This window comes from Mesorhizobium sp. WSM4871 (assembly GCF_055811295.1).
Map to the genome: position 1 here is coordinate 118,692 of NZ_JBVVPU010000015.1, position 45,719 is coordinate 164,410.

At 63.4% G+C, this 45,719-nt stretch carries 43 protein-coding genes, 1 tRNA gene and 1 pseudogene (1 of these 45 only partly in view); 11 read left to right on the plus strand and 34 right to left on the minus strand.

The window, feature by feature from the left end:
* From AC0L2H_RS27280 to msrB, 3 genes are all read left to right on the plus strand, one after another.
* Positions 1–163: the 3' end of a vWA domain-containing protein gene (locus AC0L2H_RS27280; RefSeq protein WP_473593131.1), read on the plus strand. 1,028 nt of this gene lie to the left of the window's left edge; only the last 163 of its 1,191 coding nucleotides appear in the window; its start codon lies beyond the left edge, outside the window; its stop codon occupies positions 161–163.
* Between the two features lie 9 nt (positions 164–172).
* Positions 173–985, plus strand: coding sequence for an MBL fold metallo-hydrolase (locus tag AC0L2H_RS27285; RefSeq protein WP_473593132.1), 813 nt, complete (start codon positions 173–175; stop codon positions 983–985).
* Positions 986–1,097: 112 nt separating this feature from the next.
* Positions 1,098–1,502, plus strand: coding sequence for a peptide-methionine (R)-S-oxide reductase MsrB (msrB, locus tag AC0L2H_RS27290; RefSeq protein WP_473593133.1), 405 nt, complete (start codon positions 1,098–1,100; stop codon positions 1,500–1,502).
* A 50-nt stretch (positions 1,503–1,552) separates the two neighbouring features.
* On the opposite strand, the gene AC0L2H_RS27295 is transcribed toward msrB, so the two are convergent.
* From AC0L2H_RS27295 to AC0L2H_RS27360, 14 genes and pseudogenes are all read right to left on the minus strand, one after another.
* Positions 1,553–1,864, minus strand: a complete 312-nt coding sequence (locus tag AC0L2H_RS27295) for a hypothetical protein (protein WP_473593134.1) — start codon at positions 1,862–1,864, stop codon at positions 1,553–1,555.
* 7 nt (positions 1,865–1,871) lie between these two features.
* Positions 1,872–2,312, minus strand: coding sequence for a hypothetical protein (locus AC0L2H_RS27300; RefSeq protein ID WP_473593135.1), 441 nt, complete (start codon positions 2,310–2,312; stop codon positions 1,872–1,874).
* A 54-nt stretch (positions 2,313–2,366) separates the two neighbouring features.
* A complete protein-coding gene (locus AC0L2H_RS27305; protein ID WP_097573600.1) occupies positions 2,367–2,627 on the minus strand; it encodes a DUF2312 domain-containing protein in 261 nt (86 codons plus the stop codon).
* A gap of 183 nt (positions 2,628–2,810) precedes the next feature.
* Entirely contained in the window at positions 2,811–6,269 is a 3,459-nt protein-coding gene (gene pyc / locus AC0L2H_RS27310; RefSeq protein ID WP_473593136.1) for a pyruvate carboxylase, read from the minus strand.
* A 173-nt stretch (positions 6,270–6,442) separates the two neighbouring features.
* Positions 6,443–7,561 (minus strand): branched-chain amino acid ABC transporter substrate-binding protein, encoded by a 1,119-nt coding sequence (locus AC0L2H_RS27315; protein ID WP_473593137.1) that lies wholly within the window; start codon positions 7,559–7,561, stop codon positions 6,443–6,445.
* 139 nt (positions 7,562–7,700) lie between these two features.
* Complete coding sequence (locus AC0L2H_RS27320; RefSeq protein ID WP_107652659.1) at positions 7,701–8,048, minus strand: DUF6867 family protein; 348 nt, start codon at positions 8,046–8,048, stop codon at positions 7,701–7,703.
* A 17-nt stretch (positions 8,049–8,065) separates the two neighbouring features.
* Positions 8,066–8,797, minus strand: coding sequence for an ABC transporter ATP-binding protein (locus AC0L2H_RS27325; RefSeq protein WP_473593138.1), 732 nt, complete (start codon positions 8,795–8,797; stop codon positions 8,066–8,068).
* A complete protein-coding gene (locus AC0L2H_RS27330) occupies positions 8,794–10,296 on the minus strand; it encodes an ATP-binding cassette domain-containing protein (protein WP_473593139.1) in 1,503 nt (500 codons plus the stop codon). The genes AC0L2H_RS27325 and AC0L2H_RS27330 overlap by 4 nt, the downstream gene beginning before the upstream one ends.
* A pseudogene (livM, locus tag AC0L2H_RS27335) lies at positions 10,296–11,810 on the minus strand (high-affinity branched-chain amino acid ABC transporter permease LivM); the annotation flags it as partial. The pseudogene livM and the gene AC0L2H_RS27330, both read right to left, overlap by 1 nt.
* An 85-nt stretch (positions 11,811–11,895) precedes the next feature.
* A complete protein-coding gene (locus AC0L2H_RS27340) occupies positions 11,896–12,798 on the minus strand; it encodes a branched-chain amino acid ABC transporter permease (RefSeq protein ID WP_107652663.1) in 903 nt (300 codons plus the stop codon).
* A gap of 338 nt (positions 12,799–13,136) precedes the next feature.
* Positions 13,137–14,138, minus strand: coding sequence for a 4-hydroxyproline epimerase (locus AC0L2H_RS27345; protein ID WP_473593140.1), 1,002 nt, complete (start codon positions 14,136–14,138; stop codon positions 13,137–13,139).
* Between the two features lie 9 nt (positions 14,139–14,147).
* On the minus strand, positions 14,148–15,386 hold the full coding sequence (locus tag AC0L2H_RS27350) for an NAD(P)/FAD-dependent oxidoreductase (RefSeq protein WP_473593174.1): 1,239 nt from the start codon (positions 15,384–15,386) through the stop codon (positions 14,148–14,150).
* 14 nt (positions 15,387–15,400) lie between these two features.
* Positions 15,401–15,850, minus strand: a complete 450-nt coding sequence (locus AC0L2H_RS27355; RefSeq protein ID WP_473593141.1) for a GNAT family N-acetyltransferase — start codon at positions 15,848–15,850, stop codon at positions 15,401–15,403.
* A gap of 10 nt (positions 15,851–15,860) precedes the next feature.
* Positions 15,861–16,754, minus strand: coding sequence for a dihydrodipicolinate synthase family protein (locus AC0L2H_RS27360; RefSeq protein ID WP_473593142.1), 894 nt, complete (start codon positions 16,752–16,754; stop codon positions 15,861–15,863).
* A gap of 100 nt (positions 16,755–16,854) precedes the next feature.
* Between AC0L2H_RS27360 and AC0L2H_RS27365 the strand changes: the two genes are divergently transcribed.
* Positions 16,855–17,514: a GntR family transcriptional regulator gene (locus AC0L2H_RS27365; protein WP_473593143.1), complete on the plus strand. Its 660-nt coding sequence runs from the start codon at positions 16,855–16,857 to the stop codon at positions 17,512–17,514.
* 365 nt (positions 17,515–17,879) lie between these two features.
* On the opposite strand, the gene AC0L2H_RS27370 is transcribed toward AC0L2H_RS27365, so the two are convergent.
* On the minus strand, positions 17,880–19,376 hold the full coding sequence (locus AC0L2H_RS27370) for a CoA-acylating methylmalonate-semialdehyde dehydrogenase (RefSeq protein WP_473593144.1): 1,497 nt from the start codon (positions 19,374–19,376) through the stop codon (positions 17,880–17,882).
* Between the two features lie 374 nt (positions 19,377–19,750).
* On the opposite strand from AC0L2H_RS27370, the gene AC0L2H_RS27375 reads away from it, so the two are divergent.
* From AC0L2H_RS27375 to AC0L2H_RS27385, 3 genes are all read left to right on the plus strand, one after another.
* A complete protein-coding gene (locus AC0L2H_RS27375; RefSeq protein ID WP_473593145.1) occupies positions 19,751–20,632 on the plus strand; it encodes a LysR family transcriptional regulator in 882 nt (293 codons plus the stop codon).
* A 168-nt stretch (positions 20,633–20,800) separates the two neighbouring features.
* Positions 20,801–21,238 (plus strand): hypothetical protein, encoded by a 438-nt coding sequence (locus tag AC0L2H_RS27380; RefSeq protein ID WP_473593146.1) that lies wholly within the window; start codon positions 20,801–20,803, stop codon positions 21,236–21,238.
* Positions 21,235–23,388 (plus strand): phospholipase D-like domain-containing protein, encoded by a 2,154-nt coding sequence (locus AC0L2H_RS27385; protein WP_473593147.1) that lies wholly within the window; start codon positions 21,235–21,237, stop codon positions 23,386–23,388. The genes AC0L2H_RS27380 and AC0L2H_RS27385 overlap by 4 nt, the downstream gene beginning before the upstream one ends.
* A gap of 6 nt (positions 23,389–23,394) precedes the next feature.
* Here AC0L2H_RS27385 and AC0L2H_RS27390 read toward each other — a convergent pair whose 3' ends face one another.
* From AC0L2H_RS27390 to rsfS, 8 genes are all read right to left on the minus strand, one after another.
* The gene (locus AC0L2H_RS27390; protein ID WP_473593175.1) at positions 23,395–24,723 is read right to left on the minus strand and encodes a D-amino acid dehydrogenase; all 1,329 of its coding nucleotides are present in this window, start codon (positions 24,721–24,723) and stop codon (positions 23,395–23,397) included.
* Between the two features lie 30 nt (positions 24,724–24,753).
* The gene (gene alr, locus AC0L2H_RS27395) at positions 24,754–25,905 is read right to left on the minus strand and encodes an alanine racemase (protein WP_473593148.1); all 1,152 of its coding nucleotides are present in this window, start codon (positions 25,903–25,905) and stop codon (positions 24,754–24,756) included.
* An 85-nt stretch (positions 25,906–25,990) separates the two neighbouring features.
* On the minus strand, positions 25,991–26,512 hold the full coding sequence (locus AC0L2H_RS27400) for an RNA pyrophosphohydrolase (RefSeq protein ID WP_473593149.1): 522 nt from the start codon (positions 26,510–26,512) through the stop codon (positions 25,991–25,993).
* Between the two features lie 2 nt (positions 26,513–26,514).
* Complete coding sequence (locus tag AC0L2H_RS27405) at positions 26,515–27,684, minus strand: divergent polysaccharide deacetylase family protein (protein WP_473593150.1); 1,170 nt, start codon at positions 27,682–27,684, stop codon at positions 26,515–26,517.
* 228 nt (positions 27,685–27,912) lie between these two features.
* Positions 27,913–29,238: a S41 family peptidase gene (locus AC0L2H_RS27410; protein ID WP_473593151.1), complete on the minus strand. Its 1,326-nt coding sequence runs from the start codon at positions 29,236–29,238 to the stop codon at positions 27,913–27,915.
* 1 nt (position 29,239) lies between these two features.
* Positions 29,240–30,568, minus strand: a complete 1,329-nt coding sequence (locus tag AC0L2H_RS27415) for a murein hydrolase activator EnvC family protein (RefSeq protein ID WP_473593152.1) — start codon at positions 30,566–30,568, stop codon at positions 29,240–29,242.
* A gap of 171 nt (positions 30,569–30,739) precedes the next feature.
* Positions 30,740–31,222, minus strand: a complete 483-nt coding sequence (gene rlmH / locus AC0L2H_RS27420) for a 23S rRNA (pseudouridine(1915)-N(3))-methyltransferase RlmH (protein WP_473593153.1) — start codon at positions 31,220–31,222, stop codon at positions 30,740–30,742.
* A 105-nt stretch (positions 31,223–31,327) separates the two neighbouring features.
* A complete protein-coding gene (gene rsfS / locus AC0L2H_RS27425) occupies positions 31,328–31,705 on the minus strand; it encodes a ribosome silencing factor (RefSeq protein ID WP_023678068.1) in 378 nt (125 codons plus the stop codon).
* 244 nt (positions 31,706–31,949) lie between these two features.
* Here rsfS and AC0L2H_RS27430 point away from each other — a divergent pair, with 244 nt between their 5' ends.
* Positions 31,950–32,810 carry a mechanosensitive ion channel family protein gene (locus tag AC0L2H_RS27430; RefSeq protein WP_473593154.1) on the plus strand — a complete coding sequence of 287 codons (861 nt, stop codon included), beginning with the start codon at positions 31,950–31,952 and terminating at the stop codon, positions 32,808–32,810.
* Between the two features lie 9 nt (positions 32,811–32,819).
* Here the strand turns inward: AC0L2H_RS27430 and AC0L2H_RS27435 are convergent, their stop codons facing one another.
* The 5 genes from AC0L2H_RS27435 to obgE all read right to left on the minus strand — a co-directional run bounded on the left by AC0L2H_RS27435 (position 32,820) and on the right by obgE (position 38,560).
* Positions 32,820–34,118 carry an MFS transporter gene (locus AC0L2H_RS27435; protein WP_473593155.1) on the minus strand — a complete coding sequence of 433 codons (1,299 nt, stop codon included), beginning with the start codon at positions 34,116–34,118 and terminating at the stop codon, positions 32,820–32,822.
* A gap of 80 nt (positions 34,119–34,198) precedes the next feature.
* The gene (locus tag AC0L2H_RS27440) at positions 34,199–34,831 is read right to left on the minus strand and encodes a nicotinate-nucleotide adenylyltransferase (protein ID WP_473593156.1); all 633 of its coding nucleotides are present in this window, start codon (positions 34,829–34,831) and stop codon (positions 34,199–34,201) included.
* Between the two features lie 205 nt (positions 34,832–35,036).
* Positions 35,037–36,323, minus strand: a complete 1,287-nt coding sequence (locus tag AC0L2H_RS27445; protein ID WP_473593157.1) for a glutamate-5-semialdehyde dehydrogenase — start codon at positions 36,321–36,323, stop codon at positions 35,037–35,039.
* A 3-nt stretch (positions 36,324–36,326) separates the two neighbouring features.
* Positions 36,327–37,526, minus strand: coding sequence for a glutamate 5-kinase (proB, locus tag AC0L2H_RS27450; protein WP_473593158.1), 1,200 nt, complete (start codon positions 37,524–37,526; stop codon positions 36,327–36,329).
* A 2-nt stretch (positions 37,527–37,528) separates the two neighbouring features.
* Positions 37,529–38,560, minus strand: coding sequence for a GTPase ObgE (obgE, locus tag AC0L2H_RS27455; protein ID WP_473593159.1), 1,032 nt, complete (start codon positions 38,558–38,560; stop codon positions 37,529–37,531).
* Positions 38,561–38,661: 101 nt separating this feature from the next.
* Between obgE and AC0L2H_RS27460 the strand changes: the two genes are divergently transcribed.
* Positions 38,662–39,531 carry an endonuclease/exonuclease/phosphatase family protein gene (locus tag AC0L2H_RS27460; protein WP_473593160.1) on the plus strand — a complete coding sequence of 290 codons (870 nt, stop codon included), beginning with the start codon at positions 38,662–38,664 and terminating at the stop codon, positions 39,529–39,531.
* A gap of 108 nt (positions 39,532–39,639) precedes the next feature.
* Here AC0L2H_RS27460 and AC0L2H_RS27465 read toward each other — a convergent pair whose 3' ends face one another.
* The 3 genes from AC0L2H_RS27465 to AC0L2H_RS27475 all read right to left on the minus strand — a co-directional run bounded on the left by AC0L2H_RS27465 (position 39,640) and on the right by AC0L2H_RS27475 (position 41,439).
* Positions 39,640–40,227: a GNAT family N-acetyltransferase gene (locus AC0L2H_RS27465; protein ID WP_473593161.1), complete on the minus strand. Its 588-nt coding sequence runs from the start codon at positions 40,225–40,227 to the stop codon at positions 39,640–39,642.
* A 118-nt stretch (positions 40,228–40,345) separates the two neighbouring features.
* Positions 40,346–40,615, minus strand: a complete 270-nt coding sequence (gene rpmA, locus AC0L2H_RS27470) for a 50S ribosomal protein L27 (RefSeq protein WP_006327539.1) — start codon at positions 40,613–40,615, stop codon at positions 40,346–40,348.
* 119 nt (positions 40,616–40,734) lie between these two features.
* Positions 40,735–41,439, minus strand: coding sequence for a 50S ribosomal protein L21 (locus tag AC0L2H_RS27475; protein WP_473593162.1), 705 nt, complete (start codon positions 41,437–41,439; stop codon positions 40,735–40,737).
* A gap of 346 nt (positions 41,440–41,785) precedes the next feature.
* Here AC0L2H_RS27475 and AC0L2H_RS27480 point away from each other — a divergent pair.
* Positions 41,786–41,875 (plus strand) — tRNA-Ser (locus tag AC0L2H_RS27480).
* Between the two features lie 790 nt (positions 41,876–42,665).
* Here AC0L2H_RS27480 and AC0L2H_RS27485 read toward each other — a convergent pair.
* From AC0L2H_RS27485 to AC0L2H_RS27495, 3 genes are all read right to left on the minus strand, one after another.
* Positions 42,666–42,962, minus strand: a complete 297-nt coding sequence (locus AC0L2H_RS27485; protein ID WP_107652705.1) for a VanZ family protein — start codon at positions 42,960–42,962, stop codon at positions 42,666–42,668.
* Between the two features lie 270 nt (positions 42,963–43,232).
* Positions 43,233–44,123, minus strand: coding sequence for an adenylate/guanylate cyclase domain-containing protein (locus AC0L2H_RS27490; RefSeq protein WP_473593163.1), 891 nt, complete (start codon positions 44,121–44,123; stop codon positions 43,233–43,235).
* A 319-nt stretch (positions 44,124–44,442) separates the two neighbouring features.
* A complete protein-coding gene (locus AC0L2H_RS27495) occupies positions 44,443–44,697 on the minus strand; it encodes a hypothetical protein (protein WP_473593164.1) in 255 nt (84 codons plus the stop codon).
* Between the two features lie 559 nt (positions 44,698–45,256).
* Between AC0L2H_RS27495 and AC0L2H_RS27500 the strand changes: the two genes are divergently transcribed.
* Positions 45,257–45,445 (plus strand): YodC family protein, encoded by a 189-nt coding sequence (locus AC0L2H_RS27500; RefSeq protein ID WP_473593165.1) that lies wholly within the window; start codon positions 45,257–45,259, stop codon positions 45,443–45,445.
* Positions 45,446–45,719: the final 274 nt, after the last annotated feature.

A 45,719-nucleotide genomic window follows, 5' to 3' on the forward strand; every position in this document is an offset into this window, starting at 1 on the left:
TCAGCAATGGCCGAATGCGATATGGCTCAACCCGGAAAGCCCTGAGAACTGGGGTTTTACCCATTCGATCGCCATGATCCGCGACATCTTCGGCGGCCGCATGTTTCCGCTGACGCTCTCCGGGCTCGAGGCCGCCACGAAGCAGCTTTCACGCAAGCATTGAGCAATTCCCATGACTGGTGCGACGACGACCTGTTTCCTCTGCCTGCAATGCGGCATCCAGTTCGCCCCCAGCGAAGCGCCGCCGGAACGTTGTCCCGTGTGTGAGGACGAGCGGCAATATGTGCGCTGGGAAGGCCAGGCCTGGATCACGCCGGAAGTGCTCGCGGCGGGGCATCGGCTCGTAATGAAGGACGATGCCGGCGTGCTCGCCTTCGGCATCGAGCCACGCTTTGCCATCGGCCAGCGAGCGCTGCTGGTCGAAACGCCGCACGGCAATGTGCTGTGGGACTGCATCTCGATGGTCAGCGATGAGGCGGTGGCCGAGCTCAACCGGCGAGGCGGCCTTACCGCGATCGCCATCTCGCACTGCCACTTCTATTCGGCGATGGTCGAGTGGAGCGAGGCCTTTGGCGGCGTGCCGATCTATCTGCACGCCGATGACCGCAAATGGATCATGCGGCCACATCCGGCGATCATCGCTTGGGAGGGCGAAACGCGGGCCATAAACCCTTCGCTGACACTTATCCGCTGCGGCGGCCATTTTGCCGGCAGCCAGGTGCTGCACTGGAAGCGCGACGATGGTAACGCCATGCTGACCGGCGATACGGTGCAGGTGACCCCGACGCGCCGCCATGTCAGTTTCATGTACAGCTACCCGAACCAGATTCCGCTCAATGCGGAGGCCGTGTCCCGCATTGCAGCGGCACTGGAATCGTTCGAGTTCGACCATATCTATGGCGCGTGGTGGGACCAGAACGTCATCGGCGACGCAAGGACAGCATTCAAGGCATCCGTCGCGCGCTACCTCGCGGCGATCGCCTGAGCAAACCTATGCGGGATGATCGAAAATGCGGGCAAACGCCGTAACAAATGCCTATCTTCGTCCGAATATCACTTGCAACCAAGAACGAGCCGCCAAGGCTGAGGAGATTTCAATGGACACCCACGCCTACCCCGTCACCCGCACCGATGCCGAATGGCGCGCCCGGCTCACACCGGAACAATATGCGGTCATGCGCGGCCACGGCACCGAGCGGCCGGGAAGCTGCGCCCTGCTCTACGAGAAGCGCGCCGGAACATTTTCCTGCGTTGGCTGCGACCAGCCGCTGTTCGAATCCAAGCTGAAGTTCGAGAGCGGCACCGGCTGGCCGAGCTTCAACGATCCGGTGCCCGGTTCGGTCGAGACCACGACCGACCGCAGCTACGGCATGGTCCGCACCGAATGCCACTGCGCCCGTTGCGGCAGCCATCTCGGTCACGTCTTCGAGGACGGCCCGCCGCCGACCGGCCTGCGCTACTGCATCAACGGCGTGGCGCTGAAATTCGAGCCGGCCGCCTGAGCCGCGTTTCGATCGTCACCTTTGCAAAGGGCGGCTTCGGCCGCCCTTTTTCATGCCACCACCACCAGGATCAGCCACAGCACGGCACCGATCATCATCAGCGAAGCCTTGAAGCCACCGGACCTTTCCGCGCTTCGCCAGACGGCAAGGGTGAGAAAGATGTTGTAGGGCACCGGTGCGAAATGCACGGCGAGAACGAGGGCAAGCGGCATTTTCAGCCCGAGCAGGATGAGTGCCAGCACCGACGCTGCAATATTGATCGCCGTGCCGACGATGACCAGGTCGCGCCAGAACAACCTGTCGAGCGGCGCCGGGCCATGCCACCGTAAGCGGAAGAAGGATCTGACGCCCTCTGGGTACACCGGCGATCTATCCCTCTCTCAAAACCTCGATCACGGCGCGTTCGACGCGCGAAGCCTCCGTCACCAGCCAGTCGGCCATCGCCGGCCAATTGTCCTCGGCAAAGCAGTTCACCCGCCACATCGAATTGATGCCAAGGCCCTGGCAACTCTGTTCAGGCCTAAGCTTCAACCTGTCTTCGATCGCCGGCTGGAAGGGCTTCAACCGCGACCAGGCGTCCGTGGCACCGAACTTCTCGTTGCGGCCGAAGAAGACCCCGACATGGTTCTGCGCCGGCGCGACATACATGGAAAGAACCAACGCGAAGTCGGGCAGCCCGCGCTGCCAGAACCAGGGTCCGCGCCGCGCCATCAGGGCCTTTTCTTCCGGATGCCGTTCCGCAAACAGCGTCCAGAAGCCGCGTTGGCGGAATTCAGAGGCGCGGCGGGCGCCAAAGTCGAATTCGCTCATGGTTCGACCCGTCGAGGGCGCGCCGCAACAAGCGCGCCAGGGCTGTTACCGGCCTTAAACCATGCCGAGCGCGGCCTTGTACAGGTCGAGGATGGTTTCCTCTTCCTGACGCTCCGCCTGATCCTTCTTGCGCAGCCGGATGATCGACCGCATTGCCTTGGTGTCGAAGCCGGTGCCCTTGGCTTCGGCGAACACTTCCTTGATGTCGTCGGAGATCGTCTTCTTTTCTTCCTCGAGCCGCTCGATGCGCTCGATGAAGGCGCGCAACTGGCCGGCGGCAACAGTCTGGCTGGTCTCGGTGATGTCGTCGGCCATTTTTCTCTCCGCTTCGTTTTTCATGCCGCGACTCGGGATGAACAGGCGGCAAATTTGAGCGGGTTCGATGCCCGACCGCGCGCGGCGGGTCAAGCCGTTATCGATGTGGCAGGAGGGGTTAGGCACACCCCAAGGTGTGTTGAGATTGAGGGCAGATCAGCATCACCTGAATATCAACGCACCTTACCCGAAGGCGATCAGCAAATCCTTCGCATCGATCTGATCGCCGGCCTTGACCAGCACTTCAGCGATCGTGCCGTCGCGCTCGGCATGCAGCGCCGTCTCCATCTTCATTGCCTCGATCGACAGCAGCACGTCGCCGGCCTTGACCGCCTGGCCGGCGGCAACGGCGAGTGCCGAGACGACGCCCGGCATCGGCGCGCCGACATGCGCCTCGTTGCCGGGCTCTGCCTTGCGCCGCGCCTTGGCGGCGGAGGCGCCATGCGCGCGGTCCGGCACCTTGACGCGACGCGGCTGGCCGTTGAGCTCGAAGAACACGGTGACCATGCCCTTGTCGTCGACGTCGCCGATGGCGAGGCACCGCACCACCAGCGTCTTGCCCTTTTCGATGTCGACGAAAATCTCATCCTCCGGCTTCATGCCGTAGAAATAGGTCGGCGTCGGCAGCACACTGACCGGCCCGTAAGTTTCCTGCGCGGCGGCAAAGTCGGAGAACACTTTCGGGTACATCAGCCACGAGGCGAATTCATACTCCGAGAGCTTGCGCTCGAGTTTTTCCTCGATCTCCTTGCGGCTTGCCTTGAGATTGGCCGCTTTCAGAAGCGAGCCCGGCCGCGCCGTGATCGGCTTGTCACCTTTCAACACCTTCTTCTGCAGGCTCGACGGCCAGCCACCGGGTGACTGGCCGAGATCGCCGCGCAGCATCGAGACGACCGAATCCGGGAAGGCGATATCCTTGCTGGGGTTCTCGACATCGGCGACGGTCAGGTCCTGGCTCACCATCATCAGCGCCATGTCGCCGACAACCTTGGAAGACGGTGTCACCTTGACGATGTCGCCGAACATCAGATTGACGTCGTGATAGGTCTGCGCCACCTCGTGCCAGCGCGTCTCCAGCCCGAGCGAGCGCGCCTGTTCCTTGAGGTTGGTGAACTGCCCACCCGGCATCTCGTGCAGATAGACTTCCGACGCCGGTCCCTTCAAATCGCTCTCGAACGCGGCATACTGGTTGCGCACCGCTTCCCAGTAGAACGAGATCTTGCGGATCCATTGCGGGTCGAGGCCGGGATCCCGCTCGGTGCCCTTCAGCGCCTCGACGATCGAGCCAAGGCAAGGCTGCGAGGTGTTACCCGAGAAGGAGTCCATCGCCGCGTCGATGGCATCGACGCCACTCTCCACCGCCGCCAGCACCGTAGCCGCCGACAGGCCCGACGTGTCATGTGTATGGAAATGGATTGGCAGATCCGTTTCATCGCGCAGCGCCTTGAACAGCGCGCGGGCAGCACTCGGCTTGAGCAACCCGGCCATGTCCTTGACCGCGATGATATGGGCGCCAGCCGCTTGCAGCTCCTTGGCCAGCCCGACATAGTATTTGAGGTCGTACTTGGCCCGCGACGGATCCAGTATGTCGCCGGTGTAGCAGATCGCCGCCTCTATCAGTTTGCCCTCGGCGCCAACCGCGTCCATGGCGACGCGCATGTTGTCGACCCAGTTCAAACAGTCGAAGACGCGAAACAGGTCGATGCCGCCGGCGGCGGCCTGTTTGACGAAATGCTGGACAACATTGTCGGGATAGTTGGTGTAGCCGACGCCGTTGGCGCCGCGCAAAAGCATTTGCAGCAACAAATTGGGCGCGGCGTCACGCACCAGCGACAGCCGCTCCCACGGATCCTCGGTGAGGAAGCGCATGGCGACGTCGAACGTCGCGCCGCCCCAGCATTCGAGCGACAAAAGCTGCGGCAGCGCGCGCGCATAGGTACCGGCAATGCCGGCGATGTCATAAGTGCGCACGCGCGTCGCGAGCAGGGATTGGTGCCCGTCGCGCATCGTCGTGTCGGTGACCAGCACCTCTTTCTGCGCGCGCATCCAGGCCGCGAATTCCTCCGGCCCGAGCGCGTCGAGCTTCTGCTTGCTGCCGTCGGGCACGTTGCCGTTGAGGTAAGGCACAACGGGCGCCGCCGCATCCGCCTTCGGCTGCGGCCGGCCGCGCGTCTCGGGATGGCCGTTGACCGAGACGTCGGCCAGATAGTTGATGAGCTTGGTCGCGCGGTCCTGCCGCTTCACACTGGCAAACAGTTCCGGCGTCGTATCGATGAACTTGGTCGTGTAGGAGTTGTCGGCGAAACTCGGGTGATTGATGATCGCTTCGAGGAAGGTCAGGTTGGTCGCCACGCCGCGGATGCGGAACTCGCGCAGCGCCCGGTTCATGCGGGCAATGGTCTCGGCCGGCGTCGGCGCCCAGGCCGTAACCTTCTCCAGCAGCGGATCATAGAAGCGGGTGATGACCGCGCCCGAATAGGCGGTGCCGCCGTCGAGGCGGATGCCGAAGCCGGTCGCGCCGCGATAGGCGGTGATGCGGCCATAGTCGGGGATGAAATTATGCTCGGGATCTTCGGTGGTGATGCGGCACTGCAACGCATGGCCGTTCAGCCTTATGTCCTTCTGCGCCGGCACGCCCGATTCAGCCGTGCCGATGGCGAAGCCGTCGAGGATGTGGATCTGCGCCTTGACGATGTCGATGCCGGTCACCTGCTCGGTGACGGTGTGCTCGACCTGGATGCGCGGATTGACCTCGATGAAATAGAATTTGCCGCTGTCGGCATCCTGCAGGAATTCGACCGTGCCGGCGCCGACATAGCTTGTCTCGCGGGCGATCTTCAGCGCGTAACCGCAGAGCTCCTCGCGCAGGGACTGCTCGAGATAAGGCGCCGGCGCCCGCTCGACGACCTTCTGGTTGCGGCGCTGGATGGAACAGTCGCGCTCGAATAGATGCACGGCATTGCCATGTGTGTCGCCAAGCACCTGCACCTCGACATGGCGGGCGCGCTCGATCAGCTTTTCGAGATAGACCTCGTCCTTGCCGAACGCGGCTTTCGCCTCGCGCTTGCCTTCAGTGACTTCCCGGGCAAGGTCGGCCTCGGAGCGAATGGCGCGCATGCCGCGCCCGCCGCCGCCCCAGGAAGCCTTCAGCATCACCGGGTAGCCGACCTCCTTGGCCAGTTTCTTGACCGCCTCCATGTCGTCGGGCAACGGATCGGTAGCAGGGATCACCGGCACGCCGACCTCGATGGCGAGATTGCGCGCCGCGACCTTGTTGCCGAGCCGGCGCATCGTCTCCGGCCTGGGGCCGATGAAAACGATGCCGGCTTGGGCGCAGGCCTCGGCGAATTCAGGGCTTTCCGACAAAAGCCCATAGCCCGGATGGATGGCGTCGGCGCCCGAAAGCCTGGCGACGCGGATCACCTCCTCGATCGACAGATAGCTTTCGATCGGCCCCATGTCCCGGTTGAGGTGCGGCCCGCGTCCGACCTGGTAGCTTTCGTCGGCCTTGAAGCGGTGCAGCGAGTACTTGTCCTCCTCGGCCCAGATCGCCACGGTCTTGAGGCCGAGCTCGTTGGCCGCGCGAAAGACGCGGATGGCGATTTCGGACCGGTTGGCGACAAGGATCTTCGTGATTGCCAAGGACAAGGCTCCGGATATGGAGGGATGGGGCTGAGGCAATGATTAGCGTGAAAATGCTGCAGTGCAAACAAAATCGCGCGACATCTAAACCGATTTAAATCGATTGTTTGCGCCATCAACGAAAAATGCCCGGCGCGAGGCGCCGGGCATTCGAATTGTCGTCGCCGACAGGCTTACATCTTCTGGATGTAGGTGTACTTGCCGTCGTCGCCCTTCTTCCATTCGTACATGACGTAGCCGGGCAGCGTCGGATCGCCCTTCGCGTCATAGGAAAGGTCGCCCAGCACGGTCTTGAACGGGCCCTTTTCATGAAGCGCCTTGGCGACTTCCTGCGGATCGTTCGACTTGGCGGCCGTGGCGGCTGCGGCAATCGCTTGCGTCGCGGCGTAGGAGTAGAGCGTGTATGCCTCGGGCTCGAAGCCCTGGGCGCGGAACTTCTCGACGAGTTCCTTGTTGGCCGGGATCAGGCGCGGATCCGGGCCGAACGTGTTCAGCGTACCCGCGACCGCGTCGCCGGCGATCGAGGCCAGTTCGTTCGACACGATGCCGTCGCCCGAAACCAGCGTCGCCTTGAGGCCCTGGTCGGCTGCCTGGCGGATGATCAGGCCGGCTTCGGTGTGCAGGCCGCCCCAATAGATGATGGAAACGCCGGCTTCCTTCATCTTGGCGATCAGCGCCGAGAAGTCCTTGTCGCCGACATTGACGCCTTCATACATGACTTCCGTCACGCCGGCGGCGTTCATCGCCTTCTTGGTTTCGTCGGCAAGACCCTGACCGTAGGTCGTCTTGTCGTGGATGACCGCGACCTTGGCGTCCTTGAAGTTCGCCGCGAGATAGGCGCCGGCGATGCTGCCCTGCTGGTCGTCGCGTCCGCAGGTGCGGAACGTGTTCCACAGGCCACGCTCGGTGAACTGCGGGTTGGTCGCGGCCGGCGTGATTTCGAGGATGCCGTTCTCGGCGTAGACTTCAGACGCCGGGATCGAGACACCCGAGTTGAAGTGGCCGACCACGAACTTGACGCCGTCACCGACGAACTTGTTGGCGACCGAGATGCCCTGCTTCGGATCGGAGACGTCGTCGCCGATCGAAAGCTTGATCTGCTCGCCATTGATGCCGCCGGCCGCATTGATGTCGGCGACGGCCGCCTCGGCGCCCTTCTGCAATTGCGCACCGAAGGCGGCGTTCGGACCGGTGATCGGACCGGCGACGCCGATCAGTACGTCAGCCCACGCGCTGCCGCCGAACGCGACAAGCGCGGTCAGGGCGACGGCGGACAAAAGTGATTTTCTCATGTAAAACGCTCCCATTTACGGAGTGGGCGTGAATGATGCTTTCATGCGATGCCCACTCTTACTCGCAGAAAGCGTACTTTGCCGATTTTCAGGCACTTGTCACGCCGATTCATTTTCGAAACGGCGTTAATGATGAACGTCAACCTTTTGGTTTCCAGCTCAAAAGCGATGCTCTTTCGTAGAGCCAATTATACTGTGTCACCATCTGATTGGTGCGCGTGTATTGATAGCCGATGAAGCCCAATATCATCAGCACGATAGTGTCGACGACATAGTAATGCAGCGAGAACATCGTGCCGTTGAACAGCGCGTGATGGATGAACCTTACAGCGAGGCCGAGGCCAAGCAGGTAGGCGAACAGCTGGAGGAAGCTGCGCCATGTCTGGGCGCTGGCCTTGCCCGTCATCCATGCCGCCCAGCCGCCGAGCAGGCAGGTGACGAAGAAGAACTGCCAGATCGAGGGTTCCTCGTAGAGAATGCCCTGCATCACTTCGACTCCTGAACTCAGTGGTGGCCGCCTTCGAGATAGGCGGCGCGCACTTCCGGATTGGCGAGCAGCTCCTTGCCGGTGCCGCTCATCGTCACATTGCCGTTGACCATGACATAGCCGCGCGTGGCGAGCTTCAGCGCGCCGAACGCGTTCTGCTCGACCAGGAACACGGTCAGCCCCTGCGTACGGTTCAGCTCGCGGATGGCGTCGAATATCTGCTTGACGATCAGCGGCGCCAGACCGAGCGACGGCTCGTCGAGCAGGAGCAGCTTGGGCCGCGCCATCAGCGCGCGCCCGATCGACAGCATCTGCTGTTCGCCGCCCGACAGCGTGCCGCCGCGCTGGGCAATGCGTTCCTTCAGCCGCGGGAACAGCGTGAACACCTTCTCGACGTCCTCGTCATAGTGCTTGAGGTTGTCGAGGCTGGCGCCCATCTGCAGATTTTCCATCACCGTCATGCGCGGGAAGATGCGCCGGCCCTCCGGCGACTGGGCGATACGCATGCGCGCGATCTCGTGGGTCGGCAACTGGGTGATGTCGGTGCCGGCGAATGTGATCGTGCCCGCGCGGGCCCGTGGCGCACCGAAAATGGTCATCATCAGCGTCGACTTGCCGGCGCCGTTGGCGCCGATGAGCGCCACGATCTCGCCCTGCTTGACGGTGACGTCGACGCCGTTCAGCGCCCGGATGTTCCCGTAGTAGGTCTGGACGCCCTTGATATCGAGCAGCGTTGTCCCGGCCGTCATTTGCGCCCTCCGCGCTTGCCCGCCGCGGGCCTGGCAGCTGTCTTCCCTGAGGGGTGGCTGGTTTCCACCTTGCCCGCATCGACGCGGCGCGAGAAGCCCGTCTCCTTGCCTTGGCTCAGAAGCCTGGCCTGCTCGACCCATTCCTCGCGCGAGATGCGCCCGTCGAAAGCGAGATAGGCTTCGGCCGCCTCGACGTCGGACTTCTTCCATGCCGCGATCTGGTCGAAGTGGAAGATGCCATGCTGATTGAGCTTCTGCTCGTTGACCGTGCCGATGCCCTTGATGCGGGTCAGATTGTCGGCCGTGCCGCCGCGGGGCGCTGCGAGCCGGTTCGAAACCCCTGATGTCTTCGGCACCACCGGCGCCTTGGCAGGCGACTTTGCCGGGGATTTCGCGGCGGAAGATCTTGCGGTCGGTTTGGCTGCCGGAACAGCGGCCAGCGAGGCGGGCTGGCTTGCCGACTTCGCGCGGGCGTCGAACTGGCCGGCTTTGGAGGCGCCTTTCGACACCGTGATGCGTTCGCCCTCGCTGTGGCCGACCGTGTCGGTCACCGGACCGGCGAGATAGGAAGACGATGTGCCCGGGCCATGCGCCGAATCCGGACCGATATCCAGCTGCTCGATCACGTCTTCGTCGCCAACCTCGGTCAGCACCGTCTCGACCTCCTCGTCGTCAACGCCGAGATAGGCGGCGATGACGCGCGGGTCGGTGCGCACCGATTGCGGATTGCCGTCGGAGATCTTGCGCCCGTATTCGAGCACCACGACGTGGTCGGATATCTGCATCACCACAGACATGTCGTGCTCGATCAAAAGGATCGAGGTGCCTGACGTGTTCTTGATGTCCATCAACAAAGCGTTGAGCGCCAGCGATTCCTTCGGGTTGAGGCCGGCGGCCGGCTCGTCGAGACAGAGCAGCTCCGGCCCCGTGCACATGGCCCGCGCGATCTCCAGGCGCCGCTGTGCGCCATAGGGCAGGTCGCCGGCCGGATCGTCGGCGCGGTCGACCAGGTCGGCCTTCTCCAGCCAGTGCTTGGCGAGATCGATCGATTCGGCCGATGCCTTGCGATAGCCGCTGAAGCCGAACAGGCCGAGCACCGTATAGCCCGACGCCTTCATCAGCTTGTTGTGCTGGGCGACCAGAAGGTTCTCCAGAAGCGTCATGCCCGAGAACAGGCGGATGTTCTGGAAGGTGCGCGCCACCTTGGCGCGCGCCGGGATTTCATGGTTCGGCAGGCGTTCGAGCAGATAGGTGCTTCCATCCTGTCGGTTGAGCGTGATCATGCCTTCCGACGGTTTGTAGAAACCGGTGATGCAGTTGAACACCGTGGTCTTGCCGGCGCCGTTCGGCCCGATCAGCGCCGTGATCTCGCCGCGCCGAGCCTGGAAGGAGAGGTCGCCGATGGCGACCAGGCCGCCGAACTTCATCGACAGATGCTCGACCTGCAGGATGGCGTCGTTCGTGCCCGGATTGGTTTTCTGAATCGAGCTCGCACTCATCAGCCGTGACCCTCCTTGGTGAAGGAGCTGGAAACAGCTCTTCGTTCCTTCAGGAAGGCGGTCGGCTCGCGGCTGCCGACGAAGCCGCGCGGCTTCCACAGCATGACGATGACCATGGCCATGCCGAACAGCAGCATGCGGTAGAGTTCCGGCGTGAAGTCGGGACCGAAGACCTGCTTGAGGAAATCCAGTTCGCGCAGCACCTCGGTGCCGCCGATCATCACCATGGCGGCGACGGCGATGCCGACCAGCGAGCCCATGCCGCCCAGCACGACGATGGCAAGGATGATCGCCGATTCCAGGAAGATGAAGGATTCGGGGCTGACGAAACCTTGCCGAGCCGCGAAGAACGATCCGGCGAAGCCGCCGAACATGGCGCCGGTGGCGAAAGCGGTGAGCTTGGTGGTGGTGGTGTTGATGCCGAGCGAGCGGCAGGCGATCTCGTCCTCGCGCAGCGCTTCCCAGGCCCGGCCGACCGGCATGCGCCGCAGCCTGATGGTGACGAAGGCGGTGAGCAGGCAAAGCCCGAGGATCAGATAGTAGAGGAAGATCTTGTAGTAGGCGCTCGACGTGGCGATGTTCAGCACCTTGGCGATATAGTTCGGGTCCGAGACGTTGAACGTCATCAGGCCGAAGAAGGTGACTTTGGGAATGCCGGAAATGCCGGCCGAGCCATTGGTGACCTCGCGCCAGTTGATCAGCACGAGGCGGATGATCTCGCCGAAGGCAAGTGTGATGATCGCCAGATAGTCGCCGCGCAGGCGCAGCACCGGAAAGCCGAGCAGCACGCCCCAGAAGGCGGCCATGGCGCCGGCGGCCGGCAGCAGGATCCAGAACGACAGACCATATTGCGTGCCGAGCAGCGCATAGGCATAGGCGCCGACTGCGTAGAAGGCGACATAGCCGAGATCGAGCAGGCCGGCGAGGCCGACCACGATGTTCAGGCCCCAGGCCAGCATCACATAGATCAGGATCTGGATGCCGAAATTGTCGACCCATTTCAGCGAGCCCTGGAAACCGGCCGCCATCGACCCGCCGTAGAGGGCAAGCGACAGCACGACGATGATCGGGTAGAGCGCCAGCGCGGCGACGCCGAGTGCCGAGAAATGGGCATGGATGAAGGCCCGGAAATAAAACAGCACCGAGGCCAGGGCGTAGATGATCGCCAGCGCCCGCACGAATCGTGCATAGCCGGCAAGAGCCGGTCCCAGCAGCCCGTCAAGCGAACTGGCCAGGACAAGCAGCAGGGCCGCGATGACGATGGCCGCGATGAAATAGGGCAGCCGGAAGAACCGCGTCGCCACGCTGTCCGGCAACAGGCCGGTGGCGACATCGGCGATCTTCTGGTTGGCGAGGAAAGGCTGGCCATAGGCGACATAGAGGAACCGCCCGACGGCCGTAGCGATCACCACTGTCGCCAGCAGGCCCCAGCGCGTGGTCAGGACCAGTTCATTGGAGATGTTCTGACCGGTCTTCAGCCCGATGAACAGCACGAACAGACCGAGCGCGATGGCGCCGGCATAGAACGCCTCGCGAATAGCGCGCTGCACGGGAGTGGCGACGACGTCGCGCTCCGGGGATACGGTAACCGCCATGATCTCAGACCTTTTCGACTTCTGGCCGGCCCAGAATGCCGGAAGGCAGGAAGATCAGCACGATCGCCAGGATGGAGAAGGCGGCGACGTCCTTGTAGTCGATCGAGAAATAGGCCGACCACATGCTCTCGATGAAGCCGATCATCAGCCCGCCGAGCACGGCGCCTGGCAGCGAGCCGATGCCGCCGAGCACTGCCGCGGTGAATGCCTTCACGCCGGGCACGAAGCCGTCGGAGAAGGCGATGACGCCGTAATACATCAGGAACAGCGTGCCGGCGACGGCGGCAAGGGCCGCACCCATGATGAAGGTGATCGAGATGGTGCGGTCGACGTCGATGCCGAGCAGCGCCGCCATCTTGCGGTCCTGCTCGCACGCCCTTTGCGCTCGCCCGAGCGAGGTCTTGTTGACCAGATACCAGAACAGCGCCAAGAGCAGCGCGGTGACGACGACGATGATGATCTGCTTCAGCGACACGCTGATGCCGTTAATGTTGTAAACTTGGCTGACCATCGGCGGGATCGGCTTGTTGCGCGGGCCTTGCGTCACCTGGACGAAGTTCGACAGCGCAATCGACATGCCGATCGCGGTGATCAGCGGCGCCAGCCGGAACGAACCGCGCAGCGGCCGGTAGGCCACCTTCTCGATTGTCCAGTTGTACAGGCTGGTCAACAGCATCGCCACGATCATCATGACCAGGAGCGCCACGACCACCGGCACCGAATAGAACATCGCGCCGAGGATGAGGAAAACGATGAGGGCGGTGAAGGCGCCGACCATGAAGATGTCGCCATGGGCGAAATTGATCATGCCGATGATGCCGTAGACCATCGTGTAGCCGATCGCGATCAGCCCATAGATAGATCCCAGCGTCAGCCCATTGATAAGCTGCTGGACAAAGTACTGCATACTACCGTGGCTCCCCTGGAATGTCGCCCGGTTCCGGGTCGCACTCCTTTTCGTATTTCCCCTAGTCGTAAAGTTTCGAGCCCGGATTGCAACGTGATTTTTCAATCGTCATGCGTGTTTTCCCGACACGCCATCGGATTGCCCCGTTTTACCATCCGGCCCCTGGACTATCGCGGACCCTATCATTGGCACAACGCAATGTCTTTGACGATTCAGTCGTATCATGCACCTCGTTTCGAAGAAATCGCCGTCAAAATAAGTTGATGTGAGGGATCGTTGCGCTGGCGAGTCGCAATCCTTTTCACGCGTCCTTGCTTTCCGCTGGGTCAGGATTCTCCTTATTTGACGATGAATCCATGTGCGAACGGGTCGCGGTCGTCGATGAAGATGGTGTTCAATCCAGTCATGCGCGCCCAGCCGCCGATCGAGGGAATGATCGCCGGCTTGCTTGCCACCTGGACCTCTTTCTCGACCTTGCCCTTGAACAGCGAGCCGATGATCGATTCATGGATGAAGTCGTCGCCGACCTTGAGCTTGCCCTTGGCGTGAAGCTGCGCCATCCGCGCTGAGGTGCCGGTGCCGCAAGGCGAGCGGTCGATCGCCTTGTCGCCATAGAACACGGCGTTGCGGGCATGCGCCTGGCTGTTGGTCGGCTTGCCGGTCCACAGCATATGCGACAGCCGGTTGATGCCGGCGTTTTCCGGGTGCACGAAGGAATATTTCTCGTTGAGCCGTTGCCGCACCACCGGGCTCCAGGCGATCAGGTCGCCCGCCGAGTGGTCGGCCATGTCGCGATAATTCTTCTGTGGCTCGACGATGGCGTAGAAATTGCCGCCATAAGCAACGTCGACGCTGATCTCGCCCAGTCCCGGGCATTCGACCGTCAGCCCTTCGGCATGGAGGAAGGATGGCACATTGGTGATGCGCACTTCTTCGACGTACTCGCCGACCTGGCTGTATTCGGCGATGACCAGGCCGGCCGGTGTATCGAGCCGAAGCACACCCGGCGTCTTCGGCTTGATCAGTCCGTGCTCGATGGCAAAAGTCACCGTGCCGATGGTGCCGTGGCCGCACATCGGCAAGCAGCCCGAGGTTTCGATGAACAGGATGGCGATGTCGCAATCCGGCCTGGTCGGCGGATAGAGGATCGAACCCGACATCACGTCATGGCCGCGCGGCTCGAACATCAGCCCGGTGCGGATCCAGTCATATTCGGCCAGGAAATGCGCCCGCCGCTCCATCATCGTCGAGCCCTCGAGCAGCGGTCCGCCTCCGGCGACGAGCCGCACCGGATTGCCGCAGGTGTGACCGTCGATGCAGAAGAAGGAATGGCGCGCCATGTTTGGACCTTATCGGAAACGGTTCGGAGAAAAGGCGGAAAGATCAAGCGCGGGATTTTGCGCGAGAACAAGCTCGCGGATCAACCTTCCGGTGGCCGCCGCCTGGGTCAGGCCGAGATGGCCGTGGCCGAAGGCATAGACGATATTGCCGGCCGGCCGGGCGCGGCCGATCACCGGCAGCGAATCCGGTAGTGACGGCCGGAACCCCATCCATTCGCGGCCGCCGGAGGGATCGAGCCCCGGCAGGAAGTTTTGCGCCTTGCGCAGCAGCGCCTTCGATCTGTTATAGTTGGGCGGCCGCTCGATACCGCCGAGTTCGACGGCGCCGCCGACGCGCAGGCCCGTTTCGAGCGGCGTGATGACGAAGCCATGCCCGGAGAAGATCAGCATCCGCTTCACGTCGAAGGCGCTCTTCGGCAACGTCGTGTTGTAGCCGCGCTCGGTCTCCAGCGGGATACGGTCGCCGAGATCGTTCGCCAGCAGATGCGACCATGCCCCGGCAGCGACGACGAGATGTCTTGCTTGTCTGGTGGCGCCATCGGCCAGCGTCAATGTCGCGCCATGCTGGCTCGCTTCGACATGGTCGATTCGCGCTTTTTCGAAACGCGCGCCTTTGGTCTCGGCATAGGCCCAGACCGCCTTGCCCAGCAGCTTCGGATCGGCAACCGTCTTCCACCCAGGCACAAACGTGCCCTTGACGAAGCGCGGCGACAGGCCGGGCTGCAAGGCGGCGAGAGCATCGCCCTCGACATGGCTGAAGCCGATGTCGAAGCGCTTGCGCGCCGCCCAGCCCGGCAGCGACGCCTTGAACTCGGCCTCGCTCTCGTAAAGTTCGAGCGAGCCGTCCTCGCGCAGCATCCGTCGGGTGCCTGAACGATCGAGCAGCCCCATCCATTCCGCCTCGGCGAGCTTCATTATGCCGGCCTGGGCAGCGAGGCTCGCCTCGTATTTTTCCGGTGCGCCGGCGCGCCAGAACCTGATCAGCCAGGGCAAAAGCTTCGGCAGATAGGCCGGCGGTATGCTGAGCGGGCCGAGCGGGTCGGCGAGCCATTTCGGCAATTGCCTGATCATGCCCTTGTGGGCCAGCGGCAAGACGTCGGAGAAGGCAAAGGCCGCGGCATTGCCGGAACTTGTTTCCTCGCAGATGCCCGTCCGATCGAAGATCGTGACATCTCGCCCCGCCTCGGCCAGATAGGCAGCGGCGCAAATACCGATGATGCCGCCTCCGACGATGGCGATGTCCAACATCTGGTCTGGCGCCGTCACGACGGCATTTCTCCGGTGTTGAGGACCTTTGTCATCAATGGGTTTTTTCGGTCGGGCCGGGCGGCCACCCAGCCGAGGCGTTGATAGAACCCCTCTGCCTCCTTGGCGGCGTTGACTTCAAGCTGCTCCAAACCAAAGCGGCGCGCATAGCTCTCGACTTCCTGCATAAGAATCCGGCCCAGGCCGCGCCGCTGCAAATTCGGTTCGATGGCGACAAGCCTGACAATGCCGAGGCGTGGACCGGCAATGTCCAGTCTGGCAGTCCCTACCGGCGCGCCATCGTGCATGAGGAGCAGTGGATGATTGCCCGCAAGACGGTCATCAGGATGCCGCTCGTCATAACCATCCAAGCCCCGGCCGTCCCAAAGAACGCGCTTGCGGATACGGTGATATGCCGCCCAGTCTCCATCGCTTTCGACGCGCTTGAGATGGATCCGAGAAGGCATATGACGTTCCTCAGAACTGCGGCAGCTTCGGCCTTACCGCCAGCGCATCCCTCACGATCTTCTCGACCGCCTTGCGGCGCTCGCCCGACAGCGGCTGGCGCGGCATGCGCACGCGGTCGTTGGTATCGATGGCAAGAACCTCGGCGAGCTTGATGTTCTGCACCAGATAGGTCGACACGTCGAGGTCGAGGAGCGGCCGGAACCAGCGGTAGATGCTTAGCGCCTCCTCGCGGCGGCCCTGCTTCATCAACTGGTAGATGGCGACGGTCTCGCGCGGAAATGCGGTGACCAACCCTGCCACCCAGCCGATGGCGCCGACCGACAGCGCCTCGAACGCCAGATTGTCGACGCCGGTGAACAGGTCGTAGCGGTCGCCGAAGCGGTTGATGATCTCGGTCGAGCGGCGGATGTCGTCGGAGGATTCCTTGATGGCGACGAAGCGCTTGTCCGAGGCCAGCTCCTCCATCTGGTCGACGGTGACGTCGACGCGGTAGGCAAGCCGGTTGGAATAGATCATGACGGGCAGGTCGCCTGCCTCGGCGACGGCCTGCAGCGCGGCAACCGTCTCCTGCGGATTGGTATGATAGATCGGGCTCGGGACCACCATGAGCCCGTTGGCGCCAGCCTTCGCCGCGCGGCGCGCGATGCTTGCGGCCTCGCGGGTGCCGGCTTCGTTGACCGTCAGCAGAACCGGCTTCTTGCCGGCAACCTTCTGCGCGGTCTTCAGCACCTCGATCTTCTCGTCATGCGACAGCATCGGCCCTTCGCCGAGCGAGCCGCAGACGATGATGCCGTCACAGCCGGCCTCCATCTGCAAACCAAAGCAGCGCTCCATCTCGGCATGGTCGAGGTGGTCATCCTCGGTGAACTTGGTCGTGACTGCGGGGAAAACTCCGGCCCACATGGCGCTTGCTCCTTCTGATATATCAGCCGTATATTTGTTAGGAAAATCTCTGTCAACACGGAATCTGCCATGATATATGCAAAATATATCAGGAGGCACGATGGCCCTGTTGGAAGATATATCTCGTTCCGAGCCGGTGGCGGTAAAGGCCTACCGCGTGCTCGAGCACATGATCGTCACGCTCGAACTGGCGCCTTCGAGCTTCGTCACCGAAGGCGCGCTGATCGACAGGCTCGGGCTTGGCCGCACGCCGGTGCGCGAGGCGATCCAGAGGCTGGCCTGGGAGGGGCTGCTCGACGTCCGTCCGCGCGCCGGCATCGCCATCGCACCGCTTCATCCTGGCGACTGGCTGCGCGTTCTCGATACGCGGCGGGGCGTCGAGGTGGTTCTGGCCCGCTCTGCCGCCCGCTTCGTCACCCGCGAGGCCGCCGACCTGTTTCACGACGCCGCGCTCGCCATGCAGAGGGCGGTCATCTCAGGCAATGTGCTGGCCTTCATCCAGGCCGACAAGGCGCTCGACGAGGCGCTTGCATTGGCCGCCGACAACCCTTTCGCCGCACGGCTGGCGGCGCCCTTGCAGACCCACAGCCGCCGCTTCTGGTTCCGCTACAAGGCCGACACCGGGCTCGCCGAATCAGCCGAGCATCACGTCGCGCTGATCCGCTCGATTCTCGCCGGCGACGAGGAGACCGCCGCCAAGGACGCCAAGCGCCTGATGGCGCTGCTGCGCGGCCATGCCGAAGCTGCCGCCACAAGGTAACGCGGAAAATGAAGAGGGCGCGACCAAGCCGCGCCCTATTGCCTGTCATAGATGCCCGAATTCAGTTCATCGTCGGGATGACGAATTCCGCGCCGTCCTTGACGCCTGCCCGCGCGCGCGCAGCCGCCTCGCGGCGAGGACGCGCAAGCAAGGAATCGGCCGGCTAATTCATTGTCGGGATGACGAATTCGGCACCGTCCTTGATGCCTGCCCGCGCCCGCAGCCGCCTCGCGGCGAGGACGCGCAAGCAAGGAATCGTCCGGCTAATTCATCGTCGGGATGACGAATTCCGCGCCGTCCTTGACGCCTGCCCGCGCGCCCGCAGCCGCCTCGCGGCGAGGACGCGCAAGCAAAGAATCGTCCGGCTAATTCATCGTCGGGATGACGAATTCGGCACCGTCCTTGACGCCGGACGGCCAGCGCGAGGTCACCGTCTTGGTCTTGGTATAGAAGCGGAACGCGTCCGGTCCGTGCTGATTGAGGTCGCCGAAGGAAGACGCCTTCCAGCCGCCGAAGGTGTAATAGGCGATCGGCACCGGGATCGGCACGTTGACGCCCACCATGCCGACCTGGACTCGCGAGGCGAAGTCCCTAGCCGCGTCGCCGTCGCGGGTGAAGATGGCGACGCCATTGCCCATCTCATGGTCGTTGGCGAGCCTGATGGCGTTCTCATAGGTCGGCGCGCGCACCACCGAGAGCACCGGCCCGAAGATCTCTTCCTTGTAGATGCGCATGTCCGACGTCACGTTGTCGAACAGGCAGCCGCCCATGTAGTAGCCCTTCTCGTAGCCTTGCATCGAGAAGCCGCGGCCGTCGACCACCAGCTTGGCGCCTTCCCTAACGCCGGTGTCGACATAACCCTTGACCCGCTCCAGCGCCTGCGCCGTCACCAGCGGACCGAAATCGGCCGAGGAATCGGTCGAAGGACCGACCTTCAGGCTCTCGACACGCGGGATCAGCTTTTCCATCAGCCGGTTGGCGGTGTCGTTGCCGACCGGGACAGCCACCGAGATCGCCATGCAGCGCTCGCCGGCCGAGCCGTAGCCGGCGCCGATCAGCGCGTCAACGGTCTGGTCCATGTCGGCGTCGGGCATGATGATCATGTGGTTCTTGGCGCCGCCGAAACACTGCACGCGCTTGCCCGATGCGGTGCCGCGCGAATAGATGTAGTGAGCGATCGGCGTCGAGCCGACGAAGCCGATGGCCTTGATATCAGGATCGTCGAGGATGGCGTCGACCACGTCCTTGTCGCCATTGACGACGTTGAGGATGCCCGCCGGCAGGCCGGCCTCGATGAACAGTTCGGCAATGCGCATCGGCACGCCCGGATCGCGCTCGGAAGGCTTCAGGATGAAGGCATTGCCGCAGGCGATGGCCGGCGCGATCTTCCACAGCGGGATCATCGCCGGGAAATTGAACGGCGTGATGCCGGCGACGACGCCGAGCGGCTGGCGCATCGAATAGACGTCGATGCCGGGACCGGCGCCGTCGGTGAATTCGCCCTTCATCATATGCGGGGCGCCGATGCAGACCTCGACCACTTCGAGGCCACGCTGGATGTCGCCCTTGGCGTCGGCGATGGTCTTGCCGTGTTCGCGCGCCAGGATGTCGGCCAGTTCGTCATAGTCCCTGGCGACCAGTTCGAGGAACTTCATCAAGACGCGCACGCGCCGTTGCGGGTTGGTCGCCGCCCAGCCGGGCTGCGCCGCCTTGGCATTTTCCACCGCTGCGCGCAGCTCCGCCTGCGAAGCCAGCGCCACCGTGCCGCGCACCGAGCCGTCCATCGGCTGCATGACGTCCTGCTTGCGGCCGCTGGTTCCGGCGACACGCTTGCCGCCGATGAAATGACCGTATTCGATCATGGTTTCTCTCCCTGGATTTGTGATGGGTCATTGTCCGCCTTTGCGCGGCCGATGGCAACGCGATGGAGAACGCAACCGTTGTGCAGAAAATAGATAGCAATTGACGGCTGTGCATCAATTCTCGCAAATAGCAGATGTGGTTGCAGATACATGGATTGAGAGATTGAGTTCCTTCACCGCCCCCCTCTGTCCTGCCGGACATCTCCCCCTCAAGGGGGGAGATTGGCTGTCACGCCCGCCTTCGCAAATCTTCACCCCAGCAAGAGAACCGCCTGCGGCGAAGCTTTCAATCTCCCTCCTTGAGGGGGAGATGTCCGGCAGGACAGAGGGGGGTGCCGTAGAGCGCTGCCGTAATCCTCGTCGGGACCATCCCCATGAACTGGGATGACGTCCGCATTTTTCTCGCCGTGGCGCGTGCCGGCCAGATCCTCGGCGCGGCGCGACGGCTGGAACTCAACCACGCCACCGTCTCGCGCCGCATCGCCGCGCTAGAGGATGCGCTGAGGACGAAACTCTTTCGCCGGCTTACCACCGGCAGTGAGCTGACGCCAGCGGGCGAACGCTTCCTCGAAATCGCCGAGCGTATGGAGGGCGACATGATCGCCGCACGCTCCACGCTTGCCGGCGAAGGCGACGATGTCTCCGGCACCGTGCGCATCGGCGCGCCGGACGGTTTCGGCGTCGCCTTCCTGGCCAGGCATCTCGGCGCGCTGACGGCCCTGCACCGCGAACTCACCATCCAGCTGGTGCCGGTGCCGCGCTCGTTCTCGCTGTCCAGGCGCGAAGCCGACATCGCCATTACCGTCGAGCGGCCGACGGAAGGCAGGCTGGTGGCTGGAAAGCTGGTCGACTACACGCTCGGTCTGTTCGCGTCCCGCGCCTATGGCGAGGCGCACGGCTTGCCGCGGTCGCCCGCCGAACTCGGTCAGCACACGCTGATCGGCTATGTGCCGGACCTCATCGTCAGCCCCTCGCTAGACTATGCGGCCGAGTTCAGCGCCGAATGGCGCACCAGCTTCGCCATTTCCTCCGCGCTCGGACAGGCCGAAGCGGTGCGTTCCGGCGCAGGCATCGGCATCCTGCACACCTTCGTCGCCCGCTCGATGCCGGAACTGGTGCCCGTCGACATCGTCGCGCCCATCCGCCGCGCCTACTGGCTGGTCTATCACGAATCGGTGAGGCCGCTGCGGCGCGTGCAGATCGTCGCCAGCTTCATCACCAGGGCAGTGGAGAAGGAACGGGGATTGTTCGCGTGATGCATGTTGTCCAAAAGTGGCAACGGTTTCGGGACAACGACATGCATCAAAGCAACCGCGCCTTTTCCTCGCCATAAAGTCGGCGAGTGTGGCGATGCGCTGTTGCCGACGTCTTGTTGTGCCGCCGCGCCGGACAAGGCGTTTCTGGGGAAAGTTGCGCGGGTAGACATGCGAGCCGTTCTTGCAATCCTCCTGCTGGCGCTTTCCGCCTGCGCCAACCCATGGACGAAGGTACCGGAAGCGGAGCTGCCCAAGCCGGTCCGCTATGCCATGGCGCGTCCCTCGCCCTTTGTCTTCGGCAATTACTGCGGTCCCGGCACCCGCACCGGCGATTTGTCGGTCCGGCCGGTGGACCGCCTCGACGCCGCTTGCCAGATCCATGATGCCTGCTACATAGCCCGCCGCAACCACTGCGACTGCGACGGCGCTCTGGTCGCCTCGGCGAAGGCGATCCGCGACGACGAGATGGCGCCGCCAAAGATGCGCAGGCAGGCGGAACTTTTGATCGCCACCTTCGCGCTTCCCGTCTGCAAGGTCTTCCCGCAAGGGTTCATGCCGCCGCGCGATCCCGCTCAACTGAAGGCGATGAACGGAGCGACCGGGTGAGCCTGCGACGCGCCGGATCTATGGCGCTGGCGCTGGCCGCTCTTGCTGGCTGCGCCGGCCGGTCCGTCGGCAGCTGCGATGTCTTTTCCGGCGAAAGCGCCTGCGCTCGTCCCTCGCTGTCGGCCACGGCATCGAGTGCGAAGGTTGCAGCGGCCCGGTTTTTCGGCGACGCGGACGCAAACGACTACGAGAAACGCTTCCTGGCGCTGCTCGCCCACCACCAGCTCGGTGCGATGGACCGGGCGAACGGCACCGGCCCTTTCGGCCATGACCGCCACGACATTGCCAACACCGATTTCCAGGCAACCTACCGGACGCTGAAACGACTGGCCAAGCCGATCGCCACGGGCCAGGTGCCGCCGTCGAACGGAAGAAAGGGCGAGAGCCGTTTCGACGGGCGCTGGCGGGTGTCGCGGCAGACGCTTTATATCGACGCGGCGGCGCGTCCGTCCGGGGCCAAGACATTCAGCTTTTCCGGCGTACAAGCACGCTCGGTCGAGATCTTGCTGCGCCAGGCGGGCAGCGAGCCGGTCGACATCGGCAGCGCCTGCGACGGCATGCTGGCGGTCCGGCAGGCCGGCAGCACACGCAGCGTTCCGGCAGGTGCGGCGTTTCGCATCCATCTTACGAGCGCCGACACCTCGACCAGCCTGTTTCCAAGCGAGGCCCTGAACCGTTGCGATCTCGATATCAGCTCCAGCCTGGCCCCGGCTGGAGCTCCGCTCGCCATCTTGCGCGAAGAGGTCGCCGATCCGGCGCTCGCTGCCCTGGACAGCCGCTATGAGCGTTGTCCCCTTCCAGATCCGGCCGGCCTCGATGCGCTCGAGCGCGCCTTCTACGCCAGCCGCTGGCTGTCGCAGACCTGCACGCTGACACCCGGGAAGCCGCGCCTGCTGCGCAAGTCGCGCGACGGCTTCAATGCCAAGGTCGAAGCGCTGCTGGGCGTGCCGCTCCCCGACAGCGCATTCGACAAGGGCGATCCCGAACTGCCGCTCGATTTCTCCCACGCGCCAAAACTCAAGCTGATCTATTTGTCGTCGCTGGAGTTCAAGGCGGACTTTTCCGGCCGCATCATCGAGCGGCTGATCCGCCACCACGCAGCGCTTGGCGCCAAGGTGCGCATCATGGTGACCGACGTGCTGGAGCGCGACAAGGACGACGCCATGCTGCACCGGCTGGCCGCCGAGTTTCCCAACGTCGAATTGCAGGAGTACCGCTGGCGAGCCGACCATGGCGCGCCGATCGACGAACAGCTGTCACAGCTGCACAAGACCCATCACGTCAAGATGCTGGCGACGCTGGCCGAGGATCCCCGCCGCTCGCGTGCTATCATCGGCGGCCGCAACATCCATGACGGCTTCCTGTTCCACAAGCCGGTCGACCTGTCGCGCTATCCCGATCTCCAGCAATATGGCAAGACCGACGGGCTGTCGCTGAACTACTATTCGAACTGGAGCGACTTCGACATCGAGATATCGGACCGGACCACGGTCGAGACGCTCGCCGCGCATCTGTCGACGCTGTGGCTGCGTGACGCCGATACCAACATTTCGCGACCCTTCTCCATTCCGGTCCGTTCGGATGGCCGGCGTCCGCCTGGCACGGCGCGGCATTTCATCTCCGTGCCCTATGCCGACGGCCACGCGCTGGAGAGCTACTTTGTCGAACTGATCGACGCGGCCCAACACCACATCGAGATCGTCAATCCCTATCTCAATCTGACGCCGAGCCTGGCTCAAGCCTTCGACCGGGCGCTGGCGCGCGGCGTCAGGATCGACATTATCGGCCGCATCGACCTCAAGGGCGATATAGGCGGCAAGTTCCTCACCGCGCTCAACAAGCTGTTCGTCGAGAAATATGGCGACCGCATCGACATCCGCGAGTTCAAGGCGCCTGACGTCGTGCTGCATTCCAAGATCATGATGATCGATAAAAGGCTGGTGACGATCTCGTCGGTCAACCTCAACAACCGCAGCTTCTTCCACGATTCCGAGAACGGCATGATGGTGCTCGACCCCGCCTTCTACGCCAGGATGAAGCCTATCTATGACGACTATGTCGCCCATTCGAACCCGGTCGCCACCAATGTGACGGTGCCCTGGGCCTACCGGCTGCTGTTCTCGGGCGGCTGGGTGAAGGAAGCTTTCTAGCCTCGCCTACTTCAAATACCGCTCTGGCCCGAGATCGCGCACATTGATGTCGGGCACGCGGCTGGAGACGATGTCGGCCAGCACCTTGGCCGAGCCGCAGGCCATGGTCCAGCCGAGCGTGCCGTGGCCGGTGTTAAGATAGAGGTTGGAAAACTCGGTGCGGCCGATCAGCGGCGGCCCGTCCGGTGTCATCGGCCGCAGCCCGCACCAGAAGGTTGCCGCGCGCATGTCGCCGCTACCTGGAAAAAGGTCACCGACCGAGTGTTCGAGCGTGCGCCGCCGCGATTCATGCAGTTCGAGGTCGAAGCCGGAAATTTCAGCCGTGCCGCCGACCCTGATGCGGTCGCCGAGCCTGGTGATCGCCACCTTGTAGGTTTCGTCCATCACCGTCGACACCGGCGCGGCGGCGGCGTCCTTGACCGGCACTGTGATCGAATAACCCTTGACCGGGTAGACCGGGATCGGCCGCCTCAGCATGCGCATGAACCTGGCCGAATAGCTGCCCATCGCCATCACATAGGCGTCCGCGGCCTTCCAGCCCTTGCTTGTGTTGATGTTGGCGATGCGGTTGCGGTTCCTGATGATGCGCCTGATCAAGACGTCGTATTCGAAGGTGACGCCGCGTGCCGCGCAGAGCTCGGCCAGACGATCGGTGAACATCTTGCAGTCGCCGGTTTCGTCGCCGGGCAACCGCAGGCCGCCGACGAATTTTTCGCGTACCCCCGCCAACCCCGGCTCGGCCGCGATGCAGCCGTCGGGATCGAGTATCTCGTAGGGAACGCCGTAGCTCTTCAGCACTTCGACATCGCCTGATGTGCCGTCGAGCTGCTGTTGCGTGCGGAACAGTTGCAGCGTCCCCTTGGCGCGCTCGTCATAGGCGATGCCGGTCGCCTCGCGCAGCGCCTTCAGCGTATCGCGGCTATATTCCGCCAGCGGCACCATGCGCGCCTTGTTCAGCGCATAGCGTTCGGTGGTGCAGTTGCGCAGCATCTTGACCAGCCATATCCACATATACGGGTCGAGCGTCGGCCGCACCACCAGCGGACCGTGCTTCATCAAGAGCCATTTGACCGCCTTCAGCGGAACGCCGGGGCCGGCCCATGGCGAGGCGTAGCCCGGCGAGATCTCGCCGGCATTGGCGAAGCTGGTTTCCAGCGCCGGGCCTTTCTGGCGGTCGATCACCGTCACCTGATGGCCGGCCTCGGCCAGAAAATAGGCAGTTGTGACCCCTATCACGCCACCGCCCAGCACGAAGATCTTCATCGCATAACTCTCCGCAACGACATTCTGTCCGGGTTTGAGGCGCGGGCCATCATCATGTTCTGTCTGCCGGATTTTACCGCGCCCGCCAAGAGGGTGGCTTGTCTAACCGTTCACGTAGCGCCGGTGAAAGCGATGGCCGAGGCTGGTCAGGATTTCGTAGCCGATGGTGCCGGCATGGCCGGCCGCCTGGTCCACCGTCTGCGATGGCCCGATCAGTTCGACGAGATCGCCCGCCTTCAGCCTGCCGGGCGGCAGCGCCGAAATGTCGAGGATGATCGAATCCATCGACACGCGTCCGACGAAGGGCAGTCGCACGCCTTCGAACCAGGCGGCTGAGGCGGCGCGTCGATGCCAGCCGTCGGCATAGCCGAATGAGATCGTCGCGGCAGCCAGCGGAATCGGCGTATGGAAAGTATGGCCATAGCCGACACCGGCGCCGGCCTCCAGCATTCGCGTCTGGATGACCTTGGCCTCCAACCGGACCACCGGCAGCAGCGGGTTCGGTTCGGCCGGCGTCGGATTGATGCCGTAGAGCGCCGCACCGGGACGGGCGAGATCATAGAGAAAGCGCGGTCCAAGAAAGATGCCGGATGAGTTGGCGAGCGAAGCCGGCGCCTTCGGCAGTATCTTGCGCAGCCGCTCGAATTCCAGCCGCTGCCGCTCGTTGGCCGGCTGCGCTGGCTCGTCGGCGCAAGCCAGATGGCTCATCACCAAGGTCACGTCGATACCGTCGAAAGCCCATGGATCCCCGGCGACGGCCTCAACTTCCACTGCTGCCATGCCGAGCCGCGACATGCCGCTGTCGACCTGGATCGCCACGGGCAATTTCCGGCCGGCGCGGCGGGCAGCCGTGCGCCAGGCCGCCAGTTGCTCCACGCTATTGATGACGGCGATGAGTCCGGCTGCCTCCGCCTCCCCTTCCGCGCCGGGCGCTATGCCGTTCAGCACATGGATGGCGGGCACCGGGCCCAGCACGCGGCGCAGGGAGATCCCTTCGCTCAGAAGTGCGACAAAGAATATGTCGCAGCCTTCCCTGGCCAGCGCTGCCGCCACTTGCGCCGCGCCGAGCCCGTAACCGTCGGCCTTGACGACCCCTGCACAGCGAGCGCCGCCGAGCCGCGCCTTCAGCCGCCGGTAGTTCTCGCGGATCGCTCCGAGATCGATCGTCAGGATCGCGCCAGCCGCCGTCTCGCCGACATTGCCGCCTTCGGCGGCGGCGCCTTCCGGAACGGATTTTTTGAGGACGTCGTTCATGGCGACCTTCTCGCTGCGGACTGGCCATCAATAAGACCATGATGGCGATGCAGCAACCATCGCTGGCTCGGCAGATCGCAGGCAGCTACACGACCAGGTGCCGGAATGCCGTCACCACATCCTCATAAACCCTGCGCTTGAACGGCACGATCAGGTCGGGCAAGTCCGGCATCGGCCGCCACGCCCATTTGTCGAACTCGGCGGTGTGGCCGCCCGGCGGTGGATTGATCTGGATCTCGCTTGCGTCGCCATGGAAACGGAAGGCAAACCACTTTTGCGTCTGGCCGCGATATCGGCCCTTGAAGGCAACGCCGACCAGATGCGCCGGCAGGTCGTAATTAATCCAGTGCGGCGCCTCCGCCAGCAGCGAGACCGAGCGCATGCCGGTCTCTTCATACAGTTCCCGCTCCGCCGCCTGTAGCGGCTCCTCGCCCTTGTCGATGCCGCCTTGCGGCATCTGCCAGAGCTGCGTCGCGCCGGCAAATTCGCTGTCCGGTTCGGCAATGCGATGGCCGACCCACACCAGACCCGCGGAATTCAGGATCATCAGCCCGACGCAGGGGCGATAGGGCAGCGTCTCGGGATCGATCTTCTTTGCCTTCGCCATGCTCAACCTTTTTGCGGATCGATCGCCACTGCCGAAATCGGCACGATCTCGATGCCGCGCTTCCTGGCCTCGATCACCCAGGACGCCACCGTGTCGACCGTCAGGCCGAAGGCCGAGCCGATGCCGACTGCGGAGCCCTTGGCGCGGGCCGTAGCTTCGAGTTGGTCCAGCTTCTTGAGGATGGCGCCGCGGTCCTGCACTGCGTCGATCGCCGTGTCGCCCGCCACGAACGGCACGCCGTCCTTCAGCGCCAGTTCGGAGGCGAGGCTGCGTGCCGAGGAACCATCGTCGACATAGGCCAGGCCGCGCTTGCCGAGCTCGGCCATGAACGGACCCATCGCCGTCGCGTCGGCAGAAAAGCGCGCGCCCATATAGTTCATCACGCCGGTATAGTTGGTCGTCCGCGACAACGCCCAGCGCAGGCTCTTCAAATTCTCGTCCGGGCTCGCCGCGATCGTCAGCGTGTTGCGGCCGGGATTGACGTTGGGATAATCGAACGGCTCGAGCGGCACCTGCATGACGATCTCATGGCCGCTTTGCCGCGCCGCCTGCATCCAGCGGCCGATGCTGTTGCCTTGCGGCGCGAACGCCAGCGTCACCTCTGCCGGCAGCTTGGCGATGGCCGCCTGCGTGCCGGTCTGCGACACGGCGAGCCCGCCGATAACGATCGCCACGCGCGCGCCGCGCGCGCCGGACCACGGCCGCGCATAGACATCGAACGGCCGCCTGCCATCGGCGGCACGGACCGGCAACGGGCCGGTATCGCTGGCTTCGATCAGTGCCCGGTCGGGAAGATGGGCGATCTTCAGGTTCTGGCCGATGGCCGAAGGGTCGCGAATGACAATCGCAGCTTTAGGAGGAGCATCGCCCTCTTCGGTCTCGACATGGATGATCTGCGGGCCGCCGGTTTTAGGGGCTGCTTCCGCTTTCGGCGCCGCCGCTGGCTCGGTGGCCGGCGCGGCGGCGGTCGTCACCTTCGGCGTTGAAACCGCAACGACCTCCGGCTTTCGAAACGGCTTGTCGCGCAGCGCGATAGCGCCGGAGACGCCGATCACGGCCAGCACGACGAGCGCGGCCGCGACCGCGCGGGCGCTGATCCTGCTGCCGGCCGCGCGTGTCGGCCGGACGGCCAGTCCGAGCGGGCGTTCGATATCCTTGCCGATGTCAGCCAAGCCGCATCCCCAAGCGCGTGATCCGAAAAGTGAAACTCACTTTTCGTGTGAGATCCCGCGCGAAAATCCACATCGCTGGCGCATTACTCAGACGTATGGCGCGCTCCAGCCGCGGTGCCCCGAATCAAACTGCCGGAGCCTTGCGGCCCCGGCAGCATCGCATCGCTTCGATCAGGCGGCCATAGCTGTTTGCCCGGCCGATCGACCTTTACTGGTTCAACACGGACCCTACTGGTTCAATACAGCCTTGTCCGGATTCGGCGGGAACGCCGGATCGGTCTTTTCGCCGCGCAGAAGCTGCTCGGCATAGATGAGCTGCAGGTCGTCCTTCGGCTCCGGCGGCACATAGGCTGCCGAGCCCGAACCGGTCGTGCTTTCGTCGGCGCCCTTGATATGACCCTTGAGGTCCGATTCGCCGCGCGTCAGGTCCCTGCCCTGCAGTTCCGGCGGCAGCGGCTGGTCGACCTTGATGTCGGGCGTGATGCCCTTGCCCTGGATCGACTTGCCCGACGGCGTATAATAGAGCGCCGTCGTCAGGCGCAGCGCGCCGTTCTCGCCCAGCGGAATGATGGTCTGGACCGAGCCCTTGCCGAAGGATTGCGTGCCGACCACCGTGGCGCGACGCAGATCCTGCAGCGCACCTGCGACGATTTCGGACGCACTGGCCGAGCCGCCATTGACGAGCACGATCAGCGGCTTGCCGCCGATGTCGTCGCCCGGCCGGGCATCGAAGCGGGTGACGTCCTTCGGGTCGCGGCCCCGCGTCGAGACGATCTCGCCGCGGTCGAGGAAGGCGTCGGACACGCTCACCGCCTGGTCGAGCAGGCCACCCGGATTGAGCCTGAGATCGAGCACATAGCCCTTGAGCTTGTCGTTCGGCACCTGCTTCTTGATGGTCTCGATGGCGTTCTCGAGGTCGTCGTACGTTTTTTCGGTGAAGGAAGTGATCTTCATGTAGCCGATGTCGTTCTCGACCCGGAACTTGACCGCCTTGACCTTGATGATGTCGCGCACCACCGTCAGCTCGATCGGCTTGTCGGCGCCCTGGCGCAGGATGGTGAGCTTGATCGGCGTGTTGACCGGCCCACGCATCTTCTCGACCGCGTCGTTGAGGGTCAGGCCGCGAACCTCGTCGCCATCGATCTTGGCAATGTAGTCGCCGGCCAGCACGCCCGCCTTGGCGGCAGGTGTGTCGTCGATCGGCGTGATCACCTTGACCAGGTCGTTCTCCATGGTGACCTCGATGCCGAGGCCGCCGAACTCGCCCTTGGTCTGCACGCGCATGTCCTGCGCTTCTTCGGAATTCATGTAGGAAGAGTGCGGGTCGAGCGAGGTCAACATGCCGTTGATGGCGTTCTCGACCAGCGACTTGTCGTCGGGTGGCGTCACATATTGCGCCCGCACCCGCTCGAAGATGTCACCGAAGATCGCCAGTTGCTTGTAGGTCTCGGAGCCCGCAGCGTTCGCCGTCGAGCTTGGCGCACCATAGACCAGGCTCATCGCGGATGCGCCCATCAGCGCACCGGCAAACAGAAGCGACAGTTTCCGCATCATCTCACGTCCTTCCAGACAAACGGTCCGCCCACCATGGGGTCGGATCGACGGGTTTTCCATCCTTGCGGAACTCGACATAGAGCTCCGGCGTGGCATTTCCATTCTTCGAGGCCGAGGTGCTTGCCACCCGGGCCTCCCCCATCGCACCGACCGGCTCTCCTGCGAGCACCGACTGGCCAGACGCGACGCTGATTCTGCTCATCCCCGCCAGAACGACATGATAGCCGTCACCTGCGTTCAGGATCAAGAGTTGACCATAGGAGCGAAAAGGTCCCGCATAAAGCACATTTCCGTCCGCCGGCGCTGTGACGATGGCTCCCGATTGTGTCGCAACCATGTCGCCCAGCATCACCGCGCCGTTACCGTCATCGGCGCCGTAACGCCGCTTGATCTTGCCGATGACCGGCAGCGCGATCTGCCCCTGGAGCGCAGCAAACGGCGCTGCGGCTGTGAGCCGGTTGGCTTCCGGCACCGGCAGGGACGCCAGTTCCGGCTCTGCCGGGACCTTGTCGGCGTCGGCGGACTTCTGCTCGCCCGCCTTGGCTGCGTTCGCCGCCTTGCGCGCCTTGTCGGCCTCGAGCGACGCGATCAGTTCCTTCAGGCTGCCGGCCTTGGCCGCAAGTGCCTGGGATCGCTGCTTTTCGGCGGCCAGCGCCGTTTGCGTGTCGGCCTCGAGCTTCTGCTTGGCTTCGAGCAGCATGCTTAGCCGCTTCTTTTCCGCCGTTTGCTCGCCGACGGCCGCCGTCAACCGTGCCCGCTCCGCCTCGATCGAGGCCGTCACCCGCGATTGCTCCTTGAGGTCGGCCAGCAGGATCTCGGTCTGCTGGCGCAATTCCGGCACCACGGCGCCAAGCAGGATGGCGCTGCGCACCGACGACAGCGCGTCCTCCGGCTTGACCAGAATCGCCGGCGGCGGATTGAGCCCCATGCGCTGCAATGCGCCCAGCACCTCGGCCAGGACGTCGCGTCTAGCGGCCAGCGAGGCGCGGATCTTCTGCTCCTCGCCTTTCAGCCCTTCCAGCTTGGCGCCGATGTCCTCGATATCCTGGCCAAGCTTCTGCTCGGTCATCGCCGACTGGATCAGCGCCGCGGTGATCGAGGCATGATCTTTCTTGATCGTCGCTATGTCGGCGGCGAGCTTGGCCAGCCGCTCGGACGACAGCGTGATATCCTTCGACACCTGTTCGTATTCGGCCCGGCTTTTGTCCGGATCGGGCGCCGGGTCGAGCGTGTTCTCGGCCCCGGCGGCACTGAGCGACAGCACGAACGCCACCGCCGCAATGCCGCAGCCGTGCAGAATGCTCGCTCTCGATCGTCCAATTTCAGACATTGAAGCCCGACTCTATGCGTGGCTTCGTTAACGAACAATCAACCATGTTCGACAGGCCTGCCAGCGGCACACAACTTGCCGCTGCATTGGGGCGGAAATCCGGGCGGCACGCAGCATCCATCGGCTCGCCACCGGTTTCGACTAAAGCCGGTCATGGACGGGGATGGAAACTCACGACCGGTGATAGGGATGCCCGGACAGAATCGTGGCCGTCCGGTAAAGCTGCTCGCCCAGCATCACGCGGACCAATTGGTGCGGCCAGGTCAGCGACCCGAACGACACCACCAGCTCGGCCTGGTCGCGCAATGACTGGTCGTGGCCGTCGGCGCCGCCGATGGCGATGACCAGCGCCTTGCGCCCGCCATCGCGCAGCAGGCCGATGCGGCCGGCGAAATCCTCGGAGGAAAAATTGCTGCCGCGCTCGTCGAGCAGCAGCAGCGCGACGCTCGGCTGCAAATATGTCTGCAACCTCTGGCCTTCCTCGCGCCGCCGCTCGGTGGCGGTCTGAGCGCGGCCTTCCGCGATCTCGGCAATGCCGGCAAATTCGAGCCCCACAGTGGGGCCGCTTTTGGCGAAGCGCTCGAAATAGCGGTCGGCGAGCTGCTTCTCGGGGCCGGCTTTCATTCGGCCCACGGCATGAACTGATATCTTCATCCTACCTCAAGGAGCCGCTGATGCATGTCGCCTAAAGCGTGCCTTCGGGCTCTACCGAAAGTGCACGCCGGCTTGGCACAAGACATGGATCAAGACAAATACGGCTCAGTGCAAGGTCTCTTCCTCGAGGTCCGGCGCCTGCCACATCTTTTCGAGATTGTAGAAGTCGCGGACTTCGGGACGGAAGACATGGACGATGATGTCGCCCGAATCGATCAGGACCCAGTCGGCGCCTGCCAGCCCCTCGACGCGCGCCGTGCCGAGCCCGGCATCCTTGAGCGCCTTGAGGAGATGATCGGCGACTGCCGAGACATGACGGTGCGATCGGCCGGATGCGACGACCATATAGTCGCCGAGGCTCGATTTTCCCTGGATGTCGATTGAGACGATGTTTTCGGCCTTGGAGTCTTCCAGACTGGCAAGGACTGTCTTGATGGCGCGGGACACGGCGTCGTTTACGCTGATCCCGGCCGGCGAAGGCACGATATCGGCCCTCTTCCGCAGTGCTGTTCTCAGTGTATTTCCTTTCGCAGCAAGAACAACCAAATCACCCGTGAAATCAGGTGACACCGCTTAAATAGGCAGAGTTCCGTTGCAGTTTCAAGACGGCAGCCTCCGCTGTCGCCAAACGCTTTGCCTGCCCAGCAGTTCCAGCCCTCGAGAAATATCGGAACCCCTGGCGCTTTGCAGGGGTTATCGGCGCATCGACCAACCGGATTTTCCCCCCATGCCGATCGACCCGCAGAATGCCGTCCTCACCGTGCAAGCAGGCCTTGCGCAGCTCAGCACGCTGATCGTCTCCTACTCCTTCTCAGCCATCGGCGCCGTCATCCTGCTGGTCGTCGGCTATATCGCCGCCGGCCTCGCCGAGCGCTCGATCTTCGCCGGCCTTGGTCATATCCACGGCTTCGACGCGACACTGCGCCATTTCTTCTCGAAGATCGTCCGCTACGCCATCCTGGTCCTCGTCGTCATCATGGTGCTCGGCCAGTTCGGCGTGCAGACCGCCTCGATCATTGCCGCCATCGGCGCCATTGGCCTGGCAATCGGCCTGGCGCTGCAGGGCACGCTGCAAAATATCGCCGCCGGCATCATGCTGCTCGCGCTGCGGCCACTGCGCATCGGCGAATATGTCGAGGTCGGCGCCATTTCCGGGACCATCGAGGAGATCGGGCTGTTCGCCACCCGGCTGCGGACGGCTGACGGCGTCTATATCCTCGCCCCCAATTCGACATTGTGGAACCAGCCGGTTCGCAACTATTCGCGCAACGGCGTCCGTCGCGGCGACATCACACTGACCATCGGCTCGTGGAACGATATCGATCTCGCACAAAAAACCATGCTCGGCGTCGCCGCCGCCGAGCGGCGCGTCCGGCGAGAACCGGCCCCGATCGCCTTCGTCGCCACCGTCGGCGACAGCACCGTCGCCATCACCTTGCGCTACTGGACCACGGCCGCCGACTTCTTCGCCACCCAGATCGACCTCACCAAACGCGCCAAGCAGGCCTTCGACGCCGAAGGCATTTCGGTCCCGGCGCCGCCGCCCGAAGCGCCGCGACAGGAAGCCTCGGCTACAACAAGGCAGTAAGCTGAAATGTCAATGCTCGGAGCGGCCGCGCTGTTCCTCCGGCGCGAAGGCCAGTTCCACCGGCAGCGGCGCTTGCGCGCTCATCGGCGCGAAATTGCCGGTCTCAGTGGCTGGAACGGCCCGCGTCGTCGTCACCCGCCACAGCACGAACAGGCAGAAGGCAGCGGCGATCACGATGGCCACATAGATGAAGGTCTGCGTGCCATAGATCACCGAAAGCCCGGTCACGATGCCGGGAACGATGAAACCCGCCAGCGACCACGCAAACAGAAGCGAACTGGACAGCGCCACCATGTCGTCCTTGCTGGCGCGGTCGGCGGCATGCGCGCTGGCCAGCGAATAGATCGATTCCGAGGCCCCGTCCCAGACTATGTAGATGACAACGAGCGCCGCCAGCGCGCCGCCGTCGAAGCCGAGCGCGAACAGGCCCGCCGCCAGGGCCAGCGCCGAGGCGGCGATCAGCACATAGCGCCGGTCGGTGCGATCGGAAATCCAGCCGAGCGGAATCTGCAGGATCAGCGTTCCCACCGGCATTGCCGACAACAGCAGCGCCACATCCGCCTGGCTGTAGCCCTTGGCCGTGGCATGGATCGGCGCGAAACCCGAAATCGCCATCGACAGGCCGCCGACGGCGAGCATGCCGGCGACGCCCACCGGTGAAATCCGCCAGGCCAGGCCAAGCGCGACCGATGCTGCCTGCGGCGGCGGCGGCTGGGCGAGCCGGGTCAGCCCGACGGGCAGGATCGACAGCGCGGTGAAGGCGATGCCGATCAGCGGCGCCTGCGCCGTCCCGATATCGACCGCCGCCAGCGCGGCGTAACCGACGCCGAGCCCGGCGACATAGGACACGTAGAATACCGCCATGACCCGGCCGCGTATGGTGTTGGCGACGGCATCGTTGAGCCAGCTCTGCGCGACGATGAACAGGCCGCATATGGCAAAGCCGTATAGCGCACGCGCCGCGATCCACAGCAGCGGGATCGTTCCGGCCCCGACGGCGGCATTGGACAGCACGATCAACGCCGAAAGCACCATGAAGGCGCGGGCATGGCCAACGCGCCGCACCAGCGGTCCGGTGAGGATGCAGCCGGCGAGGCCGCCCGCCGAAAGGCCGGTGATGATCAGCCCGGCCCACGTCGGGTCGAAACGCTCGGCGCCGAGACGAACCGGGATATAGGCGAACATCAGCCCATTGCCGACCGCGACCAGCGCCATCGACAGGATGACGCTGGCGATGGCTATCGCCGGCGCCGACGGGCTGCCCTGCCGCGGGTCGGGTCTGGTCTGGTTTCGCTCGAGTGTCGTCATCCCATCCAACATCACCCAACCAACGGCGAAACACCGCCGCAAAAGCGACATCGGCGGTCTTGCCTTGTCCCCTTGTGGGTTCAGCCCTTCGCCATCTTGCGGATGGCGCTCGACGACAGCGACGAGCGTGGGCCGTGGATGAAGGTCCAGGCCGGCGCCTTCATCCGGGCGAGACGCGGCGCATCGCCCTCGTCGACGCGGGCATAATCGAAGGTCTTGGCGACGACCGACGACAGGAAGGACAAGGTCGCGCCCGGTCGGTCGATCACCGCGATCGGGAACGTCATCACGATCTGGCGCCAGCGCTGCCAGCGGTGGAAATCGCGCAAGCTGTCGGCGCCCATGATCCAGACGAAGTCGACGCCGGGATTGCGCGCCTTGACCAGCGCCAGCGTGTCGGCGGTGAAGCGGACATGATGCGCGGCCTCGAAAGCAGTAACCTTGATCTTCGGGTTCCTGGCGATCTGCTCGGACAGGCTGAGCCGCTCCGTCAGCGGCGCCAGTTCCCCCGTGTTCTTGAGCGGATTGCCGGGCGTCACCATCCACCACAACTGGTCGAGCGCCAGCCGCCTCAGCGCGATCTCGGCGACCAGCGCATGACCGGCATGCGGCGGATTGAACGAACCGCCGAACAGGCCGACAGCCAGGCCTTTTTCGGCATGCGGCATCTTGAGGTAGTGGGAGGAGACGGCGGGCTGAGGGGACGACAGCATGGTGCTAGGCACCCCCCTCTGCCCTGCCGGGCATCTCCCCCTCAAGGGGGGAGATTAGCAGCTTCGTCGCAGGCGCAAATTCTGCGAGGCTGACAATTGGAGAAAGCGGAGATGACAGCCAATCTCCCCCCTTGAGGGGGAGATGCCCGGCAGGGCAGAGGGGGGTCGACGCGCGCAACGCCTCAGGCTCTAGCGACGAAAAGCGTCAAGGCCGCACCTGTCCAGATCCGCGCACGCGGTATTTGAACGACGTCAGTTGCTCGACGCCGACCGGCCCGCGCGCATGCATCTTGCCGGTGGCGATGCCGATCTCGGCGCCCATGCCGAACTCGCCGCCATCGGCGAATTGCGTCGAGGCATTGTGCAGCAGGATCGCCGAATCGATCTCGTTGAAGAATTTTTCGACGGCATTCGCGTCCTCGGCGACGATCGCCTCGGTGTGGTGGGAGGAGAATGTCTCGATATGCGCGATCGCGCCGGCAACGCCGTCGACCAGCTTCACCGCGATGATGGCGTCGAGATATTCGGTCACCCAATCGGCGTCGGTGGCGGGACGGGCATCGAAAAACAGCTTCAGCACTTCGGCATCGGCATGGATTTCACATCCTGCCGCGCGCAGCGCGTCGAGGATCGGCACCAGATGGGTTGTCGCGACGGCACGATCGACCAGAAGCGTTTCGGCGGCGCCGCAGACGCCGGTGCGCCGCATCTTGGCGTTGACCGCGATCTTGATTGCCATGTCGAGATCGGCCGAACGGTCGATATAGAGATGGCAGATGCCTTCGAGATGGGCAAAGACCGGCACCCGCGCCTCGCTTTGCACCCGCCCGACCAGGCTCTTGCCGCCGCGCGGAATGATCACGTCGAGATTGCCGCCGAGGCCTTTCAACATTTCGCCGACGGCGGCGCGGTCGGTGGTCGGCACCAGCTGGATGGCGTCCTGCGGCAGGCCGGCGGCCTTCAGCCCCTCGACCAGGCAGGCATGGATCGCCGCGGAGGAATTGAGCGAATCCGAACCGCCGCGCAGGATCACCGGATTGCCGGCCTTGAGGCAGAGCGCCCCGGCATCCGCCGTCACGTTCGGCCGGCTCTCATAGATGACGCCGACGACGCCGAGCGGCGTGCGTACGCGCTCGATATGCAAGCCGTTCGGCCGCTCCCATGCGGCGATGACGTCGCCGACCGGATCCTTGAGTTCCGCAATCTCGCGGATGCCGTCGGCCATGGCGCGGATGCGCGCCGGATCGAGCTTCAGACGATCCATGAAGGAGGCGGACAGCCCCGACTCGTGGCCATTCGAGATGTCGATGGCATTGGCGTCGAGAATGTCCTGCTCCCGGGCGACAAGCGCCTCCGCCATGGCGACAAGCGCCGCGTTCTTGGCGGCGGTCGCAGCGATGGCCAGCGGTCGGGCAGCAGCGCGCGCCTTGCGGCCGATATCGGCCATCAGCGCCACGGTGTCATCCCGGGATTTTTCATGCAACTTCAGCATGGCTTATCCTCCGCTCGTTATCTGGTCGTCCACCTGCGTCTGGTCACCGGCCCGCACTTGGTCACCAGCCCCTACTTGGTCCCCAGCATGGCTCACCACAAGGTCGTCGCGGTGGATCATCGCCGAGCGTGCCTCGTAGCCGAGCACCGTTTCGATCTCCGCCGTCTTCAGGCCTGCGATCCTTACGGCATCGGCGGCATCATAGGCAACCAGCCCGCGCGCGATCTCGCGACCCTCGGGCGACAGGATCGCCACCGTGTCACCGCGCGAGAAATTGCCGCTGACCAGCTTGACGCCGGCCGGCAGCAGGGACTTGCCCGACTTGAGCGCGCCGATGGCGCCGGCATCGACGGTCAGCCGCCCCGCTGGCTCAAGCTGCCCGGCGATCCAGGTCTTGTAGCCTTTGACCGGATTGGCGCTCGGCCGGAAGAACGTCGCCCGCTCGCCACGCTCGATCGCCATCAGCGGCGACAGCCGCGTACCCGCGGTGATGATCATGGCGGTACCGGCGGCGGTGGCGATCTTGCCGGCATCGAGCTTTGTCCGCATGCCGCCGCGGGACAATTCGGAGGCCGCCGCGCCCGCCATCGCCTCGATGTCAGGGGTGATGCGATCGACCACCGGAATGAACCTGGCCTGAGGGTCGCGGGCCGGAGGCGCCGTGTATAGCCCGTCAATGTCGGAGAGCAGCACCAGGAGGTCGGCGCCCATCATTGTCGCCACCCGCGCCGCCAGCCGGTCATTGTCGCCATAGCGGATTTCGGAGGTCGCCACCGTGTCGTTCTCGTTGATGACCGGCACCGCCTTCATCTTCAGCAGCGTCGAGATCGTGGCGCGTGCGTTGAGATAGCGGCGCCGTTCCTCGGTGTCGCCGAGCGTCAGCAGGATCTGGCCCGATTTCAGGCCGCCCTTGCCGAGCGCATCCGACCATGCGCCGGCCAGCGCGATCTGCCCGACGGCGGCAGCCGCCTGGCTTTCCTCGAGCTTCAACGCCCTTTTTCCCAGGCCCAGAATGGTGCGGCCGAGCGCAATGGCGCCTGACGACACGACAAGGATTTCAGCGCCGCCCGCGGCCAGTACCGCAATGTCGTCGGCCAGCGAGGCCAGCCAGTCGCGCTTCAAACCCGATGAGCGGTCGACAAGCAGCGCCGAGCCGATCTTGACGGTGATGCGCCGGTATTTCTTCAGCGACTGCGCGGCCATTGCTATCTTTCCCAGCGCGTCTCGACCGGAGTGGCGACGGCGTTGCGCGCCTCGGCCACAACCGACATCAGGGCACGCAGCACGGCCTCGACGCCTTCGCCGGTGACGGCCGAAAGCAGCATCGGCGCGCGGCCGGCGGCGCGTTTCAGTGAAGCGGCCTTCTTCTTGCGCTGATCGGCATCGAGGATGTCGACCTGCGAAAGGGCCACGATCTCGACCTTCTCGGTCAAGCCGTTGCCATAGGCGTCGAGCTCGGCGCGCACCGTCTTGTAGGCCTTGCCCGGATTTTCTTCCTGCGCCGAGACGAGATGCAGCAGCACGCGCGTGCGCTCGACATGGCCAAGGAAACGGTCGCCGATGCCGACGCCCTCATGCGCGCCCTCGATCAGGCCGGGAATGTCGGCGATGACGAATTCGCGCCCATCGATGCGGGCGACACCCAGGCCGGGATGCAGCGTGGTGAATGGATAGTCGGCGATCTTCGGCTTGGCGGCCGTGACCGCCGCCAAAAACGTCGACTTGCCGGCATTGGGCAGGCCGACCAGGCCGGCGTCGGCGATCAGCTTGAGCCGCAGCCAGATGTTCATCTCTTCGCCCGGCAGGCCGGGATTGGCGCGGCGCGGCGCCTGGTTGGTCGAGGTCTTGAAATGCTGGTTGCCGAAACCGCCATTGCCGCCCTTGGCCAAAAGGAAGCGCTGGCCGACCACGGTGAGATCGCAGATCAGCGTCTCGTTATCCTCGGCAAAGACCTGCGTGCCCGCAGGCACTTTCAGTGTCACGTCGGCGCCCTTGGCCCCGGTCATGTTGCGGCCCATGCCATGTACGCCCGTCTTGGCCTTGAAATGCTGCTGGTAGCGATAGTCTATCAGCGTGTTCAGCCCATCGACCGCCTCCAGCCAGACATCGCCGCCACGGCCGCCATCGCCGCCGTCGGGACCGCCGAACTCGATGAATTTCTCGCGCCGGAACGATACCGAACCGGCGCCGCCGTCGCCGGAGCGGATGTAGACCTTGGCCTGATCGAGAAATTTCATCGGATTGCGTGGTTTCTGCTGTTGGCTTCGCGGGATTGCTCTAAACCAAGGCGGGGCGAAGGGCGAGGCCGTTTTGTGACCTTGGCTGGAGAGATATCGCGATGAGGCTTGTAACCTACAACATTCAGTACGGCATTGGCCTTGACGGCCGCTACGACGTCGGGCGCATTGCCGATGCCGTGCGCGGCGCCGAGGTCATCGCGCTGCAGGAGGTTACCCGCAACAACCCCAAGAATGGCGGCCGCGACATGGTCGCCGAACTCGGCGACGCCTTGCCTGATTACTTTGCCGTCTATGGCAGCAACTTCGAGGCCAACATCGGCTCCGCTATCGAAAACGGCCGTGCCGTCACGAGAACCTTCCAGCTCGGCAACATGGTGCTGTCGAAAACGCCCATCCATCTGTCGCGCAATCTGCTTTTGCCGCGCAGCCGCAGCTTTGAGGCGATGAACTTCCAGCGCGGCGCGCTGGAAGCCCTGGTCGAGACGCCGCTTGGCTTCGTCAGATTCTATTCCATCCATCTCGATCACCGCAGCCCCGTCGAACGCGTGAGCCAGATACAGTTCCTGCGCCAGCGCCTGCTGAACTACGCGCTCGAAGGCGGCGCACTGTCTGGCGTCGCAGAGATCGGCCTGCCGGAATTGCCCCACCCGGAAGCCTTTGTCGCTATGGGCGATTTCAACATGCTGGCCGGCTCGCCCGAATATGTCGAACTCGCCGGCCGGCCGGACCATGAATTCGGCATGCCGCTGACCGCCGACTTTGCCGTCGATGCCGCCATGCGCCTCAACGTGACCGATGCCGATCTCGTTACCTGGGTCGATCCCAAGCGGCCCGACGACGCCAGCCGCCACAAGCGCATCGACTATGTCTTTTCCAGCGCCTCGCTCGCCGGATCGCTGAAGCGGCTTTGGGTCGACCGGCAAGCGGTAGGCTCGGACCACATACCGGTCTGGGTCGAATTGGCCTGACCTCAACTTTCCGAACCTTTGGTTCGAAGCCATGCGCCGAGGTGTGCCGAGATTCAGGTCAGGCCGAGCCGCCATTCGCAGGCCGGCCTCACCTGAATATCGATACACCTAGAAATGCACCCAGTTGCGTAGGCTGGTCCAGGTTTTCCTGTCCAGCCGGTAGCGCTCGACCGGCACCTGGCCGGCGACGATCGAGTTCAGCATGCCTTGGCCGGCATATTGGAAGCCGCATTTGTGGATGACCCGGCGCGAGGCCGGATTGATGACCCGGGTCGAGGCATGCAGCACCTGGATCGCCGTCTTCTGGAAGGCGAGGTCGACCAGCGCATGCGCGGCCTCGGTCGCATAGCCGTGCTTCCAGTAGGGCTCGCCGATCCAGTAGCCGAGTTCCAGCCCGCGGTCGGTGGTGTTGAGGCCGGCGCAACCGACGAAGATCTCGGTGCCGGCCAGCGTCAAGGCATAGGCGATCCCGGCCCGGCGCGATGCCGCCATGGCGAGGAAGGAGCGGGCCTCGGCCTCGCCATAGGGGTGCGGCATGCGCGCCAGCATTTCGGCGACATGGCGGTTGTCGGCAAGCGCCGCCAATTGCCCGATATCGCTTTCACGCGGCGGCCGCATGACCAGCCGCTCGGTCGCGAGCACCGGGCAATCGATCGCGTAACTTTCGTCTTCCGTGTCTTCCGCTTCGGCAACCATGTCAGTCCTCCAGGCACAAGAAAAAGGGGAGATGGAAACCCATCTCCCCTGATCCTTTTCCTGGCTTGGCCAGACACCGGTCCCGAGATGGGGTGCCGGTGTTGTGGTGCGGAACCGGCTACTCCGCTGCTTTGGTAATCGGGTTGACCGATACGTAGGTTCGGCCGTTGGCTTTTTTGTTGAAGGTGACTGCGCCGGCTTCGAGCGCAAACAGGGTGTGATCCGTGCCCATGCCGACATTGACGCCGGGATGCCACGAGGTGCCGCGTTGACGAATGATGATGTTGCCCGGAATCACGGCTTCGCCGCCGAACTTCTTCACGCCGAGCCGCTTGGAATGGGAGTCGCGACCATTGCGCGACGAACCGCCAGCTTTCTTGTGTGCCATCTAACTAACTCCGATGCGCCGCAAGGCGCCTAAAGGGTCTTATGAACGCGTTCGCGTTCCGTTTCAAGTCCGATCCGGCGACGATTGCGCCGGCTCGTTTTACGTCTTCGCCAGCTCGCCTACTTCACCAAATCCTTGGCCTGCTCGCGCCAGTCCTTGATCTGGTCGGCGCTGAACGGCATGTGCTCGTCGATCTTGGCGACATCCTTGTCGGTGAGCTTGGCGATCTGCGCGAAGGTGGTGATGCCCTGTTCGTTCAACTGGCCGGCCGCAACCGGGCCGATGCCCTTGATCACGGTCAGGTCGTCCGGCTCGCCCTTCGGCGCCTTGAACAGCATCGCTGCGGCGGTCTCGGCCTTGGCTTCGTCCTTCGCAGCAGCCTCTGCCTTGGCTTCCTTCTTGGCCTTGGCCTCCTTCGGCGCGGCCTCGGCCTTCGCCTCGGGCGCTACCTCTGCTTTGGCTTCCGCCTTCGCCTCGGGCTTGGCGGCGGCCTTCTTCGACGGCTTGGCGCCACCCAAGAGGATCTCGGCGATCCGCACGGTGGTCAGAAGCTGGCGATGGCCGATCTTGCGGCGCGAATTCTGCCGGCGGCGCTTCTTGAAAGCGATGACGGTGCGGTTCTTGCCCTGTTCGACGACTTCGGCAGTGACCAACGCGCCATCGACGAACGGCGCGCCGAACGTCACATTCTCGCCCTCGCCATGCGCGAGCACATGGCCGATCTCGACGATATCGCCGACCTGGCCTTCGACTTTTTCGATCTTCAGGAGATCGTTGGCGGCGACGCGATACTGCTTGCCGCCCGTTTTGATGACTGCGAACATTTTTTGCCTTTCGCTGTTCGGTCGGCCTTGATGAGCCGCATCACGCGGTTCGGCCGTCTTTTTGTCAGTCTGCGGGTTCAAAAAACAAGCGGCGCGGAAGAACCCTCCACGCCGATTGCGCGCTATCCCTAACCGAAGGTTGCGTCGGAGTCAAGGCAAACGGCGCCAAGCAAGCCGGCGGCATTGCTCAACGCAAGCCAGTTGCATTGGCATGGGCGGCCGCCGCTATCGAAGGACGGACCATCCGAGCCGCGGAGATGCCCGATATCAGGCAGATTGGGCCTTGTAACCTGCCTGTGCAGCCGTTATCTAGTGCGCCGCGCCGGCAACGGCGGACCATGACCGCGGAGAGGTGGCAGAGTGGTCGAATGCACCGCACTCGAAATGCGGCATGGGTGCAAGCCCATCGGGGGTTCGAATCCCTCCCTCTCCGCCACTTTTTCAACTTTGCAAACGGGCGTCGGCTCACGGTAGCAGCGAGGCCAAAGCTCGTAATCACATGTCGTCGCAGTCGGGCTCCGTCACGTACCTTTGGTCAAGGTCCTTGAATGGCCGTTGAGGGCAACGCGCTATCCGCACTCACGATTGCATTATCCGCTGGGTCATGAAGCCCCTTTGGGACCATGAGAGCCAGAACAATTGCCACAGCTATGGATGCAATTATGGTGGCCGTGCCTGCTAAATCTCTCATCAAATACTGCTCGCCTTGTCTCGAAATCCGAGCGTTAACGAACTCGCTGGGCGCCTGTTCCGATCAAAAGTCTTTGAGGTGGTAGGATGCGACGTTATGGCAACAGGTCCGTCCGCCTAAGATCCCAATGCAGCCTGGCTCCGAGTTACCACGATCGGTCTGCTGCACTCACATGGCCCGTCATCCACTCCAGTCCACGTCCAACAAGGCTGCTGTTGGCTACACACGCGTGGTAAAATGCGGTCGGCCGACACAACTGGTGCGATTTGACAGTTCGACAGGGAGCGCCGTCGCGCGGCAAGCCTATTAGCTTTAACTAATTGTAGACCGCGCTGTCTCAGAATAGGACAGCGCGGTCTCTGTCAGTGGCCGCGCAGGCGGCTCCGACTTTACAGGTAACCCCTACCCCTGAGCCGGAGCCGCCACTTTCTATCTACGAGAAGCGGTTGAAGCAACCGTTACCAGGCATTGTTTCCAATACGTTTCGCGGATCGATCGACTGCGAACATTCACCCTGCCGCGACTGGTTCCTGAGCTATAAGGATTTTCGCTTGTCGTATCTCAGGGCGACGGTGAAGTTGCTCATCCAGTTCCCGATTTGCAGACCAAGACCCATACCGACACAATCGGCAGCCCAATCCCAGGCGTCACGATCGCGACCAATCATCTGAAGCCCTTGGACGACTTCGATGACCGCGCCGGTCAGGATGAGGAGACAAGTCAGCTTTCCCCTACTGTCCGGCCAGGCGAAATATCCGGTGGTCGCCAGCACGGCGAACGCAACGGCATGATCAAGTTTGTTGTGACCAAGGGTGATGGCGACACCAAGCATCTGCCAAAGCCACTCAGGCGAGAGGGTTAGCAGGAGAACAGCACCCAGCGTGACCAGAAACGCGGTCTTCGCAGTGGCTCGATACCGTCCTAGATACGCCAAAGATTCTCTCTGCTCTTTATATCAAAATTCAGGCTGTCGGTTGCGTCTGTAAGATGTGAATTTCACTTTCAGCAATTGGGCGCATCGGTCGAACGGATGAGGGAGGCCGCCAGCGGTGAGATCGTCGCGGCCGCTTGAAGCCGGTCGCAGCCAACGAGTCCGGCCGGGTCAGTCTGAGACAATTTCGTAGTGAAGAACCTGGGCGTCGCTGAGGGACAACCTCAGTCCAGGCGAGATGGCGCCGGGGCCGAAGAGGAGAATATCTTCGCGGCGTACGAAGACTTCATGGCCCGGTCTCATCGAGACAAATGTGCCCGACGAGCTTCGCTCGACAAGCCGGGCCCTGCCATTCGAAATAGTGAAGGTCGCGTGGTGCCTTGAAACCCACGGCCGCTGGACGACAATATCGCATTCCGGAGATCGGCCGATGGTGACGAATTCGTTGTTTCGACAGGATCGCAACTGATCTCCATAGCGGATGACCAGATTGATCTGCTGCGGCGAGGCGGGTCGCTTTTCGATAATGGTGCCCCGGCTGGTGATCTGAGTATTGAGAGGCCCATCGTCGCTCCACAGCGTATAGACATCGAAGAGTTCTTGCTTCCCCTTCAAGGCCATTTTGTCGAGGAGCCGCAAGCCACTGCGGCTCCCCGCGGAAAGGGCTTCGCAGAAGCTCTGGCTGATCAGCACCTCCCCGGGGTTGGCCGTGGTGGACAACCTTGCGGTGACATTGACAACGTCACCGAAGACCTCGCCCCGCATGCGAATGACCGCCCCAAAATGCAATCCGATACGGGCGCTCAACGGCCCTTCCGTCAGTTTGCGGCTGATTTGGCAGACGGCCCTCAGCGCCGCCTCCGGGCTCTCGAACAGGCTGAGTACGTCATCGCCTTTCGAATGAATGAAATCACCGCCGTGCCGGGCGACGATCTCGCGCATCGCGTCCAGGCAATTCGAGACCTGTTGCATAGCGGCATCGTCGCCGATGCGCTCATAGAGGGGCGTGCTGCCCACGACATCAGCCAAGAGGACTGCGGCTAGAAGTCTTTCCTGATCCATCGATCCCGTATCCGCACCGAGAACTCAGCGTAATAACACACCACAGTTGCCTTTAACTTATCTATATCCAATTGCCCGCCTCGGGGCCGGGGCAGTGCATCGGCGTGATCGTCTCGAACGCGAGATGTTCGTGGATTCGCGGGGCAGGCTGCTCCGCGCTATTGGAAGGGCATCCGCTAGAGCAAGTGCAGCCTTTGCCAACGTGCAAATATAGTCAGCCAAAGACAACGACGTGCAATCGCTACGGCAACAACGTGAACGGCGAGACACGTACTCTGCTTACCTTAATTTCGACGCTCGCCAACGAGCAGGGAACACTTCATTGCTTGAGGAACGATCCTGTGTAGGTTTGGCCGGCAAGCGCAACAGTCCCCGCAAGCGTTCCGTCAGGCTGCATCACGAAACTGAGGTCCGCGCCGTTCGGGAGGCGCCCCAACTTCAGCATAGTCCCTGAAATTCTTCCAGCGCCGCTGGCCTCTCCCGGAAAATTGTCGCCTAGCATCCCCCAAGCAAAAGCAGCTGTCACTTTTCCATTCGCAGCAACCGTCTGGACCGTCAGCTTGGATTCATCCATTCCCTCCAGTCGTCCAACCCAAATTCCCGAGAATGCTGCATACTTGGGTGGAACAGCCTTGGTGGGAGGAATAACAGTGACTGACGTGTCTGAAATTGCTGGGGCGCTGGGCGCGGCGGCGGAAGATGACACTGGCGCGGACGGTGGCGATTGTTCTGGGGGCGCCGATTGGCACGCTGCTAGTCCGAGCGCCGTCAGGCCAAGGATTGCTTTGCGCAGACGATGTGCCATTTTTCGAAGCTCCCAGGGCCTATCAAAACACATATGGAGCACCAGTTCATCCAACGCGCGATATCTGCCGCAGTTTCGGTAGCGGGGAGGGCAGATGATTGTCAGACTAGGCCGCATCACGCGGCCTGCAAGAGCAGAACAGCAAAACACAGGAACATCCGAGCGCACGATTGTCACAAGTGCCAGAGACACAGCGGACATTGCTGCACCCGCACAGTTGGCGCACAGGCAGCACAATCATCATCATTGCGATGCAACCGCTGCTTGTCGATGAGCGCCATTGGTGATTACCTCTCGATGGTTGTTTGAAGTCCCTGGGAGGAACATCATGGCGGACAGTTTCAAGACCGGAGATGTCGTCAAACTGAAGTCCGGCGGCCCGAACATGACGATCAACGATCATGCGGCCTCCGGCATGTACCTGTGCAACTGGTTCAATCGCGAGGGTGATATCTGGACCCCTCAACACGCCGCCTTCAAGCCGGACCAGTTGATGGCGGTCGATAGTTCTGAATGACTTGAAGACGCACGCTGAGCGCTGCCCACACGACCTCGACACCTTCGCTGAAGTGAATGGCGTCAGCGTCCGCGAAACTCAGGGAGTCGGCTAGATTTTCCTCAGCGAGAGAGCGGCTGCAGAAGTATTCAGGAGCGCGAGGCGATCCGAACCGGCTGGCTGCCGGCTATCCAACGCATTGCCGCCGTTAAGATTCTGGTAACGGCGTACAATCAAATCGCAAGACAATTGGTATCCATCGAAGATCAATGATTCTATCAACGCGTGTTGCTAA

Bases quoted from the DNA above. Each gene is read 5' to 3' on its own strand.
- AC0L2H_RS27370 (WP_473593144.1), bottom strand. From the start codon at position 19,376: ATGATCGAATACGGTCATTTCATCGGCGGCAAGCGTGTCGCCGGAACC.
- AC0L2H_RS27490 (WP_473593163.1), bottom strand. From the start codon at position 44,123: ATGGATCAGGAAAGACTTCTAGCCGCAGTCCTCTTGGCTGATGTCGTG.
- msrB (WP_473593133.1), top strand. From the start codon at position 1,098: ATGGACACCCACGCCTACCCCGTCACCCGCACCGATGCCGAATGGCGC.
- obgE (WP_473593159.1), bottom strand. From the start codon at position 38,560: ATGAAATTTCTCGATCAGGCCAAGGTCTACATCCGCTCCGGCGACGGC.
- AC0L2H_RS27325 (WP_473593138.1), bottom strand. From the start codon at position 8,797: ATGACGGCCGGGACAACGCTGCTCGATATCAAGGGCGTCCAGACCTAC.
- AC0L2H_RS27495 (WP_473593164.1), bottom strand. From the start codon at position 44,697: ATGGATGAATCCAAGCTGACGGTCCAGACGGTTGCTGCGAATGGAAAA.
- AC0L2H_RS27285 (WP_473593132.1), top strand. From the start codon at position 173: ATGACTGGTGCGACGACGACCTGTTTCCTCTGCCTGCAATGCGGCATC.
- AC0L2H_RS27415 (WP_473593152.1), bottom strand. From the start codon at position 30,568: ATGTCTGAAATTGGACGATCGAGAGCGAGCATTCTGCACGGCTGCGGC.
- AC0L2H_RS27315 (WP_473593137.1), bottom strand. From the start codon at position 7,561: ATGAGAAAATCACTTTTGTCCGCCGTCGCCCTGACCGCGCTTGTCGCG.
- AC0L2H_RS27435 (WP_473593155.1), bottom strand. From the start codon at position 34,118: ATGACGACACTCGAGCGAAACCAGACCAGACCCGACCCGCGGCAGGGC.
- AC0L2H_RS27350 (WP_473593174.1), bottom strand. From the start codon at position 15,386: ATGTTGGACATCGCCATCGTCGGAGGCGGCATCATCGGTATTTGCGCC.
- AC0L2H_RS27360 (WP_473593142.1), bottom strand. From the start codon at position 16,754: ATGTGGGCCGGAGTTTTCCCCGCAGTCACGACCAAGTTCACCGAGGAT.
- AC0L2H_RS27375 (WP_473593145.1), top strand. From the start codon at position 19,751: ATGAACTGGGATGACGTCCGCATTTTTCTCGCCGTGGCGCGTGCCGGC.
- AC0L2H_RS27355 (WP_473593141.1), bottom strand. From the start codon at position 15,850: ATGCCTTCTCGGATCCATCTCAAGCGCGTCGAAAGCGATGGAGACTGG.
- AC0L2H_RS27460 (WP_473593160.1), top strand. From the start codon at position 38,662: ATGAGGCTTGTAACCTACAACATTCAGTACGGCATTGGCCTTGACGGC.
- alr (WP_473593148.1), bottom strand. From the start codon at position 25,905: ATGAACGACGTCCTCAAAAAATCCGTTCCGGAAGGCGCCGCCGCCGAA.
- AC0L2H_RS27305 (WP_097573600.1), bottom strand. From the start codon at position 2,627: ATGGCCGACGACATCACCGAGACCAGCCAGACTGTTGCCGCCGGCCAG.
- AC0L2H_RS27465 (WP_473593161.1), bottom strand. From the start codon at position 40,227: ATGGTTGCCGAAGCGGAAGACACGGAAGACGAAAGTTACGCGATCGAT.
- AC0L2H_RS27440 (WP_473593156.1), bottom strand. From the start codon at position 34,831: ATGCTGTCGTCCCCTCAGCCCGCCGTCTCCTCCCACTACCTCAAGATG.
- AC0L2H_RS27345 (WP_473593140.1), bottom strand. From the start codon at position 14,138: ATGGCGCGCCATTCCTTCTTCTGCATCGACGGTCACACCTGCGGCAAT.
- rlmH (WP_473593153.1), bottom strand. From the start codon at position 31,222: ATGAAGATATCAGTTCATGCCGTGGGCCGAATGAAAGCCGGCCCCGAG.
- AC0L2H_RS27365 (WP_473593143.1), top strand. From the start codon at position 16,855: ATGGCCCTGTTGGAAGATATATCTCGTTCCGAGCCGGTGGCGGTAAAG.
- proB (WP_473593158.1), bottom strand. From the start codon at position 37,526: ATGGCCGCGCAGTCGCTGAAGAAATACCGGCGCATCACCGTCAAGATC.
- AC0L2H_RS27320 (WP_107652659.1), bottom strand. From the start codon at position 8,048: ATGCAGGGCATTCTCTACGAGGAACCCTCGATCTGGCAGTTCTTCTTC.
- AC0L2H_RS27340 (WP_107652663.1), bottom strand. From the start codon at position 12,798: ATGCAGTACTTTGTCCAGCAGCTTATCAATGGGCTGACGCTGGGATCT.
- AC0L2H_RS27485 (WP_107652705.1), bottom strand. From the start codon at position 42,962: ATGCTTGGTGTCGCCATCACCCTTGGTCACAACAAACTTGATCATGCC.
- AC0L2H_RS27380 (WP_473593146.1), top strand. From the start codon at position 20,801: ATGCGAGCCGTTCTTGCAATCCTCCTGCTGGCGCTTTCCGCCTGCGCC.
- AC0L2H_RS27445 (WP_473593157.1), bottom strand. From the start codon at position 36,323: ATGCTGAAGTTGCATGAAAAATCCCGGGATGACACCGTGGCGCTGATG.
- AC0L2H_RS27475 (WP_473593162.1), bottom strand. From the start codon at position 41,439: ATGTTCGCAGTCATCAAAACGGGCGGCAAGCAGTATCGCGTCGCCGCC.
- AC0L2H_RS27330 (WP_473593139.1), bottom strand. From the start codon at position 10,296: ATGAGTGCGAGCTCGATTCAGAAAACCAATCCGGGCACGAACGACGCC.
- AC0L2H_RS27400 (WP_473593149.1), bottom strand. From the start codon at position 26,512: ATGGCGAAGGCAAAGAAGATCGATCCCGAGACGCTGCCCTATCGCCCC.
- AC0L2H_RS27300 (WP_473593135.1), bottom strand. From the start codon at position 2,312: ATGAGCGAATTCGACTTTGGCGCCCGCCGCGCCTCTGAATTCCGCCAA.
- AC0L2H_RS27430 (WP_473593154.1), top strand. From the start codon at position 31,950: ATGCCGATCGACCCGCAGAATGCCGTCCTCACCGTGCAAGCAGGCCTT.
- AC0L2H_RS27500 (WP_473593165.1), top strand. From the start codon at position 45,257: ATGGCGGACAGTTTCAAGACCGGAGATGTCGTCAAACTGAAGTCCGGC.
- rpmA (WP_006327539.1), bottom strand. From the start codon at position 40,615: ATGGCACACAAGAAAGCTGGCGGTTCGTCGCGCAATGGTCGCGACTCC.
- AC0L2H_RS27410 (WP_473593151.1), bottom strand. From the start codon at position 29,238: ATGATGCGGAAACTGTCGCTTCTGTTTGCCGGTGCGCTGATGGGCGCA.